Raw genomic sequence first — 57,671 nt, 5'->3', positions numbered from 1 at the left:
TTTTGATGGTAGTCAGATAAATGGCTGGTGGGCACAGAATAACTTTTGCATCACCTTTCACTTCGTCATTAGCCATATTTACAAGCTCAGAAGTAAGCGCAACCGCTTCATCTGCAAGCTTATTCATCTTCCAGTTACCAGCAACAATTTTTTTTCGCATGAGTTAAATTTATTATGGGAAACCATCATTTTACGAAACAAAATTACCATAATTTCCTTACTAACCTTACAATATATATGCCCATAAATTAATTTCAGAATTTGAAGATTTTTTTGTGTTTATTATAGTTTAAATGCATTATTTTTACATATAATATTTTAATTTTGAGGTGGATAGCGAATTTTCACGAAGCGTGCTTTATGACGTCTTCAGAGTTTCAGAATAAAATAATGACAACTTAAAAATCACACAAAAGAAAGGAGGCCACGATGAAAACGTCTATGTGGTTATTCATGATAGCAATGCTATCAGTTATCACCCCGTCAAAAGCAACTACAGATCTTACTCACGATGTTTCTCAGGAGAAATACGGCTATTTCCTGGATAAAAACAGCAAAACAGCACGTATACCTTTCGAACTACATTCAAATCTTATTTTATTGTATGTAAGCATTAACGATACAGATTCGCTCCGCTTCATTCTGGATACGGGTGTCAGTTCCATTATTATTACTGATCCGGCGGTTCTGAAGCCGGATAAATTACGACTTACCAGAAAAGTAAACCTCACCGGAGCAGGGGAGGGAAATTCCATATCAGCCCATGTTGCAATTGATAATCGTTTTGCAATGGGTAAGCTCAGGGCAAATCACCAGAATATGGTGGTGTTGGATGAAGATTTTCTTCGGTTGTCTGAATATGTCGGAGTGCCGGTTCATGGCATCTTTGGGTATGATGTATTCAATAATTTCGTAGTCACAATCGATTTTTCAAGGAAGGAGATTGTATTGATGCGTCAGGATTCATACAAGTACAAACCAAGTAAAGGCGATAAACATCCTATTATTATTCAGGATACAAAACCTTTTACTGATGCTGTTACATTGTTTGCAGACGGTCGGGAGCGACCCATCCGCGTGCTTATTGACACAGGCGCAGGACATGCCTTACTTCTTAATAGCGGTCCAAAAGAAAGTTTTCAATTGCCTGAAAAAGTGATCAGAGCACAATTGGGAAGAGGTCTTAATGGTGTAATTAATGGAAATCTGGGGCGTATAGACCGGTTGCGACTTGGTCGGTACGAGATGGACAACATTGTGGCCTCCTTTCCGGACAGTATTGCATTCGGTGCCAAACTGCAGGGAAGAACAGACAGGCAGGGAAATATTGGCTGCGAGCTGCTGAGGAGATTTAAGGTTACAATGAATTACCACGATGGCTATATGGTATTGAAGCCGGTAAAGAGCCGTATGCGGGAAAAATTTGAGCATGATATGAGCGGGTTGGAGATTCGCGCAGAATCTAAAAATCTGCGTAGCTACTTCATCAATCACGTTGTCGAAAGTTCTCCTGCCGAAAAAGCAGGACTGAAAGAAGGAGATCAACTTCTGTTTTTTAATGATCTTTCAGCAAATGAATTGAGTATGAGTGAAGTGTATAAAATGATGCAACGCGGTGACGGAAGAAATATCGATCTGTTGGTTAAAAGAGATGGTCAGATTTTCTTTGCACGACTGACTCTGAGAAGAATGATTTAATTATTTTAGGGGCAAACAAATTACAGTTTATTTTGGAACGCCTCATTATTACAGAAGACGGATCTCATTCTCTCTACAGTCATTTATTTAACCAGCAATACCATTCGCTACAGGGCGCACTCACCGAGTCGGTTCATATTTACATAGAACTCGGGTTGCGCCCTGTTCTTACATCTGCTACTAATGAAATCCGGGTTTTTGAAATGGGGCTGGGAACCGGCTTAAATGCACTTCTGGCATGGAAACTTGCGGATGAACTCAAAAAAAAGGTTCATTACACGTCGGTAGAGGCGTTTCCGGTACTTCCTGAAGAAGCTTCCCTGCTCAACTACGGATCCTTGACGGATACCAATTATTTGTCGAAAATTCATCAGATAGCCTGGGGGGAAACACATCATTTTTCTCCTTATTTCACCTTCCGGAAAGAAAAAGTTTTACTTCAGGATTTTGAACCGGAGCACAAACATCACGTTGTTTTCTACGATGCCTTTGATCCACGCGCGCAACCGGAACTTTGGACAGAAGAAATTTTTACTAAAATTGCACGCTATTCGGAGCCCGAAGCCGTTCTCGTAACGTATTCATCCAAGGGAATTGTAAAGCGTGCGCTTGCAGCGGCTGGTTTTCGTGTAGAGCGTCATCCGGGGCCCGGAAGAAAAGTCCATATTTTAAAAGCTATAAAATTGTAAGGCGATTGTCTTACCAGGCAACATCTGAAAATCCATGAATTATAAAGATATCATCAGCAACGAATTACAGGAAGCACAACAGGTACTCGACCGTTTTCTGAACGATCCGAAGCAAATAGAGAAGATTGAGGCAGCCGCACGTTTAATGTCGGATGCAATATTGAATGATAAAAAAATTATTTCCTGCGGAAATGGTGGATCGCACTGTGATGCCATGCATTTTGCCGAGGAGCTTACCGGTCGGTACAGAGATAATCGTCGTGCTTTGCCGGCCATTGCAATATCGGATGTAAGCCATCTAAGCTGCGTAAGCAACGATTTTGGGTACGAATATGTTTTTTCCCGCTACATTGAAGGCCTTGGTCAACAAGGTGATGTGTTAATGGCGCTAAGTACCAGCGGAAATTCCGGTAACATTATCAGAGCGGTGGAAGCGGCAAAAGCAAAGGGAATGAAAGTGGTTATTCTTTCCGGAAAAGACGGAGGCAAGCTGGCCGATACAGCTGATGTGGAAATACGTGTTCCTCACTTTGGTTATGCCGATCGTATTCAGGAAATCCATATCAAAGTGATCCATATTTTTATGCTATTAATTGAGCAGATGGTAATAGGTGGTTAATTTATTATTAAATTATCGGTGATTTAAACTTGAAGATCACACTGTAAATAAATAACCGGGTTCATGAAAGTACGTCCATCTGCAATGATTCTGAATGGTGAATCCATTCTTACGCTTCGCTATAATTATGGGAACATAAATGTTTTTGCCCTGCCAGGCGGAAACCCCGATCCTGGTGAAAATCTGACCGACGCTTTAGTAAGAGAACTTTCTGAAGAACTAAAAATTACCACCAAAACGGGTAAAATGGTATTTTGCGGAGAGGTAATATGGGACGAAATCAAGAAAGAGACGCTCCATATTATATTTGAGTCAGAAATTACTGCGGGTACCCCCGAGCTTAATGGAGCTGAAACAACAGCTTTAGAGATGGTTTGGCTCCCATTTTCTGAACTAAATCACACAATTTTATATCCAAATGTTGGTAAATATCTGCTCAGTTATATTCAGGGAAAGCCTGAACCAGCTCATGTTGGAGTCATTGATCAACCATATATTCAGTAGTAACCAGCTTTTGATTTGCGAATAGTAACGTTGTTTGTTTCTCAAAAACAGAAACAAACCGTACTTTTGCATTTTAAAAGAAGGGTAAATGGAAAACGAAAAGAAGGAAAAGTTATCAAACTTCTTGATAAACAGGGCTGACAAGGAAGTATTATCCCGTGGACGTTCCATTTACAGCAGCGGCGCTCTGAAAGTGGCAAAGCTGGAATACAATGGGCCAGGGAATGCAGAATTTAAAGTCAAAAGTGATTATTCTACACAATTTTATATAATCCAGATCAAGGAGTTTCTCACTCCTCAAATCAGCACCGCATGTACTTGCTCTCCCGGCCAAAGTACACTCTGTAAGCACAGGGTGGCGGGTATCTTGTACATTCTTGATAAAATGCCCAGCATTAAGCAGGTACTTTATGAAATGCAGGAGACTGTGGTGGATCTGGGTGAGATCAGAGATTTTTCACTGCGTAATCTGGTACTTGATGATACCTGGAGAAGAAAGGATGAGATTACTGAAATAGATATTCTGTCGGCTAAGGATGGAGACGCGATATGCGTTGTCCATGATAAGGAGGCAGAATTTACTGTGGAATTCAACCGGATTAAAAATACCAAACAGCTACGAACAGCTTGTTCCTGCGAACAGAAGTTGTGGGTGCCTATATGTGAGCATAAACTGGCTGCGTTGCTGAAACTGCGTGAGGAGCTGGGAGAGCGTGCGTTTGAGGTGATGCGGGACCTGACAGAAGAGAAAACAAACCTTCTTGCTCAATACGGCTATACACTGGAAGAGGACTTTCATGCCAAGTTTGAATTCAAACTGGATGAAGACGGGGCCTTACATCTTGTGAAGCTTGATCCGGGTATTCAGAAGGTGGGAACGCATCAGGATTGGGACGAACTACGTGAGCGTATTCTGCCCTATCAGCAAATATCCTATCAGGTATCTACTTCGGAAACGGCAAGAGACGACGAAGATCGTGTATCTCTGTTTGTTTTCTGGCCAAAAGGCAAAGACCATTTTCTTGATTTTGGTTTCGGCGCATTTTCTGCCAAATACAATAGCAAGACACAAAAGATAACAAGTATCAGAAACGTTGCCGGCGGAGCCAGTCAATACTACTCTCCGGATGAGGTGCCAGTTCTGACAGAGGCCGAAGCACGTTTGGTACGTATTGCACGCCATTTAGAAGATGGATTGCAAAAGCACACCCGTAAAAAAGGATGGTCGTATAATTCTTACCTGCATTTCAGCGATGTCAGCTTGCTGCAGCAACGCGATTCCAGAAACTATATAGGCAACCAGATATCACAGATATTTAACGATCTGGAAGAAGAATGGCTTTATATTTCTGATAGCGATCACATTACGACCAATAATCAGCTTACAAAAGTAAATTTACACAGAGAGCCGGTTAAGCTCTTCTTTGTGCTTACTGAAGACAGTGAGTTTGTTACATTGAACCCATATGTTGAGATACATAAGGGTAGTCCGATTGACCTGCAGAAAGTAGCTGATTTTGACAGCTTCTGGCTTGGCATGTATAAGGAAGATACATTATTCCGTTGGGCCAGCACCAGTGATGCTGAAATGGCCGTATATATGCGTGAAAATGGTTTCAAACTGCGTGTCAAAAAGGACTTTTCGGAAGGGTTTCTGAAGGACTGGATTATGCCGGTAACTGAACAATTCGACGTAATTTTCCAGACAAGGCATGCTATTGAAGCAACTTCTCTGAAATTGCTGAAAACCAGAGTTTACCTTAAAGAAGATGATGCAAACCTGCTGATCGTACCTATGTACGTGTATGAAGGTGAGGAAGAAGGCACTGAAGTAGAAATGATTCATGATCTCAGAAAAACCAAAACGGGTTTCGAGGATGGAAAAATTACTATGCAGGAGCGTGATGTCAATACGGAGCAGGAGGTGTGGCAATGGCTGGAAACTTTACATTCCGATTTTAAACATCAAACCGGGAATCCGTTTTTCTTTATTCCGTTTGACCACGTGATGAAAGACGGTTGGCTGTTCAAATTTGTGGAGGCTGTAAATAGCAGAAAATATGATCTGCTGGGGTTCAAGGATTTGAAGAAAATGCGCTTCAATCCTAACAGGGGGCAATTCAGCGTGCGCGCATCTTCCGGAATTGACTGGTTTGACATGCAGGTCGAGATCATGTTTGGCGACCAGAAAGTTTCGCTGGCAGATGCTAAAAAGGCTTTACTCAAAAAACAAAACTACGTTCAGCTTAAAGACGGGTCTTTGGGAATGCTGCCCGAAGAATGGATAAAAAAGCTGGATCCGCTTCTGAAATTCGGAAGAGTGGACGGAGATCAGATACATCTTTCTAAAATCCATTTTTCATTGATTGACGAGCTTGTATCTCAGGCTGACAATGAAGAGGTGTTTTTGGAATTGCAGGAGAAGAAGGAAAAGTTGCTGAATTTTAAACAGATTCCTAATGTTCCTTTGCCCGAAAACATCAATGCCACGCTAAGGCATTATCAGGCTGAGGGTTATAAATGGATTAACTTCCTGCATGAGTTTGGCTGGGGGGGCTGTCTCGCTGATGATATGGGTTTAGGAAAAACCCTTCAGATGCTCACTTTCCTGCAGCAGCAGAAAAATGAAGAAAAAAATTATACGAATCTTGTCGTAGTTCCTACTACCCTGATTTTCAACTGGCAGGCGGAGGCAGAGAAATTTACTCCCGACTTGAATCTGTATGTACACAGAGGAATGACACGTCGTAAGGACATTCAGTTTTTTGAAGAATACGATGTAATTCTGACGACATATGGTACCATGCGTAGCGATGTGGAGCTCTTCAGGGATTTTGGGTTTCATTACATTATACTGGATGAGGCACAAGCCATCAAGAATCCGGATTCGCTCACCTCGAAGGCGTCGCGATTGTTGAGAGCTACCAACAGGCTCACTATGACCGGAACGCCTGTAGAAAACAATACTTTTGATCTCTACGCACAGTTTGAATTCCTGAATCCGGGAATGCTTGGTCACGCAGACTTTTTCCGTACGGAATATGCTACTCCTATTGACAAATACCAGGACAAGGAAAAATCCGAAGAGCTGAGAAGGCTGGTATATCCGTTCATGCTTAAAAGAACCAAAGAAGAGGTTGCCACTGACTTGCCAGACAAGACAGAAACAATCCTGTTCTGTGAAATGGGTAAAAAGCAGCGAAAGGTTTATGACTTGTTCAGGGAAAAATACAAACAGGAAATTGCTGAAAAACTGGCAACCGAAGGTCTTAACAAAAGCAGCTTCCTGATTCTGGAAGCATTGCTGAAACTTCGTCAGATTTGCGATTCCCCTTCTATTTTGTCAGGAGAAGAGGATTATGGAAACGAATCGGCGAAGTTGGAAGAAATCACAAGAGAGATTGAGGAAAATGCTTCTAATCATAAGATTTTGATATTCAGTCAATTCCTTGGTATGTTGGATTTGATCAGGCAACATCTTGATAAGATGAACATTCCTTATGAATATCTGGATGGACAAACTGTGGATCGTGCGGGGCGCGTGAGCCGTTTTCAGAATGACCAGACTTGCCGCGTATTCCTGATGAGTCTTAAAGCCGGTGGGGTAGGTCTTAACCTTACAGAGGCGGACTACGTATACCTGGTAGATCCATGGTGGAACCCTGCTGTAGAGCGTCAGGCAATTGACCGTACGCACCGTATTGGGCAAACCCGAAAAGTATTTGCTTACAAGATGATTTGTAAGGATACGATTGAGGAAAAAATCATACTGCTTCAGCAACGGAAGCAAGATTTGGCAGAAGACCTTGTAGGTGGTGAGTCAGGTTTTATTAAGAAACTGAGTCAGGAGGATATAATGGGTCTATTCAGTTAATTGACTATTAGTCAATTAACTGAACCCTTGTGTGTGTATCTGTTGAAATATTATAAAGACGCCTGAATACGACCGTTGTCGTTGACAGCGATAGAATCCGCTATTGAAATATCTGAAACATGCAGGGAGTGTACCCAAAGATCATTTGGTGTACCTTCCTGTTCTTCTGAAGCCTGATTTGATGGCTTGCTGTATTTAACTTCTTTATCTGCAATCTGTTCATTCATTGCACGTTGTTTGAGGTCCTTCTCCAGAAGGCATAGTCCAAACAGTATAGTTGCAATTAGTAATGTAAAATATGACTTCATAGCTATAATCAATTTTTCAGGGCAGTTTAATTTAAGGAGTTTCAAAAGCTGTAAATGGTTGTAGCGGGATCAAATTAATTTTACATTTTCTTAACCCAGCTATACATACGTAAGTGCTTTTACCTAGTTTGTCTTGTCATTTTCAAAGATTTATACCTTTGTTTACCCTTTTGCAAAGCTCGTCAATCCATTTGTTTATAAATAACCTTTCTTATTGAATGGTCATAGCAACTATTAAGCGGATGATTAGCGGGAAACCGGGATATATAGCAAAAAAATCATACCTGATTAAGGCTGATCTCCTGAGAGTTGTGAAGCAATGCTATGGCGCCAATGGAAAGTCTGGTAAGGAGTAATGCAATAGTCCAGAGCTACATCAAATTTGTCCAAGTTTTCAATTTCCTGGACCGGGTCAAAAAAGGACAAACCTGTCTTGATAGCAGATGATTTACATTGTGGAAAAAAGCGATCATAAAAGCCTCCCCCATAGCCAACTCTGAATCCGTTTATATCAAAAGCGAGAAGAGGAACTAAAATCATGTCAATTTCTTGAATATCAGATATTTGCGAGGTAATTGGTTCCGGTTCCGGAATTCCCCACTTGTTTTCAACGAGTATTGTTTCAGGAGTAATGACGAAATGCTCCATTGTAGGAGTACCCGGAATAACTCTCGGAGCTATAATCTGTATGTTTGGTAGTGATCTCCATATTTCTCCTATAATCAGCATCGTATTTATTTCATGTTTATCCACTTGTGGTAGAAAAGTGTGGATGGATGTTGGAGAAAATGAGGAAATATGCAACAGTGCGCGCTCAGCAATTACACGGTTTCTAACATGCAATTCCTCAGTCTTCAATACGCTCCTACGGAGGAGGAATTCCTTCCTTAATAACTCTTTCGTCATGCTGTAGTAATAGTTCTCTGTGCTACACATACCAGGGAGCAATATTGAATATAATGTCAAGACTACCAACTTGGGATGGCATAGATTCGATTTTGATCTCTGTTTTCCGGGAAGGATAATTTCGATTATACACCTGTAATGCGGGGCGCAAATTCGGGCAGAATCAGGTGACAGCTTTGCCCGAATGAACACTTTTCTTAGGTTATAATCCAGGCTGATAACCAACAATGTTCTTCCTTTTCTTCGCCTTTTTAGATGTTTGTTTGTACTTTCACGGTCGCATTTAAATCTTTAACTATAGTATAGCAATAAGACATGAGCAAAATTAAAGTTGCAAACCCCGTAGTAGAGCTTGACGGAGACGAGATGACCCGTATCATCTGGAAGTTTATCAAGGAGAAACTTATTTTACCGTATCTGGACGTAGATATTAAGTATTACGATTTAGGTGTTGAATACCGTGATGAAACCAATGACCAGGTTACAATTGATGCTGCCAATGCAATCAGAGAGTATGGAGTTGGTATCAAATGTGCAACCATTACACCGGATGAAGACCGCGTAACGGAATTCAATCTGAAACAAATGTGGAAATCTCCTAACGGAACAATCCGTAACATCCTGGATGGTACTGTATTCCGTGAGCCTATCGTGATGAGCAATGTGCCTCGTTTGGTAACAAACTGGAGCGCGCCTATCATCGTTGGTCGTCATGCTTTCGGAGATCAATATAAAGCAACAGATTTCGTTGTACCTGGAAAAGGTAAATTGACCATCAAATTTGAAGGTGAAGACGGTCAGGTTATTGAGCACGAAGTATATGAGTTCAAAGGTGCTGGTGTAGCAATGGGAATGTATAACATCGACGAATCTATTCGTGGATTTGCACGCTCTTGCTTCAATGTAGCTCTTGGAAAAGGATGGCCTTTGTACCTTTCTACAAAAAATACAATTTTGAAGAAATATGACGGTCGTTTCAAAGATATTTTCCAGGAAGTATACGATACTGAATATGCAGGAAAAGTGCATTACGAGCACCGTCTGATCGACGACATGGTTGCTTCTGCTCTTAAGTGGGAAGGTAACTTTGTATGGGCTTGTAAAAACTACGATGGTGACGTACAGTCTGATACCGTTGCACAAGGATTCGGTTCACTTGGTTTGATGACTTCTGTGTTGGTAACGCCGGATGGCAAAACAATGGAAGCTGAAGCTGCACACGGAACTGTAACGCGCCACTACCGTGAGCACCAGAAAGGACGCCCAACTTCTACAAACCCGATCGCATCTATCTTCGCATGGACACGTGGATTGGAGTTCCGTGGTAAACTGGACGGAAACCAGGAATTGATCGATTTCTGCCAGTCTCTTGAAAGAGTTTGTATCGAGACGGTAGAAAGCGGTAAAATGACGAAAGATCTGGCAGTGTGTATCCATGGTAACAAAGTGAATCATGGTGAGCACTATCTGTATACTGAAGAATTCCTTGAAGCGATCAATACCAACCTTCAGGCTGCTTTGGCATAGTCCGATTTAGAATAATTGAAAAACCGCTGGCTTCTGATGGAGTCAGCGGTTTTTTATTTTCAATTAGAAAATTGTTAAATCCGTTGAGAGTCGGTATGAAATTTGCAAATTGAGCTACATTTGGTTCTTTTAAGACATCACTCACTTTGCACAGAATCGTACTTTTCCTGCTCTGCGGGTTTACATCTATAGCGTCCGTTTCGGCACAGATAGCTGGTCCGGAGACAAGGGTGGTATTGACAGATACCACATCAGATCCGGCAGAAACCGATTTGATAGACATTGCAAAGCGGATTTTAAGGAAAGAGAATAAAGCTGAATCTCCGCCGAGAAAGGTAAATTTCTCTATAGTTCCTGCCATTGGCTACACACTTTCGACAGGTTTTGTTGGTTTGGCCAGTGCTAACGCGGCCTTTCATCTGAGTGAAGAAGAGTCTACCGCCAACTTATCGAGCGTTAGTGCAAGTTTTAATTACTCGCAATACGGTCAGCTTACCATTCCGGTACAAACCAATATCTGGACAAAAGGCAATCGCTATAATATCGTAACAGACTGGCGTTATTTCAAATATCCACAGGATACGTACGGTCTTGGCGGAAATAGTGTAGAGGAAAATGCAAGTAAGCTGATCTATTCGCATATCCGGCTGCATCAATTGGTCCTCAAAAAAATATCCGGTTCTTTTTATGCGGGTGTCGGCTATATGCTTGATAAGCGCTGGAAAATAAAAGAGGAAGGATTTAATGCAGATGTGGCTGCTTACGGGCTTCCTCATAAGTCCATGTCATCCGGACTGTTGCTCAGTGCCTTGTTTGATAACAGGAAAAATTCCATTAATCCGGAAGGAGGCTTTTATGGAAATATCCGTTACCGGATCAACCAGAAGTTTCTGGGAAGTGACAGCAACTGGGAATCGCTGGTTATGGAGTTTCGGAAGTATATTAATTTTCCTGCAGGGAGCAAAAATACACTCGCTTTATGGAATCTGAATTGGCTTACGTTAAGTGGCAAACCGCCTTACCTGGATTTGCCGAGTACGGCCTGGGATGTTACCAATAACACGGGTCGGGGTTATATTCAGGGGCGCTTCCGTAGCCCTCAAATGCTTTACGTAGAATCAGAATATCGCTTTGCACTTACTCAGAACGGACTTTTAGGAGGAGTCGTTTTTGCGAATGCACAGAGTTTCTCTAACTGGCCTTCCAAACGTTTTAGCACAATAGCTCCCGGCGCAGGAGTTGGTCTGAGGCTCAAAGTAAACAAGGCTTCCAGAACCAATGTCGGTATTGACTATGGATTCGGAGCGAAAGGATCGAGAGGAGTGTTTGTGAATTTGGGGGAGATTTTTTGAGAGGCGAAATTTTGGCAATTACTTCTATTTTCAAATTACTCAGTCACTTACAGTTCCATATTATTTTGGAGTATCGATATCCATCGTCAACGACGTTTCCTTCGGTATCATATGTCAGTTTAAGTTTTTCGTCACGAATGAGTTTACTTTCATAAGTAAGCTTAATCCTATTGAGGTTGTTACTTGAAAATAATTTCGGTGGAGAGTCAGTAGCGGAGAGAAACAAGCTGTTCAGGTGCTTTTGTGTGTTAGGCTTATTATCATAAAAATATTCATATAGATAATCGGCTTCGATAACATTCTGTCGTGCGAAAGTGTGCATTTTTTCGGTTACCAGGTTTCCTGCTGTACTGTATTCGAATTCGCTCTCGTGGCTCTTGAAAAATTCACCTTTTTCATCAGATAACCAGCGAATCAGTGATGAAGGACTTTTTTGTGAGCTATACTTAAATTCAATACGTTCTATTTCCTTAATGTAATATGTAAGGTCAGTAAAGTCATATCTGGTGCCATCAAATTTTCGGATGAGGTTAAGAACACCATTTTTATATTCAAATTTTGCCTCTGGATAACTAACACCTTCCAGGTCTACTCTGTGAATTGACGTAAGCACTCCATTTGTGTATTCAAATGTTTGATAAACAGGATTAACGCTTCCACCTTTAAGAAACGTCTTCGTCGGTAAACGATTAGCATCGTATTCTAATGAATAGGTTCTGCCAAACTCTGTAAATTCTCTCATTTCGCAGGGAATCACATTTTCTTCCACCAAAGGCTGAGGTTTTTTGCAGGAAAAGCCTATAAAGGCAATAATGATTATGGACAGAACTGTTTTAGGTATATTCATTAATTGGGAATACGTCAGTTGCGTGAAACAGGTTCCACAACATGTTTGATCTGGTTTCAGTAGCAAATTAAAGTTTTTCTTCAACGTTCCTGCAAAAATTAAGTTTCCACTTCTAAAAATCCCGTACCTTTGCGGGCAATTTGTTGATATAGATCGCAATATCCTTTCTTTAACTTAATTTTTCGTTGCAATGTCCGCAGTAGCAGAGCAAGCCAGGTTGGCCGACCGTATTAACGCCCTCGAAGAATCTTCGACGCTGGCGATGACAAAAATGGCGCGTGAATTGGCCGCACAAGGTCATAAAGTGATTAGTCTGAGCGTTGGAGAGCCAGATTTTAAGACGCCCGCACACATTTGCGAGGCTGCCAAGAAAGCAATTGATGATGGTTTTCATGGTTATTCACCTGTAGCGGGATACCCTGACCTACGTAAGGCTATTGCAGATAAATTAAAACGTGATAATAATATTGATTGGAAACCTGAGAATATCGTGGTTTCTACGGGTGCCAAACATTCATTGGCTAATGTCATTCAGGTTTTGATCAATCCGGGTGATGAGGTGATTATTTTTGCGCCTTACTGGGTAAGTTACTCCGAAATGGTGAAGCTGGCTGAAGGTAAATCAGTGATTATTGACGGTGCTTTTGAAAATGATTTCAAAGTGACGGCTGCTCAGCTTGAAGCTGCTATTACACCAAAAACAAAAATCGTGATGTATGCTTCTCCTAACAACCCGACAGGAGCAGTTTACTCAGAAAAAGAATTGAGAGATATCGCATCGGTACTTGAAAAGCATCCTGATGTTTATGTTCTGGCTGACGAAATCTACGAATATATCAATTTCACAGAGGAAGGCAATTTCAGCATCGGTTCTATTCCTGCATTGAAAGAAAGGGTAATCACTGTAAATGGTGTGGCCAAAGGATACGCTATGACAGGCTGGAGAATCGGATTCACAGCTGCTGCAAAATGGATCGCAGACGGTGTTGAAAAACTGCAGGGACAAGTTACTTCCGGAACCAATTCAATTGCTCAGAAAGCTGCAACAGCTGCTTTTAACGGCTCATTGGATGCTTCCAAAGAAATGGCGACAGCTTACAAACGTCGTCGCGACCTTGTTATCGGTCTTTTACAGGAAATCCCCGGTTTTAAAGTGAGAATTCCGGAAGGCGCATTTTATGCATTCCCTGATGTGAGCTATTACTTCGGGAAATCGGACGGAGAAACTACCATCAATGACTCAGACGATTTCTCAAACTGGATCCTGAATAAATATTATGTTTCTACAGTAGCAGGATCCGGGTTTGGAGCACCAAACTGTATCCGTATCTCGACTGCCGCGGCAGACGAAGCACTGGAAGAAGCGGTAAATCGTATCAAAGGAGCGGTGGCTACTTTGAAGTAATTACCGGAAGAGTATTATCTAAAAGCCTCATGGTTGAATTAATCCATGGGGCTTTTGTTTTGATATAAAGAATTAAAAAATAAGCTGACAGCCGATTGCTGAAAGCAGACTGTCAAAATGAGCAAGTATTTATATTTAAAAGTAAAGGAAATAGAGAAAGAGACGGAAGAATCTGCTACGATTCATTTCTGGCATCCGTTAAATGAAGTGGTGGCCTATCGGCCAGGACAGTTTCTGACTATATTATTGCCACAGGGTGATAAAAAGGTGAGGCGCTCCTATTCCATGTCAAGCTCGCCTTATACCGATGTGTCTCTGGCTATTACAATCAAGCGTGTGCCAGGAGGCTTTGCATCAAATCATTTGCTTGATTCAGTAAAACCAGGCGACATACTTGAGACGATGGAACCTATGGGCAACTTCTTCCCAAAGCAAGCCGATGACCAGACCAGACAAGTCGTTTTCATTGGTGCCGGAAGCGGTATTACACCTTTATTTTCAATCCTGAAATCAATCCTGATGGTTGAGCCTGAAAGTGAAGTTTTCCTTCTTTATGGTAGTCGGGATGAGAAAAATATCATCTTCAAAGATAAGATTGACGCGCTGAAGCAGAAGTATAAGGAACGGCTTCAGGTTGTTCATAGTTTGAGCCAGCCATCATTTGAATGGAATGGAGAAACAGGGCGTCTCAATAAGACGCATATTTTGAAAATCATGGAATCGATGCCTTCTCTGAATAAAAAGACGGCAGAATATTTCCTTTGCGGGCCCGACGATATGATGGAAGAAGCGCACCGTGCATTGTCAATTCTTGCCGTTCCTGATCAGCTTGTAAGAAAAGAAAGCTTTATAACTGCTACGAGTGCTCAGCCCGGAGAAGTTGTGGCGGAAGAAGATGAATCGTCAAAGACGAGAGAAATTACCATATTTTACGAAGGAACAGAATATAAGCTTCCTGTAAAACCTCATGAAACTGTACTGGAAGCGGCTCTGAATATGGATATTGATTTGCCGTATTCATGTCAGGCAGGTATGTGTACGGCATGTCTTGGGCGCTGTGTTTCAGGTAAAGTCCACTTGGATGAAGAAGACGGACTTTCAGAAGCTGAACGAAATGAAGGTTTTATACTTACCTGTGTGACACGCCCGATGACAGACGATGTGGTGATAGAGGTAGAGTAGGGGAGTGTCAGGCGTTTGTATCCGACTCATCTAATATGGTCCGGATTTGTTCGCGCTCTTCTTTTGAGAGTGTATGATTTTCCAGAATCTGAAGAACCATTTGGTAAGGGGAATCCTGATATGCAGTTTGAATAAGGCGTGTTGTAAGATTCTGCTGCGTTTCTTCTTTTCCCAGGAGAGCTACATATATATGTGACCGACCTCTTTCCGTACGATATAGCAATCCCTTATCATGCATGATTTGCATCAATTTCAGTGCAGTAGTATAACCTACACCTTTCCGCTCCGCCAAATGTTTGTGAACATCTTTCACCGTACTTGGCCCTGAGAGCCATAAAAAATTCAAAATCTCCAGCTCAGAGTCAGTTGGTTTTATATACATACAACAGGAAAATATAATCTTCCCAAATTTCTACGAAATTTATCGTAGAAGCAAGGGTTAAATACGTGTCTTTTCGTAATTGAAACGCAGTTGTCTGATTTTCAAACGATTAAAAACTAAAACGACTGCAAAGAATAAATCTCTGCAGTCGACCTTTATTTTAAATTCTTTAACTACTACACGTAGGTATTGAGCATTACAGGCATAACGAGCATCAGTACATCCTCGTTTTCCTCCTGATCTACCGGAATAATGAGACCAGCTCTGTTAGGAGCAGAAAGTTCGAAAGTGATGGTTTTGCTTGACATGTTACCCAGTACTTCGATCAGAAACTTCGCATTGAAACCAATTTCCATATCGTCGCCATTGTATTCGCACATCAGGCGCTCGTTTGCTTCATTGGAATAGTCCAGATCTTCCGCAGAAATCACAAGATCGTTCAGAGACATTTTCAGACGAACCTGATGCGTCGTACGATTCGAATAAATTGAGATACGGCGTAATGAGCTCAGAATTTCCTGTCTATTAATTGTCAGGGTGTTCTGGTTGTTGGTTGGAATTGCGTTTTCGTAATCAGGGAAACGCTCATCAATCAACCGGCAAATCATACGGATATTTCCAAAGCTGAAAAAAGCATTGGATTGCGTAAACTCAGCTTTTACCGGAACATCTTCTGAAGGTAGACAAGATTTAAGCAGGTTCAATGCTTTTCTCTGTACAATCATAGATGTATCCACATCCGATTTGATATCTGAACGGCGGTAGCGTACCAGACGGTGACCGTCGGTTGCCACGAAAGTTGCATTTTCAGCACCCATCTGTACAAATACCCCCGTCATAGCAGGACGAAGATCATCAGTACTTGTAGCAAATAATGTATTTGAAATCGCAGCAGACAAAGCCGAAGATGAAAGATCTACAGATTGACCGCGATTTACAGATGGAGTTTTAGGGAAATCAATCGGATTTTCTCCTGACAGCTTGTAGCGGCCATTGTCAGAGATGATTTCTGTTCCGAAAGTTTCAGCATTTACCTGTAGCGTAATAGGCTGCTCAGGAAGCCCGCGCAGTGTATCAAGCAAAAGCTTGGCAGGAATTGCAATTGCTCCTTTTTCAGAAGATTCCACTTCAACTTCCGTAATCATGACTGTTTGAAGGTCAGATGCGGTAACTGTAAGTTTATTTCCTTCAAGAGCAAGTAAAAAATTCTCTAGTATGGGCACAATTGGGTTCGTAGAAACGACACCGTTGATAGCGGACAGCTGCTTAAGGAGAACTGATGACGAAACGACAAACTTCATAATAATTGACGTAAGTGTTTATGTATTAGGATTTTCTATTTGAAATATACGGCAAAAAACTGTTTTGCAGGGAACAAAAGTATAAAAAATTAACTACGCATCCTCGGCGTTTATGCGAATTTTCTCTTTCTGGCATAATGTTGCAGCGCGCCCAAAATTAGGATTACCAGCAGTGGGGCCAGTAAATTAAGTCCTTGCCAGAACTTCCTGTTCTCCTGAATCTCAATTTTATCCAGCTCACGAATACTTACCTGTTTGTTGCGGGTATTGATAAGCCCATTGGCATCTGTGAGGTAATCCAGAGCATTAATGATAAGATCTTTATTACCAAAAGTCAATCCGGTAACCCTGTCATAGCCGAGCGGAAGTGGAGCTCCGCGTTTGTAATCGACATCATTTACAGCAATATCTCCGTCAGAAAAAATGACAACTTTGCCCGGCTCGCCCGTTGCCTTAAACGTTGTACTTCTGGGGTCTGAAGGCAATATGCGGTTTTGGAATAAAGAAGAAAAGGAACCTTCTAATAACACCCCTGCCATCTTTATTCCATTGTTATATTCCGTTGGTTCCGGTTGTTTTCTTGCTTCATTATAGCCTACAAGTGCAGGGGTAGTGACAATTTGCGTATAAGCAGAAGTCATCAGCAACGGTGTTTTTTTGATGCCGGCAGTTCCTCCTACTGTATCTACAGAGCTTAGGAAACGTGTATAGACAGCATTGATATTCCGGGTAACCGGATGATTGCCCAGATTATTCAAAACCGGATAAAATCTCCATGGCAAAGGTTTGATTTCCGGTTTGTCGCCCATAGTTCCTACATTCAGGAGGATTTGAGCACAGTTAATATCCTTCACCAGATTGGTATTGAGCCTCACACCCCATTTGAAGAACAGATCATTCAGGTTGAGATCCAGCGGTTGCGCATAGGTTCCTTCCAAACTTACACTATCCACTTTGGCGCCATCTACGAAAAACATCGCACTGCCACCATTCACTACATACTGATCAATTTTATATTTTTCATCATCAGAAAAGGCGCTGTCTGGCTTCAGAATAAGTATTGCATCCAGACCATCATAGGAAGCCGGATTATTCATGTCCAGAAATACATCGTAACTCTGTTGAATTGTGGCGATCAGATCGCTGAGTCTGCCCGGTGCGACTTGCGTGTGACTAACGATAAGTCCCACTTTTTTTCTTTCTGCATTAGCCAGTAACCGGATCGCTGACGATAATTCAAATTCTATACCTTCTACGGACTGGTTCAGCTGTTCGTCGGGTCCACTTCCTTTGTTGCCTTTAAGCAATTGAACAGGAACAGAAAGTGTATCAGCCTGTACAATGGCACCAGGGAAAATGATCTTTTCAGTTCGTTTTCCATCAGGATCGGTTGCATGAAGGTTAGTCGGAGTAAGTCCCCTGTCAATCAGATTTTGATATTGCTTGTTTCTTGTTTCCTCATTAGGAGCTGAAGATGGGTCAGAAAACTGAAAGCTGAGTTTGCCATTGGAATAAGTCTTGAACTCATCCAGCATTTCCCGGGTCGCAGTCTCCAGTCGCTTGAAGCCCGGGGGAAAGTCGCCGGACAAGTAGACGTTAACCTGTACATTCCTATCCAGATTTTCCAGCATCTGTTTGGTAGCGTCCGATATGGTGTATCTCTGGTCGCTGGTCATGTCAAGTCTGAAAAAGAAAACAGAAGCCAGCCAGTTGATACCTGCCAGTACGGCCACAAGTGCCAGAAAGCGGAAAATAGTTTTATTCATGAAGGAAGAACGCCTGATTAAACTGCAAAAATATAAAAAGAATGCAGGAGTTGATTGCTGAGCTATTTCTTGAATTTACAAGACGACGGATCTGACTCTACATAATATGATTTATAGTTCAGTGCTTTCTTATTCATACAACCCTTCAGATTCAGTAATTCAATATTACGGAAGTCGATAGGGTGGCTTTCGGCTTGCAGCGCGATATATCCACTACCTAAAGCAGTGTTTTGTTTTTTCATCCAATCTTCCTCATTTCCAACTTTACCGTCTTTAAAGGTATGATTGCTTCCAACATAGCCGCCGCCGATTTTAGGATTGGTGAAAACAAGAACGGTATCTCCTTCAATCAGATGATATACAATAGAATCTCCCAATACAATAGCTTCCGCTGAAACCCACTGATCGCCATTGTAGGTTTTGGATGTGGAATTGATGCAGTGTTCTTCGGTCGTTTTTCCTTTTATATCCACAATGGTACCTGGCGTACAAAGGTTACCTGTTGTTCTTTCGCCGGCATTTAACCCTCCCAGATATTGCATTTCCAATGAAATGGGAAAATCCTGGTCGAGCCCTAAGCTTGCAGCAGACTGAGAATGCAACATAATGCCGCTATTGCGTACGTTCCAAGAAGCACCGCCCGGTACCTGGTTGCCTGTAAAGCGGTATTGCAAACGGATTTTATAGTGAGAATAGGGTTTGTTGTAATACATGTGACCGTATTCCGTAGTGAACTTATCATATTCATTGTAGTTGACACGAATCATATTGTCTTCCACAAGGAAAGTGTTTTTATGATTGTCGTTCAACTCAAATCCGGCGATTTTAATATCCCATCCAGTCAGATCTTTTCCATTAAACAATGATTCCCATTCTTCTTTCTCTGCTTTTTTCTGACCAAACGTAGTAACATTGACAATGGTTAGCAGGGCTATTATCGCTGCACTACTTTTTAAGATAGACTGGATTTTTTTTGAGAACATTACACACAGGTTTTGAGATGAGTATTGGAACGGGGAAATTACTTCTTTTGAAAAAAGATACCTATTCTTAGGAGCGGCTAATTTGTAATGGTTTGCTTTTCAGCTACATTCTTACACGGCTTCCACTTATGTATCTACAAAAATGAGTACACCCGCTTCCGGATATACTCATTACTTAAAAATCTATGAAGGAATTATCTTCTTTTCCGCTTACCTCTTGGCGCTACATTGGAAGACTTTCTGTTCTTAGGAGCACTCACAGCCTCTCTCGGGGCATTTGTGCGCTGACGCGATGGTCTATCGCTACGTGAAGATCTGGAAGCGGAAGGTTTAGATCCGGCCAGATACAAATCCATGCTTCTTCTGGCCAGGTTGGTTTCTTTAACCTTTACTTTCACCTGGTCTCCGAACGTATATATTTTCTTTGTCCGCTGCCCGACAATCCGGTAATTTTCCTTTTCAAGTTCGTAATAGTCGTCTCCCAAATCCGTCATGCGAATAAGTCCCTCGGAAGCCGTTTCGGTGATTTCCACAAAGATTCCGAATTCAGTAACGCCTGTAATGACGCCGTCGAATTCCTTCTCGCGGTCCATCATACTCATGAACTCCACCTGCTTGTATTTGATAGAAGCACGTTCCGCTTCCGCAGCCAGGCGTTCTCTGTCCGAAGAGTGCTTAGAGCCGTCTTCATATTGCTCTTTATTTACAGACTTCCCGCCATCCAGATAATGCTGCAACAGACGGTGCGCCATCACATCAGGATAGCGACGAATCGGAGAGGTAAAGTGGCTGTAACGCTTAAACGCAAGTCCGAAGTGCCCAAGGTCTTCAACGCTATAGCGCGCTTTGGCCATTGTTCTTACAGCAAGAGATTCAATCAGATTTTGCTCTGGTTTGCCTTCTACCTGAGAAAGCATTTTATTCATGGATTTCGCAATTTTATTCTCTTCCTCAACTTCCAGTTTATGGCCAAGCTTGGCTACGAAACTGGCAAAGGTTTTGAGGCGGTCAGGATCGGGGGCTTCGTGAATCCTGTAAACCATTGTGTTTTTGATATCGCCATCGGAAAGAGAATAGACGAATTCTGCTACACGTTTATTGGCAAGAAGCATAAACTCCTCAATCAGTTTATTAGAATCGTGACGTTCCTTTTGATAAACACCAAGCGGTTTCCCATGCTCATCCAGACGGAATCTTACCTCAGGAGTTTCAAAGTTGATGGCTCCGTTTTTAAAGCGTTCCTTTCTGAAAATTTTAGCGAGTGTATTCATCGTATTCAGCTCTGCAACAAAATCTCCCTCGCCTGTATCCAATACCTGTTGCGCTTCCTCGTAAGAGAATCGCCGGTCGGAGTGAATCACCGTTCTGCCAAACCATTCTTTCAAAATTTTCCCGTTCGGGGATATTTCAAAAATGGCGGAAAAGGCTAGTCTGTCTTCGTTTGGACGCAAAGAACATAAATTATTGGAAAGCTTTTCCGGAAGCATCGGTACGGTACGGTCTACCAGATAAACCGAAGTTGCACGGCGGAATGCCTCTTTATCCAGCTCCGTTCCCGGAAGCACGTAATGAGAAACGTCCGCGATATGAACACCGATTTCAACATTACCTTCTTCCAGATTGCGAAGTGAAAGTGCATCGTCAAAATCTTTGGCATCCACCGGGTCAATGGTGAAAGTAAGTACATCGCGGATATCCTTCCGTTTCGCAATTTCCTTTTTCAGTATTTTTTCAGAAATTTTCTGCGCTTCCGCTTCAACCTGCTCAGGGAAATGATATGGCAAGCCAAACTCAGCAAGAATGGCATGCATTTCAACATCATTGTTACCAGCTTTTCCCAGTACCTCTACCAATTCACCTTCTGCCTGTGTGCGGCGTGTTGGCCATTCAGTTACTTTTACAATTACTTTGTCGCCGTGCTGTGCATCCTTAATTCCTTCCGGTTCGATAAAGATCGGATCAAACAATTTTTTGTTATCAGGCTGAACGACAGCATAACCGCGGTTTATTTCTATAATCCCAACAATCTCACGGGAAGCTCTTTCTACAATTTCGGAAACACGTCCTTCAGTTCTGCTTTTACCTGAATCATTTTTCGAAGACCTGCCACCTCGTGAGTTTTTAGTAAGTGGCTGTACTGTAACAGTATCTCCATCCCAGGCTCCGCTCAGCAAATCAGCTTCAACATATATATCATCTTCACGACCTTCAATAATGACAAAGGCAAAACCTTTATTCACACGATCCACCCGACCGGTAAGTCCGTGACTTTGCTTCTTCAATGGCGAAGCTGTGTAGGTACCATTGTTATTAAAAGTGATTCTTCCGGATTCTTCCAGCTCGTGCAATATTTCATTAAAAAGGCTTCTCACCTTTTTATCCTGTACTCCGAAGTGGTCATGCACATCAAACGGACGAAACGAATGTTCGCTGTTGAGGTCAAAAAAAGCAGCAATATCTGCTTTCAGGTTATCTATATAGGATACAATGTGATGAGGTGATTTTACCTCTTCATTTTCTCTTGATCCTTTTCTTGGTCTTTTATCTTTCATTATTTGGCTTTTGGCTGAAGGCTATTGCTCTCAGCACTTGTTTTATAATTTTTAGCTCTTTAGCCCTTACTCTATTCTATGAATATTTTCAGGTGCCACAGTTTCCATACAATTCAATCTCAAATAGATCTGTGCCAGCACAATTACGTCCTCCCTGCAATATCGACAAATTTTTTCAAGGTCTTTCTCAGTATAATAAACCCGCGTTACCTGATCGCCACTCATTTCATTTTTGCTACCGGGAATATCAAACACTGCTGCAAGCAGGTCAAGAGAAGTAAAACTTTTATAATCGCCGAATTTCCACAATTCCATCGTATCCTGATGCAAAAGCTCCCATGGTTTTTTGCCGGAAATCTGAAGCGCTTTGGGTATACTGATTCCGTGTATCAGCATACGGCGGCATAGAAACGGGAAGTCAAATTCCTTGCCATTATGTGCGCACAACACCAATTGATCGGCCGGATATTTTTCTATCAGAGATTTAAATTCGAGAAGCAATTGAACTTCGTCGTCGCCGGAGAAGCTGCGAACCTTGAAGGAAAGCTGGTCATTTTCATTCCAGTAATAGGCTCCGAAAGCAATGCATACTACTTTTCCGAATTCACTATATATGGCACCTTTATCAATAAAGCTATCTGAACTGGAAATAGTTTCATCACCTTTATTCAAAGCAAGTGATTTTTTATCCCATAGTTTCTGCATTCGTTCGGAAAGGGCATCGTAACTGGCATGTGAGGCCACGGTTTCGATGTCTAGCAGCAGGAAATTTTTAGCGCGTTTCCGGAAATCATCTGTCATAGTGTGTGGTTGGAATAATCTCCGCCACCTATTCGTGTAATACGCCTTGTAGTCCGAAAGGGGCGATATCAATGATATTGTCTTCAACAATGCTATCAGGTACGAATATAAACTTTTTATCGTAAACCTGATTTTCAAGGAAGTAGCTGATCCAGAATTCGTTGTAAAGATGGAAAACCTCCGGCATAATACTCTCCACTACCTGATGCTTTTCTGGTGCTATTTCAGGATAAAAATGACGCAGAGTAGATGTTTTTTGAGCCGGATCAGTTCCGGATTCTGCACTTGCATAACCTTTTGAAGTCACCATTACCGTATTAATAGGCTCAGGGTTTCTGTTGATCAATACTACGCTCCATTCCGGTACATTTGCCTCGTTTATTTTTCTTACAATGGCAACCTGAATGCCTTGTACCGGATAGAATGGAATATCTTTTTTCATGAATATATCAATTGGTAAGAACAGTTATTGTTCGAGGATTTCCATTTCGAACAAATCTGCAAGATGATTTTTTAATTTTATTGAAACCTCGTTCATTTCAACGGGATTTCCGGTCTCCTGCGCTATAGAGGTAACCGCTTTGTCCTGAATGCCACACGGAACAATACTTCCGAAATAGGACAAATCTGTATTGACATTTAATGCGAAACCGTGCATCGTTACCCAACGGCTGGATTTGACGCCCATTGCACATATTTTCCTCGGATTTTTCTGCTCCTGATAATCCAGCCACACACCCGTGAGCCCGTCAATACGTCCTCCATCCAAACCAAAATCCGCAATAGTCCGGATAATGGCTTCCTCCAGCAAACGCATGTATTTATGGATATCAGTGAAAAAATTATCCAGATCCAGAATAGGGTAGCCCACGAGCTGCCCCGGACCGTGGTAGGTAATGTCACCACCGCGGTTGATTTTGTAGTATTTCGCTTCGCGTGCTTCCAGTTCGTCCTCATGCAGCAGCAAATGGTCTGCTTTACCGCTTTTTCCTAGGGTATACACATGCGGGTGCTGACAAAACAGGAGATGATTTGGCGTGATATGCTGTTGTTCCGCTTCCAATCCGCGGTTTTGCGTTTTGACCGCTATTGTTTCAGCAAAGATTTTCTCCTGTAAATCCCAGGCCTCCTGGTAGTCAATCAGTCCGATATCCCGGAATTGCACTTGTTTGTTTATGAGGGTATTCATCAGTCAATGGTGAACGGTCGGGAAATCTCTCATTTGAATGAGCGCACAGCCCGTAACCTTTTTTTAAAACAGGGTCTCAATACAGATTTCCCTTTATGCAAGAATAACACATTTTTAACTCAAAATTGTTCGTATGGCAGCACATAACGACACCGGGAGCTGGGGCGAAGAAAAAGCCGCTACCTATTTAACTGAAAAAGGGTACGAGATTGTGGAGAAAAACTACCGCCACAAACACATGGAAGTGGATTTGATCGCGAAACATAAGAACATGCTCATTTTTATCGAAGTCAAAACGCGGAGTGGAACTGGTTTTGGTATGCCGGAAGAGTTTGTGAACTACACTAAATCCAGATTAATTCTGAAAGCGGCCATACACTATATATTCGACAAAGACTGGCACAGGGATGTCCGGTTCGATATCGTATCTATTCTGATTTTACCCAACGGAGATTTAAACATCAGACATATTGAAGACGCATTTTGTTGAGGTTAAATACTTTTCAAAAATTGCTTTCGGTAATCCAGCGGACTACTTTTCATTTTCTTTTTAAAAACTTTATGAAAATAGGAAACATCGCCAAAGCCACTCTCATAGCAGATTTCCGATACAGCATGATCGGTGTTGAGTAGTTGTTGTGCCGCAAAGTTAATGCGGTATTCATTCACCATTTCTATAAAGGTCTTACTCGTTGCCTTCTTGAAGTATTTGCAAAACGCATTGGGCGACATATTTACGGCTGAGGACACATCTTCCAGCAAAATCTCCTGACGGAAATGATCAACAATATAGCCTAACGCAGTGTTAATCCTTTCTTTACTTTGTCCGGCAATAACCGGCGTAATTCCCTCATGGAGCAGTTGATACTCCGACTTCACCGCAAGCCGGTTGAGAATCGAAAGGAGTTGAGCTAATTTTTGAAACGGGTTCGGCTCGGACTCCAGCTGTTGCATCAAGGGGGCGATTTCAAGAGATACAGAGTCATTAAAACATATTCCCTGTGCACTCCTTACAAGCAAATGTGCTATTGGAAGTAGTTCCGGGCGCTCAAAAAAGTCTTTTCCCAGAAAATCACCCTCAAACTGTATGACGATTGATTCTACTCCAGAGCCATCATCATATTGATCAGACTTCCAGCAATGAGGCAGATCCGAACCCAGGAAAACGAGATCGCCTGCTTTGAAATCTTCCATGCTATTGCCGACATAACGCTTACCAGTACCCTTAACGATAAGCGTAAGTTCGTATTCAGGATGGAAATGATACGGAACGGTGAAGCGTTCGAGAAGAAATCTTCTCACCCGAAAGGAGATGTCGGGATTTGTATCAATGCTTTCAAACTGAGCTTTAACCATTGCTAATATTACTCTTTATTTTATGGTTTGATCTGGTTTGGATAGAATAAGCCACTAAGTAGCTAATATTTTCCCATATGGTTATATAAAAGGGTGTGATATTTGAATATTGAAATTCAATGTAAAATTTGAATATAATGAATACGACTATTCCTACCCTTAAAAATTACATTACCATAAACGATCATGACAAGTCCCGTTTCAGAGAAAATGGGCATGTCATGATTGAAAATGTTCTCAATGATGAAGAAATCACGCATTATCGGGATGTCATCAACAAAGCTGCTTTGAGATTCAACACAGAAAAAAGAAAGCTGCAAGACCGGGATACGTATGGAAAAGCTTTCCTTCAAATCATGAATTTGTGGGAAGTGGATGAAGAGGTGCGCACATTTTCTCTTGCCAAAAGATTCGGAAAAATAGCAGCTGATCTGCTCGGAGTGGAAAACGTGAGAATTTATCACGACCAGGCACTGTATAAGGAACCCGGCGGAGGGTTTACTCCCTGGCACCAGGATCAGTATTACTGGCCATTGGATACCAATAACACTGTTACGATGTGGATGCCCCTGATTGATATTACTGAAGACATGGGTATGCTCACATTTGCATCCGGCTCCCATAAAAATGGTTTCGTTAAAAATATCGCTATATCGGACGAGTCAGAGGCGATTTTGGAGGATTTTATCAAAGAGAAAGGCTTTGAAGTCACCCGTGCAAAAACCATGAAGGCGGGAGATGCCACCTGGCATTACGGCTGGACACTGCACTCTGCACCGGGTAATTATTCTCAAAATGTGATGAGAGAGGTTATGACAATCATTTTTGTGGCAGATGGAGCAAAGATTATCGCCCCGCAGAATGAACATCAGGAAGCAGACCGGCAGCGATGGATATGCGGTATGCCGGTAGGCGGTACGGTTAGTTCGGAATTAAATCCGGTTATACTCTAGAACAGTTAATTTTAAGATTATCAGAATATTCACCAGTAAGTAGGAGAGGAGAATTGGCTACTTTTTACTTATAAAGAATAAATTTTCACCTGCGTTTGAGCTGTATTTTCTGAATAATGATAAATAGAATCATAATTGGTTCCGTGGCTTTGGCTGTACTGCTTTTCTATTTCACGGGGGCAAACTGGTTTGGCGGAAAGGTAGACTATAATGCTGAGGTCAAACCGATCCTCAACAAGCATTGTATGGGTTGCCATGGAGGTGTAAAAAAGGCAGGTGATGTAAGTTTTTTGTTTGAACACGAAATGCTTGAACCCGGTAAATCGGGGAAAATTCCTGTGGTGCGTGGTGATGCCGATGCGAGCGAAATGATCAGAAGGATTCTGACGGATGACCCTGATGAAAAAATGCCTAAGAATGGAACTCCTCTCAGCGACGAGGATGTAGCCACGCTGAAAAAATGGATTAATCAGGGAGCAGAATGGAAAACACATTGGTCGTATAAGCGCATTGAAAAACCTGAGGTTCCTTCTTCAAAAAGTATATGGAACCTGTTTGGATTACTGAATCAGGAAGAAAGCAACTGGCCTGAAAATGAGATCGATCATTTTGTTCTGCAAAAAGTAAAGGAAAACAAGCTTTCGGTTTCGCCTGAAGCCGATAAAGCTACTTTGATAAGAAGAGTGAGCCTTGATCTTACCGGACTTCCTCCAACGGAAAAAGAGGTGCAAGATTTCAAAAATGATCATTCAGACAATGCGTATGAAAAGGTAGTAGATCGCCTCCTGAAATCTCCCGCTTATGGGGAGAAGTGGACATCTATGTGGATGGATCTGGCGCGGTATGCGGATACGAAAGGCTACGAAAGTGATGGAGGTCGGTCTATGTGGCGTTACAGGGATTATGTGGTGAAGTCTTTTAACGATGATAAGCCTTTTGATCAGTTTACGATAGAACAACTTGCCGGGGATTTACTTCCAAAAGGGAAAGATCATTTTCCGAAAGAAGAAAATATGATTGCGACTGGTTATCACAGAAATACGATGACCAATAACGAGGGAGGAACAGATGACGAAGAGTTTCGTACAGCTGCTTTGATTGATCGTGTGAATACAACCTGGGAAGTTTGGCAAGGCACTACTTTCGCCTGTATTCAATGCCATAGCCATCCTTATGATCCGATCCCTCACGAGGATTATTTTAAGTATATGGCCTTTTTCAACAACACACGTGATGAAGATGTGTGGGATGAGTGGCCTAAACTTCGGTTTTATAAGGGAGAAGATTCGGCTCGTGTGGAGCGGGTGAAACAATGGATCACGCAACACAATCCTAAGCAAACGGAAGAAGTAACGCAGTTTATGCGGGTGATGGAGCCGAAAATCAATGCACATAATTTTATCAAAGGGGATCAGTCAACGGTACTTCTCATTTCATACTATGGTGTAAAAGACAAAGGCAATGCGAGAATTCCGGCGGTTGACCTGACCGGAGCAGGTAATGTGGTAATGAATATTTCTACCAAGGCCGAAAATGCAGTATTGACTTTACATCTTGATAAGCTGGATGGCCCTGTTCTGTCTCAAATCAAAATTCCTGTTCGTGATACGGTATTGGTGGCACCCATTGTAAAAACAAATGGAAAACATGATATCTATTTGTCTCTGAAAAGCCCAAAGTCTCCAGAAGAATGGGTGAGAATTACATGGATGAGTTTTCAAAAAGAGTTGCCGGGCAGTGATAAAGTCGGGTATGATAAGATTGTAGCTGACTACTCCACTGTATTAACACGCCCTGCCGAAAGTATGCCGGTCGTTTGGGAAGGGAAAGGTGATTTTGCCCGAAAGACGAATGTTTTCGTACGTGGAAACTGGATGGTGAAAGGTGCTGAAGTACAGCCGGATGTGCCCAGATTATTGGCTCCTATGCCTAAGGGAGTGCAAAAGGATCGGCAAAGCCTTGCGAAGTGGATCGTAAGTAGGGAAAATGCGCTAACGGGTCGCGTAATTGTAAACCGGTTTTGGGAGCAGCTTTTTGGTAGAGGAATAGTGGAAACAGTGGAAGACTTTGGATCACAGGGAAGTGAACCTACACACCGCGAATTGCTGGATTGGCTTGCTGTGAAGTTCATAGAAGAGGATCACTGGAGCGTTAAAAAGCTTCTGAAAACAATTGTCATGTCCGCTACATACAGGCAAAGTTCCAAAACTGACAAGGACAAACTGGAGAAAGATCCATATAATATCTGGATTTCCCGGGGACCACGTGTAAGATTAAGTGCGGAACAGGTCAGAGATCAGGCGCTCGCCTGTGCAGGGCTGATTTCCAAAAAAATGTATGGTCCTGGCGTTATGCCTGCACAGCCTGATAAGATATGGCAGTCCCCCTATAGTGGAGAAAAGTGGACGCTTAGCGAAGGTGAAGATCGGTACAGAAGAGGAGTATACACCTATTGGAAACGAACTGCTCCGTATCCTTCTATGGTGACATTCGATGCGCCAAGCCGTGAATTCTGTCAATCAAGAAGGATTTTAACAAATACGCCTCTACAAGCGCTTGTTACATTAAATGACCCTGTATATCTGGAAGCTGCGGAAAAGTTGGCAAGCAATATGCTAAAACGTGGTAAAACACCCGAACAGCAGTTGACAGAAGGATACCGGATGCTGACATTCCAGCCTATCGAAAAAAAGAATCTGAATGTGTTGGTGAAAGTATATAATCAAGCACTTTCAACTTATAAAAATAAGCCGGTTGATGTAGACAGCATTCTTGTCTACGGAACAGAACGTTCTCCGGAACTGGCTGCTTTGACTATTTCTGCGAACGTGATGCTGAATCTGGATAATGTGGTTACGAAGGAGTAGGGCTTAGGGTAAGGGGCATAAGAAATTAGGAGTTTTAGCCTGAAAGGCTTCTATATATTAACCCGGGGCGCAGCCCCGAGGGTTTGAACAGATCATTAGCATTCAAAGGGAACCCTGTAGGGGGTTCAATGTCATATGGAAAAGCTATTAAAGGAACTTCAACACGCAGACTTACAGCGCCAGACAAGGCGGCACTTTCTGCAATCCTGCGGGTTTGGACTGGGAGCATTGGGGCTGGGATCTTTGCTGAGTTCGTGCGGAACGTCTTCAGCGGGAAAGTCTGTTTCAGAAGAGGGGTTTATGGCCAAAATTCCGCAGTTCGCCCCTAAGGCTAAACGGGTTATCTATATCCATATGGCGGGTGCCCCGTCTCAGTTGGAATTATTTGACTATAAGCCTGAACTGTTAAAATACCACGGTAAAGATTGTCCTGCTGAATTTCTGGAAGGCAAGAAGTTTGCATTTATTCAAGGGGTTCCCAAAATGTTGGGACCACAAGGGAATTTTAAACAATATGGACAATCAGGAGCTTGGATGTCTGATTATGTTCCTTATTTACAAACTGTAGCGGACGAAATTACTTTCCTGAAAGCGATGCATACGGATCAGTTCAATCATGCACCTGCTCAGTTACTCATGCATACAGGGAGTGCGCGTCTGGGCCGTCCGAGCCTGGGAGCATGGGCAACCTATGGATTAGGTTCAGAGAATCAGAATTTGCCCGGCTTTATTGTATTGGCATCCGGCGGTCAACAGCCGGATGCGGGTAAAAGTGTATATGGAAGTGGATTTTTGCCATCGGTGTATCAGGGAGTTCAATGTCGTACGGGTGGAGATCCGGTTTTATATGTAAGTGATCCTAGTGGAATGAACCGGGACATGCGCAAACAAACGATTGAAGCCATCAATGAAATAAACCGCCAGACTTATGAGGATGTACAGGATCCTGAAATTCTGACAAGGATTAGTCAATATGAGATGGCTTTCAGAATGCAGATGTCGGTTCCGGAAGTGATGGATGTTTCCAAAGAACCTCAGTTTGTATTGGATATGTATGGTGTAAAGCCGGGTGAAGGAACTTTTGCGATGAACTGCCTTCTGGCGCGTAAATTAGTAGAGAATGACGTTCGTTTTGTACAGCTTTTTGACTGGGGGTGGGACGGCCATGGTACCTCAAAGGATCACAATGTGGAAGGAGGACTTAGACAAAAATGTCTGGAATCGGACCGACCTGTTGCTGCATTAATTCAGGATCTAAAAATGCGCGGATTACTGGAAGAAACGCTGGTCATCTGGGGTGCAGAATTCGGGAGGACTCCTATGCAGGAGAACAGAAATGGGCTTGTGATGCCATTTATGGGACGGGATCACCATTTGGATGCTTTTACGATGTGGATGGCTGGGGGAGGTGTCAAACAAGGATATTCTCATGGAGAGACAGATGAGTTGGGTTATTATGGTGTGAAGGACCGGGTTCATGTACACGACTTGCAGGCAACAATCCTGAAGCTGATGGGTTTTGACCATGAGAAATTTACTTATCCTTTTCAGGGCAGGAATTTCAGGCTTACCGATACCGAAGGTAAAGTCGTAAAACAGGTTTTGGCCTGATGCATTTTTGATATTGTAATTTGTAAATAATGCTTTACCCCCTATTACAAGCGTCTTACTGGCCCCTTTTTATTGGCAGGTTCCATCCGGTTCTGGTTCATTTACCTATCGGTTTTCTTTTTGTAGCACTATTGCTTGAAATAGGCAGAAGGACAGGAAAAATAAACGTTTCTGAATCTGCTATTTCCTTCGTTTTATTCTGGTCGGCCGTAGGTGCAACATTCGCATGTGTTGCCGGTTATCTTTTGTCTCTGAGTGGTGGATATGATAATGAATTATTGATGCGGCATCAATGGCAGGGAATAGGTGTGGCAGCTTTTGCCTGGGTCGCCTGGGTTGTTAAATCAGACCTTTTGGGAGAAAAAATAACAATCGCTCCTCTGTTTTATTTACCGGCTTTTGGTATAGCTACAGTACTGACAATGACTGCCGGTCATGACGGTGGTTCATTGACGCACGGGGAGGGTTTTCTGACGCAGTATACACCCGAACCTTTCAGGAGCATGACCGGAATGGCTGCTATAGAGGAGCAAACTACCGAAATCAAACCGATTGCAAATGTGAACCAGGCTTTGGTGTATGGCGATATCGTGCGCCCGATACTAGAGGCCAGGTGTACGCAGTGTCATAATGCGAGTAAACAAAAAGGAGATTTGAGGCTTGATCAGGTGGCATTTATGCTAAAAGGAGGAAAAGACGGCCCTGCTTTTGTTGCTGGAAAAAGTGCGGAAAGTGAGCTGATCAAGCGATGTCTCTTACCAGAAAATGATGATGACAGAATGCCTCCTAAAGGTAAACCTCAACTTACGGATAATCAGATAACACTTTTATCGTGGTGGATCGATAATGGGGCACCGACGGATAAAAAAGTGTCGGAACTTAAAGTTTCAGAAGAGATCAAACCAGCATTGGCTGCACTTGGAAATGGATCTGTGCAGCGGGAGCCGAATAGGAAAACGGTGTTTTCTGAAAAGGTGGAGCCGGCGAATGAGGAAGCTATTGCTGCTTTGCGGAAAATTGGATTGGTGGTAAATCCTGTAGCTCAGGATCAGAATTTTATCGAAGTAAGTGCAATAAATGTCGGTAACTTCTCAGACGCAAACTTAACCTTACTTACTCCGTTATCCGATCAGATTGTCTGGCTCAAACTCGGTAAAACAAAAGTAACGGATGCGGGTATGGAGCAGATCAGCACATTGAAAAATCTCAATAGATTACATATTGAATATACGGCTGTGTCCGATGAAGGTCTAAAAATGCTTAAAGGGTTGCCGTATCTTGAGTATCTCAATCTGATAGGAGCAAAGGTGACTGACAAAGGATTGAATGATATAGCTGCGATGAAAAGTCTGAGATCCCTTTATGTATGGAAAACTGAGGCGAGTGATAGCGGGATTATCGGTGTAAGGAAGGCAAATCCCGGGCTGACGATAGTAGCCGGCCCTGATTCAACGGTGCTATCGCGCTTTAAAAGGAAGCCGGATAGCACAGCAGTTGCATTGTGAGATAATAGGGAAATTAATTTTTAAGATATGAACCGCCGAAATTTTATGAGTACATCACTTGCCGGGGCAGGAGCATTGGTAGGAATAGATGCTGTTGCTAGAGAAAATGCTGCACCTTTTCAGTTTGCTAACAAGTTGTCATTGAAAGTATTTGGGACGAACTGGGGTTTTAAAGGAACCACAGAGGAATTCTGTGCGGCAATAAAAAAGGAAGGTTATGATGGAACAGAAATGTGGTGGCCAGGCTCAAAAGAAAGACAGGCAGAGTTGCTTACTGCCTTGAATAAATATGATCTGGAAATAGGTTTCTTATGTGGGTCCCAGGATGACAATCCTGTTAAAAGCCTGGAAGCGTTCAAAAATCAGATTAATGCTGCTTCAAGTCAATTTGGGAAAAAACCACTGTATATCAATTGTCACAGCGGTCGTGATTTTTTTACCTACGAGCAAAACAAAGCTTTTATTGATCATACAACTGCAGTTTCAAAACAGACAAGCATTCCTATCTATCATGAAACACATCGGGGCAGAATGCTTTTTGCAGCACATATCACCAGAAATTTTATTGAAAAAAATCCGGATTTAAAACTGACCCTGGATATATCGCACTGGTGCAATGTGCATGAGAGCCTTTTGGCTAATCAGGAAGAAACTGTACAATTAGCTTTGACCAGGGTAGGGCATATTCATACCCGTATAGGCCACGAAGAAGGGCCGCAAGTGAACGATCCAAGAGCTCCTGAATGGGCTGCAGCTGTGAAAGCACATCTGGCCTGGTGGGATAAAGTGGTAGAATACAAGGTTAAAAGCGGTGAGGTACTTACCGTACTGACAGAGTTTGGTCCTCCTCATTATTTACCAACCGTACCCTATACTAATCAGCCTTTGGCGGATCAATGGGCGATTAATGTGTATATGATGAAGCTGTTTCGGGAAAGGTACTTAGCATAATCCTTAAAGCTTCTTTTCAATCAATCTTAAAATCGCTAATAATCCTTGTTTATCTACTTCGCTGAAATCATTTAACTCATCGCTGTCGACATCCAAAACCATAGCCACCGAACCGTTTCTGTGAAAAACAGGAAGCACGATCTCAGATTTTGATGCGGAACTACAAGCAATATGGCCGGGGAAAGCTTCTACATCAGGAACAATAATAGTTTCCTTTCTGGTGAAGCTGGCACCACAAACTCCTTTGTGGAAAGGGATGCGGGTACATGCCAGAGGTCCCTGGAAAGGTCCAAGAACAAGCTGACCTTCTTTGGCAATGTAAAATCCAACCCAAAAGAATCCGAACGCTTCTTTAAGAACAGCAGCTATGTTCGCCAGATTCGCAATCAAATCACTTTCTGTCTCTGTTAGTGCAGTGATCTGAGGAAGCAATGCATTGTAAATTTCAGCTCTGTCGGTGGTTTTGGGGATTAATAATTCTTCAGCCATTCTATTTATAAAAATTGTTAATTGTGAAACGTGTTTTTGGGACGATAAGTTACATTGAACTTTCTAAAATCAAATAAGTTGTTTTAATCGGTTATCTTTCAGTATTTTGGTTAAAATGCCTTATTTAGTACTTCAGAATATTTTTTAAGACTTAATAATGACCCAACGCCATATTTTATTGATGGATGGCCCTGATCATAAAGGGCTTATTTATAAGGTAACACGCATTCTTTTTGAGCATAATCAGAACATCATCAGAAATGATGAATATGTAAGCCCGTCGAAGTATTTTTTCATGCGGACTGAATTTGAAGGGGAAACTGATGCCAGTGAGTTACTGGAAGTGTTACAAAGAGAGCTTCCGGAAGGAATCAACCTGAGAGTAAATCCTAAAAAGAAAAAAGATGTGGTGGTGTTGGTGACAAAGGAACACCACTGTTTGGGAGAGTTGTTGATCCGTTATGCTTTTGATGAACTTGATGCAACCATTTTGGCGGTTGTTAGTAACTATAATACTTTACAGCCGCTGGTAAGCAAATTCGGTATACCATTCCATTTTATTTCTCATGAAAATAAGAGTCGGGAGGAGCACGAGGAGGCAATTCTGAGAACATTAGACGTATACCGACCGGAGTATCTGGTTCTGGCCAAATATATGCGGATCATTACCCCTGAATTCGTAAATCACTTCCCCGACAGGATCATCAATATTCACCATTCATTCTTACCTGCGTTTATAGGCGCAAATCCTTACCGACAAGCTTATGAAAGGGGGGTAAAGATTATAGGAGCCACGGCGCATTTCGTGAATAATGATCTGGATGAGGGGCCTATAATTGCTCAGGACGTTAAGTCAGTGGATCACCGGCAAACAGCTTTGGATATGTCTACAATCGGAAAGGATACAGAGAAGGCAGTTCTGTCAAAAGCTTTGAAACTGGTTTTCAATGACAGAGTTTTCATTCATAATAACAGAACCATCATCCTGTAAAATAAAAAAAAGCCCTTAGTCAGAATCACCGAGGGCTTTTTGTAATCTGATGGATGTTATTGAATACGTAACATTACAAAAAAATCTTCAAAACATCAAATTCATTTTCAGGCTATTAGCATTTCTAATAGGATTCTAATTATGCCGGAATCGCAGTGCGTGCCAAATCTACAAGATCTGCATCATTCACTTCCTTCTTAACGTCTGCTACTTCCAGGAATCTGGTATACAATTCGTCCAGTGTTGGTTTGTCGAAAGAGAAGCCCAAGAGCTCTAAACGATGTTTTAGTGCATGACGGCCGCTACGCGCTGTAAGCACGATATCCGACTTGTCTACGCCCACATCCTGTGGATTCATAATTTCGTAATTCAGCGTATTTTTCAGGTGTCCATCCTGGTGAATGCCTGAGCTGTGTGCAAACGCATTTCTGCCTACAATCGCTTTATTGGCTTGTACAGGCATACGCATCATTTTTGAAACGAGCTGACTTGTTGGATAAATAAACTGTGTGTTTACGCCAGTTTCCAGACCAAGTTCCTTATGAACATTCAGCGCCATCACTACTTCTTCAAGGGAAGTATTTCCAGCTCTTTCGCCGATACCATTGATGGTTACCTCCACCTGGCGCGCTCCCTGGCTGATACCTGCAATTGAATTTGCGGTGGCAAGGCCGAGGTCGTTATGGCAATGGATAGAGATTGTTGCCTTGTGTATATTTTTTACATTCTCGAAAATGTACTTAATCTTGTTACCATATTCTTCCGGAAGGCAGTATCCGGTAGTGTCAGGAATATTTACAACAGTAGCACCAGCTCCGATTACAGCTTCTACAAGCTGCGCAAGGAATACAAGGTCTGCTCTACCGGCATCTTCACAATAGAATTCTACATCTTCTACCTTACCTTTTGCATATTTGGTGGCAGAAATTGCTCTTTCAATGATTTTTTCCCTTGTGGTGTTAAATTTATGCTGAATGTGGATGTCAGATGAGCCAATACCGGTGTGTATCCGACCACGTTTTGCATATTGGAGTGCGTCCGCAGCTGCATCAATATCACCAATTACAGCTCTTGAAAGCGCACAGATGATAGGTTCACGAACAACTTTGGATATTTCCACTACAGAGCGGAAGTCGCCAGGACTTGACACCGGAAATCCAGCTTCGATCACATCAACGCCGAGTTTTTCGAGTTGTTTGGCAACAATTATCTTTTCCTCCGTTGTTAATTGGCTGCCTGGAACCTGTTCGCCGTCCCTTAAGGTGGTGTCGAAGATCTGAACTCGATTACTCATTTGAATGGGTATTTTTTATTATTTGAATTACGAATTTAATAATTTTTGACCAATATAAAACCCTTTCCCGTTGAGAGAAAGGGTTTTGGGCGACTCAAAACAAAACCTTCCTCTTTTTTAAGGAATACTAAGCAGAAGCCAATTTTTATTTTGATCGTGTGTCATGACCTATTCTGGTTGGCGAAATTTCGCTGACTGCGATTTTCTTCTGCAAAGAAAGTACAAGTTTTGTCTTAAACAAATATTATTTGGCAAAAACTTATAAAAAATCAAATTCTCTTTAATAGTTCTTCACCAGCTGCTTGCGTGTTCAGAATCTTATCCGCAGGAGTGGTCTCGTCGGCGATATCTTTAGTTCTGAATCCATCTTTCAAAAGCTTGTCAACTGCAGCGATAATTGCGTCAGATTCAGCTTTCAATCCGAAAGAAATATCAAGCAAAAGGGCAGCTGAAAGCACAGACGCCAATGGGTTAGCGATTCCCTTACCAGTGATATCGTGAGCAGAGCCATGGATAGGCTCGTATACACCTGTACTGTCGCCTACAGAAGCAGAGGCCAACATACCCATAGAGCCTGCAATCTGGCTCGCTTCGTCAGTAAGGATGTCACCAAATAGGTTCGCAGTTACGACAACATCAAAACGCTTAGGATCTTTGATCAACATCATGGCAGCTGAATCAACGAATTGGTGTTCAACTTCAACGTCAGGATACTCAGGAGCTAATTTCTGAACCACTTCTCTCCACAAGCGGCTTGTTTCCAACACATTCGCTTTGTCAACAGAGCAAAGTTTTTTGCGACGCGTACGTGCAGCATCGAATGCTTTACGTGCGATGCGTTCCACTTCGTAGCGGCTGTATTCAGCGATATCATAAGCAGTATCGCCTTCGTTTTTACGTCCTTTTTCTCCGAAGTAAATATCACCAGTCAATTCACGGAAGAAGAGAATGTCTGAACCTCTCAGAATTTCAGGCTTGATAGAAGATGCGCCAAGCAGTTCGTCAAAAAGTTTGATAGGACGCAGGTTTGCATACAATCCCAGCTCTTTACGCATTTTCAGTAGTCCTTGTTCAGGACGAACTTTTGCGCTTGGGTCGTTATCATATTTAGGGTGTCCAACGGCTCCGAAAAGAACCGCGTCAGATGCACGCATCTTTTCCAGGGTTTCGTCAGGAAGTGGATTTCCTGTTGCTTCGATGGCAACGTGACCTATAAGAGCTTCGTCGTAAGTGAACTCATGGCCGAATTTTGCAGCAATTTTTTCCAGAACTTTTTTTCCAACTTCTGTAACTTCCTGGCCTATACCATCACCTGGAACAATTAGAATATGCTTTTTCATTAATGAATTATATTGATTTTAATTTAAAAAGTAGTGTCGGAATATCCTCGGTAATAGTGGCGTAAACTGTAGTTGACGAAATACCAAAGTATTCATGTATCAGTTTATTTCGCATCAGTTTCATGAGTTTCCATTCAATTTCCGGATGCTGATCCTTGAAGGTCTCTGAAATTTTTGTGGCTGCTTCGCCGATTATTTCCAGTCTGCGATAAACAGCATCCTGCAACATGATATTGCTTTCAAAGTCAGATTCTGACTGTTCCTTCGTATAGCCAATTATGATTTCAATGGAATCAATGACGTCCTGAACATATACAAGATCGTCTCGTTTCATATCAATTCAACAAGATCAGAAAAGACATATTTTTGAATGGATGACTTCACTGCTTTGTATTCTACGAGATCTATTTTTCTCTGGCAGATTTTCTGAAGCTCATCTTCAAGTCGGAGAATATCGAACATGGTCATGTTATTTACTTCAATAAGTACATCTATATCGCTTTTGTCTGTCTCTTCATTACGGGCAAAAGATCCAAAAATGGCAGCTCTTGTAACATTATTTTTCAAGAGATGACTTTTAAGGCTTTGATAAAGTTGTTGCTTTTCCATATTCTCAACATGTTGACCTAATACAAATATATCCTATTTGATTATAAGGCATGGCATTAACTAAGGTTTTGAATCATCAGACACCCCCGTCAAATTCAGCATTTTCTGCGTCGCCATAATGGCCGATACAGTTTGATCCGAATCCAGTCCTCTTGTTTTAACATCTTTGCCATTGATCTCCCATGTTATGATAGTTTCACAAAGGGCATCTGTTTTTCCTCCGGGAGGTATACGAACGGTGTAATCAGTCAGCATCGGAAGATTGATCCCTTTCAGAGCATAGATTTTTTTCAGTGCATTCATAAATGCATCATACTGCCCGTCGCCCTGCGCATTCTCTTCAAAAATTTCATTTCCAAAACGTATTTGTAATGTGGCAGATGGTTTGAGGTTCTTAGAGTGGGTAAGCACGTAATTGAGAATGGAAACCTTTTCTTCAATTGTATTACTATCCAGTACATCGGAAATGATGTAAGGAAGATCATCGGGGGTCACAGCTTCCTTACGGTCGCCGAGCTCAATAATCCTTTGTGTCACCTTTTTAAGATCAGCGTCGGCCAGAGTAATCCCCAAATCTCTGAGATTATTTTCAATATTGGCTTTTCCTGACGTTTTTCCCAGTGCATAAGAACGTAGCCGTCCGAAACGCTCGGGCATCAGTTTGCTGAAATACAGATTGTTTTTCTTATCACCATCTGCATGTATACCAGCCGTTTGAGTAAAAACACTCTCTCCAACGATAGGTTTATTGGAAGGAATTCGGATTCCTGAAAATGTTTCAACCAGTTTGCTTACCGAATACAAGGATTTTTCATTCACTGATGTTTCAAGTTCGGGCATGAAATCATCAATGACTGCAATTGTGCTTGCAAGCGGGGCATTTCCCGTTCTTTCACCCATACCGTTGACAGTGAGGTGTAATCCGTGTACTCCGGCTCTGAGTGCTTCCATTACATTGGCTACACTCAGATCGTAATCGTTATGTGCATGGAACTCAAAACGACATGTGGGATACTTGTCTACAATGGATTTGACGAAATCATAGGATTCCGAAGGTGTAAGAATGCCCAGGGTATCTGGGAGCAAAATTCTTTTAACCGGTAATTCACAAAGAAAATCTAGTGCCTGAAATACGTATTCTCTCGAATTTCGCATGCCATTGCTCCAGTCTTCTAAGTATACATTGCAATTAATTCCGGATGCTACCGCCAGTTCAATCACTTTTTGAATATCAGCAAAATGTTCGGCTGGCGTTTTTTTGAGCTGATGCTGAAGGTGATTTAATGAACCTTTGGTAAGCAAATTCATCACACGCGCACCGGCTTCTTTCATCCAATTGATGGAAGCGTCTCCATCAACAAATGTAAGTACCTCAATTTTATCAAGGTAACCATTCGCTTCAGCCCACTTGGTAATTTGTTTTACAGCCTGAAATTCTCCTTCCGAAACACGTGCGGAGGCAATTTCTATACGATCCACCTTCACCTCTTGTAAAAGAAGCTGAGCGATGGTTAATTTTTCCGATGCTGAAAACGACACTCCGCTGGTTTGTTCACCATCACGGAGTGTCGTGTCCATTATTTCAATATAGCGTCTGTTCATGGGGCTTTCGGCAGTCAGCCTTTGGCTATCAAACTATATCCGCACAAGCCGATAGCTGACAGCTGATGGCTGATAGCCATCTAGTAAATTCTCGTTGTTTCAAACTCCTGGATTTCGCCCTTCATGGCTTGCAGATAATCAATATCATCATAGCCATTGATCATGTTATGCTTTTTATAGCCATTGATCGCGAAAGATTCCTGCTCACCTGTAGCAACCAGTGTGATAGTTTGTTCGGGCAGATTCACTTCCAGTTCAGCATTAGGATCTGCTTCGATAGCCTGGAATATTTTATCCAAAAATTCAGGACTGACTTGTACAGGTAAAATTCCGATGTTCAGAGAGTTACCTTTGAAGATATCTGCAAAAAAGCTGGAAACGACACAACGGAAACCGTAGTCATAGATCGCCCACGCTGCGTGCTCACGGCTTGAACCGCTACCGAAGTTATGGCCTCCAACCAGGATTTTGCCTGAATAGATTGGGTTATTTAAAACGAAATCAGCTTTCGGTGTATCGTCACCGTTATAGCGCCAGTCTCTGAATAGGTTGTCGCCAAATCCTTCGCGTTTAGTCGCTTTAAGGAAACGTGCAGGGATAATCTGATCCGTATCCACGTTTTCAATCGGCAAAGGAACTGCCGTGCTCTTTAATATGGTGAATTTATCGTATGCCATTTGTATGGGGCTTTCGGCTTTCGGCTGTCGGCGGTCGGGCTGTAACCGAGTGGGACATCGTTAACTTCCGGCGTTTAATTTTTTAATTAGGTGATATAATTGCTTTTTAATAGACACTATTTCAATAGAAAGAGGCTCATAGCTTTGTTCGTCCAAGTAATCCAAATCTTTTGCCAAAAGTGTGAGGTATTCAACTTCCTGACAAGATCCAAAAGAGATTCCTAGAAACCGGGCAAAGTCTCTTTCGCTTAGTTTTCCACATCCTTCTGAAATATTGGCAGATATCGAAATGCCTGCCCTTCTTATTTGAGAAGTTAACCCAAATTTTTCTTCCTGAGGGAAGTTTTTAGTCAATCTGTAAAGTTCAAGCACAAGCTTATGACTTTGCTCCCAAACAGCATATTTTCTAAAATCTCTCATTATCGAAATAGTGTGTTATTTGCAAAGGTTTGACAGCCGATAGCCGACTGCCGAAGTCACTCAAAGTAATTCTCTCGGATCTGTCACTACTCCCGTCACCGCTGCTGCAGCTGCTACTAATGGGCTCGCCAAAAGCGTTCTTGCGCCGGGGCCTTGGCGACCTTCGAAGTTTCTGTTTGAGGTACTTACTGCATATTTGCCAGCTGGAATCTTATCATCATTCATTGCAAGACATGCAGAGCAGCCTGGCTGACGAAGTTCAAAACCTGCATCAGTTAAGATGTCAAGAATTCCTTCTTCTTTGATTTGAGCCTCTACGATGTGAGATCCCGGAACGATCCATGCAGTAACGTTGTCTGCCTTCTTGCGACCTTTTACGATAGAAGCAAATGCTCGGAAGTCTTCGATACGACCATTGGTACAGCTACCGATGAATACGTAGTCTATTTTTTTGCCAAGCATGGATTCGTTTTCATGGAAGCCCATGTAGTTCAACGATTTGTCATAAGTAGCTTTGCCGCCTTCTACCTGGTCTGCTGAAGGGATATTGAAAGTGATACCTTGTCCCATTCCAGGGTTAGTACCATAAGTAATCATTGGCTCAATATCAGCAGCATCGAAAGTATATTCTTTGTCGAAAGTTGCGTCTTCGTCGGTAACGAGCGTCTTCCAATATGCAAGGGCTTCATCCCATTTCTCACCTTTGGGAGCTTGTTCACGGCCTTCGATATAGTCGAAAGTAGTTTGGTCAGGGGCGATCATACCGCCACGTGCACCCATTTCAATACTCATGTTACAAACCGTCATACGGCCTTCCATGGTCATATTACGGAATACATCACCTGCGTACTCAACAAAATAACCTGTTGCGCCCGCAGTAGTCAGTTTGGAAATGATGTATAGCGTAACATCTTTTGGAGTTACTGCTTTGCCTAATTTACCATTTACGTTTACACGCATTTTTTTAGGCTTAGGCTGCATGATACATTGCGAAGAAAGTACCATCTCTACTTCCGAAGTTCCGATACCAAAAGCAATCGCACCAAAAGCACCGTGTGTAGAAGTGTGAGAATCACCGCAAACGATGGTCATTCCGGGAAGTGTAATTCCATTTTCAGGACCTACAACGTGAACGATACCATTTCTTGCATTGCCCAATCCCCAGTGGGAAATACCATACTTCGCAGAGTTGGTTTCCAACGCTTTAAGCTGATTAGCAGAAAGAGGATCCTGAACCGGAAGGTGCTGGTTGATAGTAGGCGTATTGTGGTCAGCTGTTGCGAAAGTACGCTCAGCATACATAACACCAATATTTCTTGTTTCCAGGCCAAGGAAAGCAACCGGACTTGTTACTTCGTGGATAAAGTGGCGGTCGATAAAAAAAACATCCGGGCCATCTTCAATTTTGCGGACAACGTGTGCATCCCACACTTTGTCGAACAGTGTACTTGCTTGATTACTCATTCTCAATTTATGGTGAATATGTAACTAATATTATACTTTTCTGATTTTGAGCTAAATAGATATCCAAACATAGTGGAGCAGAGCTACTAATCAATCAGGGAAACAAATTTCACCAGAATACTTCGGATAAGCATAACGAGAAACGTTCAAAAAGTAGTGATTTTGGTTTGAATGAAGAGTTTGAACGAAAATCTTTATCTAGTTCTGGGAATTTTATTAATGGAGAAAGGTATAGTGCTATGTCAGATTACTTGCTATTCATTGAAAAGAGGCTCTTGTCTGTTATCCCAGAAGAAGAGTATTTGTACCTGAGAAGATGAGACTTCATAGAAAAAAGAGCAGTTCTTATTTACTAGTCCTTTTCTCAAATTTGGATAATTATCAATTTCTTTGAAGACAAATGGTTTGTCTTTAAGAATCTCCAAAGTCTTGAAAGCTTTCAGCTCGAATTTATTGGCTACCTTTTCTCCCCAGCGCGCATGTATTTGTTCAACAATAGCTTCATAGGAGTCAATAGCAGTACTTGAAAGTATGACTTCAAATATTTTTTCCAATCGTCCTTATTTGTTTGAACTCATCCAAAGTGACTGTACGGCCTGCCCGGAAATCTTCTTGTCCTCTTTTGATTCCTTCCAGGACATGTGGTGGCAATTGTTCCTCCTTCTTCTCGAAAGGAACTTTGAGAGCTTCTAAAAAAGCGATGACAGCCTTTTCCTGAGATTTAGAAGGATGTACGATAATTGTTTCCATAATCAAATAATTGGTAATCAGTGGAACCAGCTTCTACAAATATACGCATTTGAACTCAGGATAAATATAGGCACGAGTCCTTATCCATGCCTCTTCGGCGTTACGCCAAATTTCTCCTTGTACGTCTTTATAAAATGAGAAACGCTTTCGTAACCAATCTCCGTACTGATCTCACTCACATTTTTGGAATTGTTTCTTAAAAGAAAATCAGCGTAGTCAAGGCGCTTGTTTTTAAGCCAAAGAGCAGGTGAAGTTTTGAATTCTTCCTGAAAATCACGTTTAAAGGCGGACAGGCTACGGCCGGATAACCGGGCAAGCTCATTCAGCGTAAGCGGTTTCAGGTAGTAGCTGTTCATCAGGAATGAAAGGTCTACCTTTTCCCCGATATACAAACTGTACAAATTGGCACGTAGTCTTTTGGAAACGTCTAATTCCAGTAAATGAAGAAGCAATTCCTGAAACTTCAGACGTAGAAAATGATTCTTCAGTTCCGTTCTGGAGCGGAAATAGGGAAAAACAGATTGAATGAATTTCTCAAAGTTTTCATCCGATTTTAAAGGTAGAATAGGGTTTTCGAGAACAGTTAACGCTTCTTCGGGATTAAATAGCTCCGGATGAAGGTTCACGAACTCCTTCAGTAACTTCTCATCAAAAAAGAAAACCAGACTTTTATACGATTCGTTGATGGACTCAGACATCAGATAAAAACCACGCTGAACGAATAGAATGTCTCCTTTTTCGACATATACCTCCTGTGTGGGGCTGCTGAACTTCTTTTCTCCTTCCAGCACCACAATTACAGCATGCTCTTCAAAAAAAACCTCATACTTTGAAGGGTAAATTTCATTACGATACGCCACAAAAGTCATATCCTGAATCTTCAGGGATTCAAATTCGGATGAGCTGATATGTGACGGGACGCGTAGCAAGTGGTAAATTGTGTAAATATTTGGGTTGCATGCCTAAAGGTATTGCGATGTTCCTACACCAAAAACTGAAACAGATCCGGCTGGTCGTTCAGGTATTCGTACACAACCCTATGCTCTTCCATGCGGGACATAAGCGGTTCAAAGTCTTCCCGGCTTTTTAACTCAATTCCAATAAGAGCAGGACCTTGCTCTTTGTTCGTTTTTTTGATGTATTCGAAACGTGCAATGTCATCATTGGGCCCCAGTACATTTAAAAATTCTCTGAATGCTCCGGCGCGCTGCGGAAAACGGATGATGAAATAATGTTTCAGCCCTTCATAAAGTAATGATCGCTCTTTTATTTCTTCCGTCCGGGTAATGTCGTTGTTTCCGCCGCTGATGAGTGCGACTACATTTTTTCCTTTAATTTCTTCTTTGACAAAATCTAATGCAGCAACTGTCAACGCTCCTGCTGGTTCGGCAACAATGGCTTCTTCGTTGTAAAGTTGAAGTATGGTCGAGCATACTTTTCCTTCCGGAATCAGCACAACATCATCCAGACTTTTACTGCAAATGTCGAAAGTGATATCTCCGGCTCTGCGAACAGCGGCGCCATCCACAAATTTGTCAATATGATCCAGCGTAATCACTCCACCGTTTGCCATAGAAGCTTGCATGGTAGGAGAGCCTGCAGGTTCAACGCCGATGAGTTTTGTTTTTGGGGAAAGCTGTTTGAAAACAGTTGAGATACCGGATGCCAGTCCGCCACCGCCTATGGCCATAAGCATGAAATCGATTTTGAAATCAGCGTCTTTGAAAATTTCCAATCCTACAGTTCCCTGTCCTTCTATCACCTGAAGATCGTCAAAAGGATGGACAAAAGTAGCATTGTTGGCTTTTTGATAAACAACTGATGCGTGATAGGCGTCATCGTAAGTATCACCTACAAGCAGTACATCCACCCATTCTTTCCCAAAAAGACGTACTTGCTTTATCTTTTGAGCGGGAGTTGTGGTGGGCATAAAAATGGCCCCTTTAACTTGCATTTTCCGACAGGCGTAAGCAACACCCTGAGCATGATTTCCTGCACTCGCGCACACAACTCCTCCGGCAAGGGCTTCTGCACTCAAACTGGCCATTTTGTTGTAGGCACCTCTTATTTTGTAAGATCGAACGGTTTGCAAGTCTTCCCTTTTGAGGTAAATATTTGCTTCGTACTGTTCTGATAGGTGCGCGTTGTAAAGTAACGGAGTGTGGTTAATTACGCCGCGAAGCCGTTCTGCAGCGAGGAAAATATTGTCGAGAGTGGGAGACATATAAAATAAAAGGTTCTTTATGCAGCAATCTGAACCTTAGCGTTGGTTGCTTGAGATAGTAAATCTGCTAATTGTTGCGACAATTCTTTTTTAAGGGAAATGTACTGATTAATAATTAAATCTTCTGATCCAGAGTCCACATGCCTGTTAATCATGCTTTCTACACGACGGATTTTTTCAAGGGTATGAAAAATTTCTATTTCAAGTTCATCGTAAATTTCCATGATCAAATTGTTAGTTCAATGAATCCTTTCCTTTTATTCTTTCTGTCGGTCGTGAAAAAATGAAGCCAGTCTAACTTATCAAGTTTTGTCAAGTGAAAATTTGGATGATCTTCCGGAAAGACTTTCACATAATACAAATCTACAAATTCCTGACTCTCTTTTAAAGCGCTTAGTTGATTCTGTTTCGATTTAAAGTATTGAAAATTAACAAAAACGACAACATCTATGTCATTAGGTTTGGTCTTCTGAGTTACAAAACTGCCATCAATCCAAAACACGACATCATCTGTAGTTATCTGTTTGAGTTCGACCATGAACTGAAATAGCTTTGAAAGTAGGAATTTGCGATGTTCATCGGATCCAAAAATCAATTCAAACTCATCGATCTTTAGTTTGTGTGGTTTGTATGGAAATATGTATCCATTGTTGTCAAACTTCATGAGCAAATAACAAAAGTACCCCTAAACCAGAAGCTCAGGGGTACATGTATATTGAGATTATGAAAAACTAGCTATTTTCCGGACGTAGGCTACGTACAGTCTGACCAGCTCTCCACATTTCTGATTCGCGAAGTTCAGCTAATTCTTCTTCCAATTTCACACGGTAGTCAGATTGCGAGTTACGAGTGATTGAGATGTTAGCTTGCTCGCCTGATTTTACAGAGTTGTAAAGTTGTTCGAAAACTGGCTTAGTAGCGTCACGGAAAGGTTTCCACCAGTCAAGAGCACCACGCTGCGCTGTAGTAGAGCAGTTTGCGTACATCCAGTCCATACCGTTTTCAGCAACAAGTGGCATCAACGACTGAGTCAATTCTTCAACTGTTTCGTTGAAAGCTTCAGATGGAGAGTGTCCGTTTGAACGAAGTACTTCATACTGAGCAGCGAAGATACCCTGGATAGCACCCATCAAAGTACCACGCTCACCTGTAAGGTCAGAAGTTACTTCACGGTAGAAATCAGTTTCGAACAAATATCCTGAACCAACACCGATACCCATTGCGATACATTTTTCGCGTGCTTTACCAGTTGCATCCTGGAACACAGCGAAAGATGAGTTCAATCCTTTTCCTTCTACGAACAAACGACGAAGTGAAGTTCCTGATCCTTTTGGAGCTACAAGATATACATCTACGTCAGCAGGAGGAACAATACCAGTCTGATCTTTATAAGTTACACCGAAACCGTGTGAGAAATAAAGTGATTTTCCGGCAGTAAGATTTGCTTTAACGGTAGGCCAAAGTTCGATTTGAGCTGCATCAGAAAGAAGGTAGCAAATAATTGTTCCTTTTGCCAAAGCTTCTTCAAGTTCGAAAAGAGTTTCACCAGGAACCCATCCGTCTGCAACTGCTTTATCCCATGATTTTCCACCTTTACGTTGTCCAACGATTACATTGAATCCGTTGTCACGCATGTTAAGGCTTTGACCAGGACCCTGTACACCGTAACCGATTACAGCGATAGTTTCAGTAGAAAGTACTTCACGCGCTTTTTCAAGTGGAAATTCTTCACGGGTTACTACTTCTTCTTCGACCCCGCCGAAATTTAATTTTGCCATTGATTATTGATTGGATTAATTAATTACTCGATTTAAAAACAATATTACTAAAAATGAAAAGCCTATTGGTAATACTCCCATTCAGCTTCAGGTAGATAATCTACCAGTGTTTGAGGAGATTTGCTTACTGCCACACGTCCGGATCTTACAAATTCAAGAATGCCGTGTGGTTTGATATAGTCGAAGAATTCGAAAATTTCTTCTTCTGTACCTGTCTTCTGAATGATTACGTAAGTTAGGTGCCAGTATACCACCCATGCCTTATGTACTTTGTTAATCGTTTCGATATCAAGAGGTTTTGCACCGATAGGTGTCGGGATCTTGAACATGGCAATTTCATTATAGGCGATATCCTCATTCAAATAGCCGAATACTGCCAGAACTTCAATCACCTTGCGGATCTGACGTACCAGTTTTTCAACTGCCTCGCGTGATTCATGATGAATGACGATAGTGAAGCGGGAAATACCCTTACGTTCCGTTTCGGATACAGTCAGGCTGTCGATATTAATCCTGCGCCTGGTAAATATGGTTGTGATCTTATTGAGAATACCGATCGTATTTTCAGTAAAGACACAAATGGTGTACGCTGTCATAGTTTTTTAAATTCTTGTGAAAATGTAAATGCACTTTAATGTTCAATACATTATTCAAGTCTTATATCGGCAACACAAGCTCCTGTTGGTACCATCGGGAACACGTTTTCCTCTTTTTCTACCAATACTTCCAACAAATATGGTTTGTCAGAAGCCAGCATTTTGTCAAGAGAATCATTCAAGTCTTCCCTGGCTCCGCACGTATGTCCGTCAATTCCAAATCCTTTTGCAATTGTGATGAAATCAGGATTTTGAAGTTCTACAAATGAATAGCGTTTCTGGTGGAAAAGCTGTTGCCACTGGCGAACCATTCCCAGGAAGTTATTATTCAGGATAATGATTTTTACCGGAAGTCCGCTTTGTGCTATAGTTCCCAATTCCTGAATGGTCATCTGGAAGCAGCCGTCACCGATAATCGTTACAACTTCGCGATCCGGAGCACCTACTTTCGCTCCAAAGGCTGCAGGCAGGGCATAACCCATTGTTCCTAATCCGCCTGAAGTGATGAAAGAGTTCGGTTTTTTGAACTGATAGTAACGGGCTGTCATCATCTGGTGCTGACCAACATCTGCCACGATTACAGCCTGTCCTTCTGTTTTGTCTGAAAGCGTACGAATCACTTCCGCCATTTTGATTTTTTCTGTCGTAGGCGCAAGTTCCGGTTGAGTGATTTTCTCATCCTCAATGGCATCGAATTTCTTAAATTCAGCTCTCCATGCTTCGTGCTTATTTTCCTTCAATAAAGGAATCAGCATTTCGAGGGCTTTTTTTGCATCACCCACAACAGGGGCGTTTGCTTTGATGATCTTATCAATTTCTGCCGGGTCAATTTCAATATGGACCACTTTTGCCTGTTTGGCATAGCGACTTACATCACCCGTTACGCGGTCGTCGAAACGCATGCCAATGGCGATAAGTACATCGCACTGGTTGGTAAGCACATTGGTTCCATAATTGCCATGCATTCCCAGCCAACCTACATAGTTAGGGTGGTCAACCGAAATGGATGAAAGACCAAGTAGCGTAGAGGCTGCCGGAATATCTGCTTTTTCAATCAACTGAAGTAGCTCTTGTTCCGCGCCGGCGATTTGTACGCCATGCCCCACAAGTATGAATGGCTTTTTAGCTTCATTGATCAGCTTTGCAGCTGCAGCAACCTGATCCTCCTTTGGTGCAAGGCGCGGACGATAGCTGAGTAACTTCTCACATTTCTTATGCAAGAATGGCTTAGACATCAGTTTTTGCTGCGCGTCTTTTGTAATGTCGATCAGTACCGGTCCCGGACGGCCAGATTTAGCTATATAAAATGCCTTTGCTATAATTTCCGGAATTTCGTCAGGATTGGTGATCTGGTAGTTCCACTTTGTAATAGGAATCGTAACACCAATAATATCCGTTTCCTGGAATGCATCCGTACCCAATAAATGTGATCCAACCTGGCCGACAATACATACCATCGGTGTTGAGTCGATGATAGCATCTGCAATTCCTGTGACAAGGTTGGTGGCACCAGGTCCTGATGTCGCCAAACAAACGCCAACTTTACCACTGATACGGGCAAAGCCTTCGGCAGCGTGTGCGGCGCCTTGCTCATGACGTACCAGAATATGATTCACCTGTTCCTGATAATCATAAATGGCATCATAAACAGGCATGATTGCCCCACCAGGATACCCGAAAATTGTTTCGACGCCTTCTGCAATCAATGATTGGATGAGTGCGTGAGAACCATTAATCAGTTCCGGAGTTGCGATAGGAGCCGGCTTTTCAGCTATTTGGGCATCCTGTGTTTGGTTTTCATTAAATTCCATGACCTTTTCTATTTAGTCCGATGAATTTCTAGCTTTCTATATGCTGATTATGCTTCCATAATCCTTAATTCTCTTTTATTATGCTTCGTCAGTTACACAACCTTCGCTGGCTGATTTTACCGTTCTGATATAACGTCCCAACATCCCTTTCGTGAAACGAGGGGCTGGTTGAACCCACGCAGCTTTACGGGCTGCCATTTCCCCGTCAGAAATATGGAGTGTCAGTGAGCGGGTGTTCGCATCAATCGAAATGCGGTCTCCATCTTTCACAAGTGCAATAGGTCCGCCTTCAAACGCTTCAGGAGTAATATGCCCTACCACAAATCCGTGCGTTCCACCTGAAAAACGACCATCAGTGATCAGGGCGATTTTATCTCCAAGTCCGGCCCCCATTACTGCAGATGTAGGTTTAAGCATTTCAGACATACCTGGTCCACCTTTTGGTCCTGCATTTCTGATTACTACTACGTGCCCTGCTTTGATTTCGCCATTAGAAAGCATGGTGATGATCTCTGATTCGTGCTCGCACACTTTTGCTTCGCCGTCGAAGGTGAGACCTTCCTTACCTGTAATTTTCGCTACTGAACCGGTTGGAGCAAGGTTACCATACAATACCTGAATATGTCCTGAGCTCTTGATTGGCGTTTCGATCGGGTAGATCATTTTCTGCGTTTCGAAATTCAGGTCTGGTGCTTCTGCAAGGTTTTCTGCTACTGTTTTACCAGTTACAGTAATACAATCTCCGTGGATAAGACCTTTTGAGTACAGATATTTGGTTACTGCCGGAACACCACCAATCTCCAGAATATCCTCCATGAAGTACTTTCCGCTTGGCTTAAGATCAGCAATAAAAGGAACGCGGTTAGAAATTTCCTGGATATCGTCCAGTGTCAGAGGAATGCCAGCTGCTCTTGCAATAGCAAGGTAGTGCAGGGTTGCATTTGTAGATCCTCCCAAAGCCATAACGACTGTCAGTGCATTTTCGAGAGACTTTTTCGTAATAATTTCTTTCGGAGTAATATTGAGTTCCAGCAATTTTTTCATCGCTGCACCAATCTTTTTACACTCTTCCTGCTTGCCTTCGTGCGTAGCAGGGTACGAGCTGCTGAAAGGAAGGCTCAACCCCATTGCTTCGATTGACGATGCCATTGTGTTGGCGGTATACATACCTCCGCAAGCACCTTGTCCCGGAATTGAATTTTGAATTACTCCTTTATAATCTTCGTCAGAAATGTTGTTGGCAAACTTTTTACCCAATGCTTCAAATGCTGAAACGATATCCAGTTTCTGACCTTTATAATGTCCTGAACGGATGGTTCCGCCATATACCATAATAGCAGGACGTTCCAGACGCGCCATAGCCATAATCGCACCGGGCATATTTTTGTCGCAACCAACAACCGCGATTACGCCATCATACCACTGTGCTGCAACAACAGTTTCGATAGAATCTGCAATGATATCGCGGCTTGGAAGAGAATAACGCATACCATCGTTACCGTTTGTCATTCCGTCTGACACCCCAATTGTATTGAAGATCAGTCCGACCATGTCGTTTGCGGTTACTCCTTGCTTCACATATACTGACAGACCATTCAGGTGCATATTACAAGGGTTTCCCTCATAACCGGTACTTGCAATCCCGATCTGTGGTTTCACAAAATCTTCTTCCTTCAATCCGATACCGTAAAGCATCGCCTGCGCAGCCGGATTGGTTACTTCCTGGGTAAGTGTCTTCGAAAATCTGTTAAGTTCAGTCGCCATAGTGAATATATTGAAATAAAAAGCCCCACTCAGATTAGGTGAGCGAGGCGTTAGATATCTTGGTACATATCATCCTCACTCACGCAAAACGCGTGACTACCGGTAGGCCTGGAATGAGAATGATTGATTTCATGTCAAAAACGTAAATTTTACTTTTAGCGAAATTTCGCTGGTTTTTTGTTTTCGTTACAAATTAGTAGGCATTCTTTTTATTTTCCAAATAACAAAGCATATTTTTGAAAATATTCTTCGATAAATACCAAATTAATATTCGTTAAGGATCACTTGTGAAAAATATTTACTTTTGAATTCTAAAATCAACAACACTATGCTAACTACAGAATCTTCATCGTCTTACAATAATCTTGAACAAATGAGTGTTCAGGAAATCCTGAGTTCGATCAATCAGGAAGATCAGACAGTTCCCTCTGCTGTGCAAAAATCAATACCTCAGATAGAGGCTCTCGTAGAGCAGATTGTGCCACGAATGAAGAATGGAGGGCGTCTGTTTTATATTGGAGCCGGCACAAGCGGTCGTTTGGGTGTGGTAGACGCTTCTGAATGTCCGCCGACTTTTGGAGTGCCTTTTGATCTGGTAGTGGGTATTATCGCCGGAGGAGATGTTGCGATCAGGAAAGCTGTAGAAAATGCTGAGGACGACTGGAGCCAGGCATGGATTGATATGCAAGCTTATAATCCAACTCCCAATGATACGCTGATCGGAATTGCCGCTTCAGGAAGAACTCCGTATGTTATTGGTGGGTTGACAGAAGCAGGAAAAGCGGGCCTGCTTACCGGGTGTGTTGTTTGTAACGCCGGCTCTTCGGTAGCGGCAGCTGCTCAATTTCCAGTAGAAGTAGTGGTTGGGCCAGAGTTTCTGACAGGTAGCACGAGGATGAAATCTGGTACAGCTCAGAAATTAGTCTTAAATATGATATCTACTTCCGTCATGATCCGTCTTGGAAAAGTGAAGGGAAATAAAATGGTTGATATGCAGATGACCAACGAAAAACTGGTGAATCGTGCTATCCACATGATCATCGAAGAACTGGGTGTGTCACCTGATGAAGCGGAGTCACTTTTGGAGGAGTATGGCAGCGTGCGTGGAGCGATTGAGGCGGTGAAAAAGTAAATATTTTAAAGAAAATAGCCAGAATCAATCTGGCTATTTTCTTTAAGAGTGCTTTTATCAAATATCCGAATACTCAGTCGGGAACAAGTACATCTGCACATTTTTGGAAACATTGTTCTGATATTCAGGATTCACTTTCAGTTTATTCCATTCCGCATCATCACTGAAAGATTTCCAATGTGCATCGCGGGATGCTTTGTCTGAGAAGGTGGTCATATACATCAGATTGGGCATCTTGCTGCCGGCAATTACTTCTCCATAGAAAACCGCGTTAAAGCCAAGTCTTACAAATAATGGGACTTCTCCACCGGCATTGAACATTTTTACTTTATTCTGATATATCTTCTCTGTATGCCCTTCGTAGCTACGTAATTCATAAATACGGCCACTTTTCGGACTATCCAGTTTAGGTTTGGCCATCACGGGCATGGTTTCGAAGGCTTGTAACACAATGGATTCAAACCTTGCATACGGCGGATTATTATATGCTGCTCCTATGTAATCCTTGCCATCGGCCAAGTAAGAAGCATCTTTGTCGAGCTGTTTCGGCAGTGTAAGTAACTGATCCATCGATTTTAAAGGAGTAAGTACATACACAAGCTTTCCATAAGCAGCTGTATCTGCCGCAACAGGTTTAAACACGCCTACAGTTTTAATCCCAAGGCGATGTAAAGCAGGTAAATAGGCGTCTCTGAGGTATTGTTCTACACGGGATTCCTGATCAGAATTTTTTACATGATAAATCCTGATTTCATAAAACTCTCTTTTGGGAGGTGCGCTGTAAGCAAAGGAGTGGATTGCAAAAAAAGTTAAAAGCAATACCAGTTTGGATATTTGATGCATTGGTATGGTTGGTGATTAGGATACATTTTTTACAAAGACGATCTCAACCAGACTTTACCTAATACCACTCAACTAAAGATTAGAACTTAGGGCAAGACAATTGCTTCTTGCTGCTCTTTGTGCGTTTTTGTTTCGGTGTAAGGGGTTCAAAAACGTAGGAAAGTGAGATCTCATGTGCTCCGCCGCTACTGGCTCCCAATGTAGAAATTGTGGCGTCATAGCTGTAACCAATAGAAAATTTATCCTGACGAAAACCTGCCAGAAATATCAGAGATTCATGGTTATTGATACCTTGTTCGTACTGTTTGAAAGGAATACCACGGTACCAGGCCCCAAGAACAAGCGGTTCAATTGTAACATACAAACCAGCATCGAACTGATCATACTTGCCCTGTTTCTTATACATAATGGCAGGAGAAATTGTCTTCTCTTTATCAATCTCGTTGCCAAGATAGGTATAGCCACCGAATGGAATACGTAAACCTGCCTGAAAGCTGGTCTTCATGGGTAGGCGTGCCTCTTCTACAGTTGAAAATGCCTGATTGGGGCGATTGAGGTGATGTGCTGAAATACCAGCCCAGTACCAATCTGAATAGAGCATCAGCCCCGATCCGAAGTCAGCATAATTCACATTAGGGCCTCCCTGGGCAAAAGGATCCTGTGAAGGAGTACCCGGCTGTAGTCCGCCGTTGGTATACTGATCTCCGAAAGTGAGTCCAAAATAATCGAGTGTTCTGGATGCAAACCCTCCCTGAATACCAAGTCGAAGTGAGGTGACATCATTAAGTTGAATCTGGTATGAGTATTGTAAGGCAATATCAGTCGATTTGAGGTTACCAAGTCCCTGGCTGTCCATGGTAACAAGTACTCCCAGTCCGCTGTTGTAATTAGGAAGAAATACATCTGCGCCGAAACTCGTTGTTACAAAATTGGCGGACAATGATGGCCATTGATTTCTGTAATTGACGGTCGCACGTGGTGCCAATGCCCCTCCCGCAAGAGCAGGATTCAGGTACAGAGGGTTAGCGTAAAACTGAGAAAATTGTGGGTCCTGACTCCAACCTTTCTGGCATAAAAGTGTCAATATCAGAACATATAGTATATGCTTGGCCATAAATTATAATACGTTATAGGGCTTTTCAGAACGTGATTGGAAAACCTGTAAGAAAATACAAAATATATTTCCACAAAAAGTGGTCAAATTGCGTATTAATATTCAAATTAGAATGGTTTTTATGACATTACCGCACAAAATTTTAACATTTTATTTTCGTTAGAATAGTCGGGTAACGCGCGCATCTGAATTGAATGGTTGGGGGTGATTGATCTAGTAACGAAACATGAGTCGATTTTATAATACACTGTCGCAACAATTTTATTGTTTTTTCTTTCTCATGTTACTTTTTACGGTACATGCGAAGGCACAAGACTTCAAGGTCGAGGGGCAATGTATGCTCAATCCCGATTGTGAAGCCGACTCAACTACATTCACGGATACGCATGCGACTGCCACTGCGTGGCAATGGAATTTTGGTGACGGTGGAACTGATACACGCAAAATCGCCCAGCACTCCTATGCTACGCCTGGCCCCTATACCGTAACATTGATTAGAACCTTGGCAACTGGTGTGCAAGAGACGCTTATACAGCAAATCAATATAGGGGAACTCCCTCCGGTTTTTCAGGATTGGAAAAGTGATACAACTATTTGCGCCGGTGAAACCATCACGCTGGATCCTTACCCTAACGGAGCTCTGGAGGGAGCCAAATATATCTGGTATCCCAAAGGAGATACAACCCAAACTTTACAAGTAGACAGCTCCGGATGTTATTCCGTAGAAGTGATTCTGCCAAATGGCTGTAAAATACAGGATCGGGTCAATGTTAAAATTTGTATTGAACCACCGGCACAGGAAGGTTCAAAATGGTTTTTCGGTGGTAATGCGGGGCTGGATTTCTCAAATAATCCACCCACACCTATAACAGACGGGAAAATCAATACACCAGAGGGAACGTCATCTATAGCCAATTCGAACGGGCAGTTGTTATTCTATTCTGACGGGATAAAGATATGGAACCGGGATGGGGATGAAATGCCTTGTCTCAACGCGGCATGTGTACCTATGAAGGGGAGTCCGAATAGTACGCAATCGGTATTAATTGTTCCGCAGCCCACCTGTAAAGGCTGTGAGTATCTTTTCAATGTTTTCACCACATCCGATATCAATGGTGAAAAATTGCTTACGGTGAATGTTGTGGATATGCGCCGGGAGAATGGTAAAGGGGCCATTATAGAGCAGAATACAACATTACAAGAGCCTACAACAGAGCGTTTGGCGTCGGTAAGAAATGACAGAGATAGTACGTATTGGGTAATTTCTCACGATTACGGAACCAATAAATTCAGAATTTTCCATGCTACCACGGGTGGCTTGACAGAAACAGCTGCGCCGGAATTGGGATTGGTACATGATACTCCTGCGAAAGCAGAAGGATATATGAAGTTTTCTTCTCCTGATACCACCACGGGGCAGAGACGCCTGGCGGTGATCGTTCCGGGTCCGCCTACCAATTATGTTGACTTATTTTATTTCAACGATTCCACCGGAACACTTACACACGACAAGACGGTAGACCTTGGGCCGGCCCCGCCCGTTGCTTATGGGATTGAGTTTTCTTCTTCAGGTGAAAAAATGTATATCTCCTTCCAGGGTCAGAATGGGACGAAGTCTTTATTGAAGCAGTACGATCTCACCATGCCGGATAGTCTGCTCACGGAAACGGCTTTGGTGATAGATAGTTCGGCAACCGAAAAATATGGAGCGCTGCAATATGCCCCGGATGGGAAAATATATATGGCCATCGATGGAAGTGACTATCTGGCAACGATAGGAGAGCCGGAAGGAAACTCAATCCGCGGAGTGGAATATGAGAAAGAAGGTGTGAGCCTGGGAGGAAAGAAAAGCCAGCTTGGTTTGCCTTCAATGGTGCAGGATTTTAGTCAGGATGGCTCCGGTGCAGGATTTGAAGCGGATGGTTTCTGTACCAATGAGCCAACAACTTTTGAAGCGAGTCCTGTCTGCGATCCTTTAAAGAATACGTATGCCTGGGATTTTGACTATGATCCGGCGGCTCCGGCTTTTTCAGCACCTTCGGAACAGCAACAAACCACACATACTTATACCGAGGCAGGAACTTATCAGGTAGCTTTGTTACTGACTGTTGAAAATTGTAGAGATACCATAGTTGTTCAGCAGGTTACCATTTATGATACGCCTCCTGCAATTGATCTTGGACCTGACAAAGATACCTGTGGTGCCTATGTCCCTTTGAGAATCAATGTGGAGGCTGATAGCTATGTGTGGATGCGCAGAGGAAGGGTGGTTAGCCGCCAAAGGGAATACAGGGCTACTTCCACAGGTGATTATATTGCTTACGCTTACAATGGCCCTAACCAGGATTGTGCTTCTTCTGATACAATTAAAATAACCCTGCGCATTCCGCCTCCGTTTACGATCGGACCAGACACAACCATGTGCCGCGACAGCTCCATTACGCTGGGAGTCGGGAGTACACGATGGATTGAGTTCAACTGGAGCACGGGCGAAACTACCCGTGAAATAGAAGTAGGAAGTCCGGGTCAATATTTTGTGGTCGTGAAAGACGGAAACGATTGCTATAATTCTGATACATTGAATGTCTCTGAGCTGCCATCCCCAATCCTGAATCTCATTCCGGAATATGTGATTTGTATTCCGGACGGCGCGTCTGTGATTCTGGATGCAAATGGTGTCGGAGATCTCAAATACGAGTGGCAGCATTCCGGTGATACCACCCGAACGGTAAACGTCAATACGGAAGGGACTTATACCGTGGTTGCTACAAATACTGATGGTTGTGCTGCGGAGAAATCAACCAATGTGATTGACAAATGCGAACCGAGATTTTTTATTCCGGATGCATTCACACCCGATGGAAATGGCCCGCAAACCAACGAACGTTTGGAGATATTTGGCGCTTATTACACCAACTTTACCATTAAGATATACAATCGCTGGGGCGAGGTGATTTACGCTACTGAGAGTATTGAAGATCGCTGGGATGGAACCTACAAAGGCCTGAAGGTGCAGCCGGGAGTATATCCCTATGTTATATCTTACGAGGCGCAGTATTTCCCTGAAAGAAATCCTGTGGTGAAACGTGGCTCGGTAATGGTGATCCGATAACTACTTTCGGTATTGCCGATTATAACGGTTATTTTTGTGTAAATAATTTAAACAGTTATAAGTTGGATTATCGGGTAATGCTGATATTTTCCCATTGCTTATAATTCAGAAATATGCGCCAGGATTACTTGTCAGGTGATGGAGAAAATCTTTCCAATACCGAAAAGGATATAGAGAGGGCTTTACGCCCACTGTCATTTGATGACTTCACAGGTCAGGATAAAATTCTTGAAAATTTAAAAATCTTTGTTCAGGCTGCCCGTCAACGTGGTGATGCCCTGGATCATGTACTTCTACATGGCCCTCCGGGACTGGGAAAAACAACGCTTTCCAATATTGTAGCTAACGAGCTGGGTTCAGGAATTAAGATTACCTCCGGACCGGTGCTTGATAAGCCCAGTGACCTGGCAGGCTTGCTTACGAATCTTCAGGAACACGATGTGCTTTTTATAGATGAAATCCACAGGCTCAATCCGATTGTGGAAGAATATCTGTATTCTGCCATGGAGGATTACAAGATTGATATCATGCTG

53 protein-coding genes (2 of these 53 running past the window's edge) are annotated in these 57,671 nt (G+C 42.4%); 19 read left to right on the top strand and 34 right to left on the bottom strand.

Annotated features, from left to right (window positions below):
- On the bottom strand, positions 1 to 160 hold the beginning of the coding sequence (tpiA, locus tag DSL64_RS15250; protein WP_115831780.1) for a triose-phosphate isomerase. It extends 602 nt beyond the left edge of the window; only the first 160 of its 762 coding nucleotides appear in the window; it begins with the start codon at positions 158 to 160; its stop codon lies off the left edge, out of view.
- 269 nt (positions 161 to 429) lie between these two features.
- On the opposite strand from tpiA, the gene DSL64_RS15245 reads away from it, so the two are divergent.
- The 5 genes from DSL64_RS15245 (at position 430) to DSL64_RS15225 (ending at position 7,384) form a co-directional block, all read left to right on the top strand.
- Positions 430 to 1,698, top strand: coding sequence for an aspartyl protease family protein (locus DSL64_RS15245; protein ID WP_115831779.1), 1,269 nt, complete (start codon positions 430 to 432; stop codon positions 1,696 to 1,698).
- Positions 1,699 to 1,730: 32 nt separating this feature from the next.
- Positions 1,731 to 2,387 carry a tRNA (5-methylaminomethyl-2-thiouridine)(34)-methyltransferase MnmC2 gene (mnmC2, locus tag DSL64_RS15240; protein WP_115831778.1) on the top strand — a complete coding sequence of 219 codons (657 nt, stop codon included), beginning with the start codon at positions 1,731 to 1,733 and terminating at the stop codon, positions 2,385 to 2,387.
- 34 nt (positions 2,388 to 2,421) lie between these two features.
- Positions 2,422 to 3,006, top strand: coding sequence for a D-sedoheptulose 7-phosphate isomerase (gene lpcA, locus DSL64_RS15235; protein ID WP_115831777.1), 585 nt, complete (start codon positions 2,422 to 2,424; stop codon positions 3,004 to 3,006).
- Between the two features lie 63 nt (positions 3,007 to 3,069).
- Positions 3,070 to 3,510 carry an NUDIX domain-containing protein gene (locus tag DSL64_RS15230; protein WP_115831776.1) on the top strand — a complete coding sequence of 147 codons (441 nt, stop codon included), beginning with the start codon at positions 3,070 to 3,072 and terminating at the stop codon, positions 3,508 to 3,510.
- Between the two features lie 88 nt (positions 3,511 to 3,598).
- Positions 3,599 to 7,384, top strand: a complete 3,786-nt coding sequence (locus DSL64_RS15225) for a DEAD/DEAH box helicase (RefSeq protein WP_115831775.1) — start codon at positions 3,599 to 3,601, stop codon at positions 7,382 to 7,384.
- Positions 7,385 to 7,434: 50 nt separating this feature from the next.
- Here DSL64_RS15225 and DSL64_RS15220 read toward each other — a convergent pair whose 3' ends face one another.
- Together DSL64_RS15220 and DSL64_RS15215 are read right to left on the bottom strand one after the other, a co-directional pair.
- Entirely contained in the window at positions 7,435 to 7,692 is a 258-nt protein-coding gene (locus tag DSL64_RS15220; RefSeq protein ID WP_115831774.1) for a hypothetical protein, read from the bottom strand.
- Between the two features lie 288 nt (positions 7,693 to 7,980).
- The gene (locus DSL64_RS15215) at positions 7,981 to 8,628 is read right to left on the bottom strand and encodes a 5-formyltetrahydrofolate cyclo-ligase (RefSeq protein ID WP_115831773.1); all 648 of its coding nucleotides are present in this window, start codon (positions 8,626 to 8,628) and stop codon (positions 7,981 to 7,983) included.
- A gap of 285 nt (positions 8,629 to 8,913) precedes the next feature.
- Between DSL64_RS15215 and DSL64_RS15210 the strand changes: the two genes are divergently transcribed.
- Both DSL64_RS15210 and DSL64_RS15205 read left to right on the top strand, forming a co-directional pair.
- The gene (locus DSL64_RS15210; RefSeq protein ID WP_115831772.1) at positions 8,914 to 10,125 is read left to right on the top strand and encodes an NADP-dependent isocitrate dehydrogenase; all 1,212 of its coding nucleotides are present in this window, start codon (positions 8,914 to 8,916) and stop codon (positions 10,123 to 10,125) included.
- A 146-nt stretch (positions 10,126 to 10,271) separates the two neighbouring features.
- Complete coding sequence (locus tag DSL64_RS15205) at positions 10,272 to 11,477, top strand: BamA/TamA family outer membrane protein (protein WP_115831771.1); 1,206 nt, start codon at positions 10,272 to 10,274, stop codon at positions 11,475 to 11,477.
- Between the two features lie 43 nt (positions 11,478 to 11,520).
- Here the strand turns inward: DSL64_RS15205 and DSL64_RS15200 are convergent, their stop codons facing one another.
- The gene (locus tag DSL64_RS15200; RefSeq protein ID WP_115831770.1) at positions 11,521 to 12,324 is read right to left on the bottom strand and encodes a hypothetical protein; all 804 of its coding nucleotides are present in this window, start codon (positions 12,322 to 12,324) and stop codon (positions 11,521 to 11,523) included.
- A 190-nt stretch (positions 12,325 to 12,514) separates the two neighbouring features.
- On the opposite strand from DSL64_RS15200, the gene DSL64_RS15195 reads away from it, so the two are divergent.
- Together DSL64_RS15195 and DSL64_RS15190 are read left to right on the top strand one after the other, a co-directional pair.
- Entirely contained in the window at positions 12,515 to 13,729 is a 1,215-nt protein-coding gene (locus tag DSL64_RS15195; RefSeq protein WP_115831769.1) for a pyridoxal phosphate-dependent aminotransferase, read from the top strand.
- A gap of 117 nt (positions 13,730 to 13,846) precedes the next feature.
- Entirely contained in the window at positions 13,847 to 14,911 is a 1,065-nt protein-coding gene (locus DSL64_RS15190) for a ferredoxin--NADP reductase (RefSeq protein WP_115831768.1), read from the top strand.
- 7 nt (positions 14,912 to 14,918) lie between these two features.
- Here DSL64_RS15190 and DSL64_RS15185 read toward each other — a convergent pair whose 3' ends face one another.
- The 8 genes from DSL64_RS15185 to lipB all read right to left on the bottom strand — a co-directional run bounded on the left by DSL64_RS15185 (position 14,919) and on the right by lipB (position 23,885).
- A complete protein-coding gene (locus tag DSL64_RS15185) occupies positions 14,919 to 15,293 on the bottom strand; it encodes a BlaI/MecI/CopY family transcriptional regulator (protein WP_115831767.1) in 375 nt (124 codons plus the stop codon).
- A gap of 176 nt (positions 15,294 to 15,469) precedes the next feature.
- Positions 15,470 to 16,594, bottom strand: a complete 1,125-nt coding sequence (dnaN, locus tag DSL64_RS15180; protein WP_115831766.1) for a DNA polymerase III subunit beta — start codon at positions 16,592 to 16,594, stop codon at positions 15,470 to 15,472.
- A gap of 110 nt (positions 16,595 to 16,704) precedes the next feature.
- Positions 16,705 to 18,360 (bottom strand): gliding motility-associated ABC transporter substrate-binding protein GldG, encoded by a 1,656-nt coding sequence (gene gldG / locus DSL64_RS15175; RefSeq protein ID WP_115831765.1) that lies wholly within the window; start codon positions 18,358 to 18,360, stop codon positions 16,705 to 16,707.
- 62 nt (positions 18,361 to 18,422) lie between these two features.
- On the bottom strand, positions 18,423 to 19,343 hold the full coding sequence (locus tag DSL64_RS15170; protein ID WP_115831764.1) for a 3-keto-disaccharide hydrolase: 921 nt from the start codon (positions 19,341 to 19,343) through the stop codon (positions 18,423 to 18,425).
- Positions 19,344 to 19,537: 194 nt separating this feature from the next.
- On the bottom strand, positions 19,538 to 21,895 hold the full coding sequence (gene rnr, locus DSL64_RS15165; RefSeq protein ID WP_115831763.1) for a ribonuclease R: 2,358 nt from the start codon (positions 21,893 to 21,895) through the stop codon (positions 19,538 to 19,540).
- 66 nt (positions 21,896 to 21,961) lie between these two features.
- Positions 21,962 to 22,696, bottom strand: coding sequence for a 3'-5' exonuclease (locus DSL64_RS15160; protein WP_115831762.1), 735 nt, complete (start codon positions 22,694 to 22,696; stop codon positions 21,962 to 21,964).
- A gap of 28 nt (positions 22,697 to 22,724) precedes the next feature.
- A complete protein-coding gene (locus DSL64_RS15155; protein WP_115831761.1) occupies positions 22,725 to 23,138 on the bottom strand; it encodes a hypothetical protein in 414 nt (137 codons plus the stop codon).
- Positions 23,139 to 23,162: 24 nt separating this feature from the next.
- On the bottom strand, positions 23,163 to 23,885 hold the full coding sequence (gene lipB / locus DSL64_RS15150) for a lipoyl(octanoyl) transferase LipB (RefSeq protein WP_115831760.1): 723 nt from the start codon (positions 23,883 to 23,885) through the stop codon (positions 23,163 to 23,165).
- Positions 23,886 to 24,018: 133 nt separating this feature from the next.
- Between lipB and DSL64_RS15145 the strand changes: the two genes are divergently transcribed.
- Positions 24,019 to 24,375: a YraN family protein gene (locus DSL64_RS15145; protein WP_115831759.1), complete on the top strand. Its 357-nt coding sequence runs from the start codon at positions 24,019 to 24,021 to the stop codon at positions 24,373 to 24,375.
- Between the two features lie 2 nt (positions 24,376 to 24,377).
- Here DSL64_RS15145 and DSL64_RS15140 read toward each other — a convergent pair whose 3' ends face one another.
- A complete protein-coding gene (locus tag DSL64_RS15140) occupies positions 24,378 to 25,241 on the bottom strand; it encodes an AraC family transcriptional regulator (protein ID WP_115831758.1) in 864 nt (287 codons plus the stop codon).
- A gap of 137 nt (positions 25,242 to 25,378) precedes the next feature.
- Here DSL64_RS15140 and DSL64_RS15135 point away from each other — a divergent pair, with 137 nt between their 5' ends.
- From DSL64_RS15135 to DSL64_RS15115, 5 genes are all read left to right on the top strand, one after another.
- On the top strand, positions 25,379 to 26,194 hold the full coding sequence (locus tag DSL64_RS15135) for a phytanoyl-CoA dioxygenase family protein (RefSeq protein ID WP_115831757.1): 816 nt from the start codon (positions 25,379 to 25,381) through the stop codon (positions 26,192 to 26,194).
- Between the two features lie 116 nt (positions 26,195 to 26,310).
- Positions 26,311 to 29,061 carry a DUF1553 domain-containing protein gene (locus DSL64_RS15130; RefSeq protein WP_115831756.1) on the top strand — a complete coding sequence of 917 codons (2,751 nt, stop codon included), beginning with the start codon at positions 26,311 to 26,313 and terminating at the stop codon, positions 29,059 to 29,061.
- A gap of 135 nt (positions 29,062 to 29,196) precedes the next feature.
- Entirely contained in the window at positions 29,197 to 30,672 is a 1,476-nt protein-coding gene (locus DSL64_RS15125) for a DUF1501 domain-containing protein (RefSeq protein WP_115831755.1), read from the top strand.
- A gap of 29 nt (positions 30,673 to 30,701) precedes the next feature.
- The gene (locus tag DSL64_RS15120) at positions 30,702 to 32,177 is read left to right on the top strand and encodes a c-type cytochrome domain-containing protein (RefSeq protein ID WP_115831754.1); all 1,476 of its coding nucleotides are present in this window, start codon (positions 30,702 to 30,704) and stop codon (positions 32,175 to 32,177) included.
- A 45-nt stretch (positions 32,178 to 32,222) separates the two neighbouring features.
- Positions 32,223 to 33,128: a sugar phosphate isomerase/epimerase family protein gene (locus DSL64_RS15115; RefSeq protein ID WP_229217098.1), complete on the top strand. Its 906-nt coding sequence runs from the start codon at positions 32,223 to 32,225 to the stop codon at positions 33,126 to 33,128.
- A 3-nt stretch (positions 33,129 to 33,131) separates the two neighbouring features.
- Here the strand turns inward: DSL64_RS15115 and msrC are convergent, their stop codons facing one another.
- A complete protein-coding gene (msrC, locus tag DSL64_RS15110; RefSeq protein ID WP_115831752.1) occupies positions 33,132 to 33,617 on the bottom strand; it encodes a free L-methionine (R)-S-oxide reductase MsrC in 486 nt (161 codons plus the stop codon).
- Between the two features lie 157 nt (positions 33,618 to 33,774).
- Here msrC and purU point away from each other — a divergent pair, with 157 nt between their 5' ends.
- Complete coding sequence (gene purU, locus DSL64_RS15105) at positions 33,775 to 34,608, top strand: formyltetrahydrofolate deformylase (RefSeq protein WP_115831751.1); 834 nt, start codon at positions 33,775 to 33,777, stop codon at positions 34,606 to 34,608.
- 139 nt (positions 34,609 to 34,747) lie between these two features.
- Here purU and DSL64_RS15100 read toward each other — a convergent pair whose 3' ends face one another.
- From DSL64_RS15100 to ilvD, 18 genes are all read right to left on the bottom strand, one after another.
- On the bottom strand, positions 34,748 to 35,902 hold the full coding sequence (locus DSL64_RS15100) for a 2-isopropylmalate synthase (RefSeq protein ID WP_115831750.1): 1,155 nt from the start codon (positions 35,900 to 35,902) through the stop codon (positions 34,748 to 34,750).
- 269 nt (positions 35,903 to 36,171) lie between these two features.
- A complete protein-coding gene (gene leuB / locus DSL64_RS15095; RefSeq protein WP_115831749.1) occupies positions 36,172 to 37,242 on the bottom strand; it encodes a 3-isopropylmalate dehydrogenase in 1,071 nt (356 codons plus the stop codon).
- Positions 37,243 to 37,249: 7 nt separating this feature from the next.
- Positions 37,250 to 37,576 (bottom strand): HepT-like ribonuclease domain-containing protein, encoded by a 327-nt coding sequence (locus DSL64_RS15090; protein WP_115831748.1) that lies wholly within the window; start codon positions 37,574 to 37,576, stop codon positions 37,250 to 37,252.
- A complete protein-coding gene (locus DSL64_RS15085) occupies positions 37,573 to 37,851 on the bottom strand; it encodes a nucleotidyltransferase family protein (protein WP_115831747.1) in 279 nt (92 codons plus the stop codon). Before DSL64_RS15085 ends, DSL64_RS15090 begins: the two co-directional genes overlap by 4 nt.
- Before the next feature lie 60 nt (positions 37,852 to 37,911).
- Positions 37,912 to 39,453: a hydroxymethylglutaryl-CoA lyase-like TIM-barrel protein gene (locus DSL64_RS15080; RefSeq protein ID WP_115831746.1), complete on the bottom strand. Its 1,542-nt coding sequence runs from the start codon at positions 39,451 to 39,453 to the stop codon at positions 37,912 to 37,914.
- A gap of 80 nt (positions 39,454 to 39,533) precedes the next feature.
- Positions 39,534 to 40,130 (bottom strand): 3-isopropylmalate dehydratase small subunit, encoded by a 597-nt coding sequence (gene leuD / locus DSL64_RS15075; RefSeq protein WP_115831745.1) that lies wholly within the window; start codon positions 40,128 to 40,130, stop codon positions 39,534 to 39,536.
- A 60-nt stretch (positions 40,131 to 40,190) separates the two neighbouring features.
- Positions 40,191 to 40,550 (bottom strand): four helix bundle protein, encoded by a 360-nt coding sequence (locus DSL64_RS15070; RefSeq protein ID WP_115831744.1) that lies wholly within the window; start codon positions 40,548 to 40,550, stop codon positions 40,191 to 40,193.
- 60 nt (positions 40,551 to 40,610) lie between these two features.
- Positions 40,611 to 42,014: a 3-isopropylmalate dehydratase large subunit gene (gene leuC, locus DSL64_RS15065; protein ID WP_115831743.1), complete on the bottom strand. Its 1,404-nt coding sequence runs from the start codon at positions 42,012 to 42,014 to the stop codon at positions 40,611 to 40,613.
- 254 nt (positions 42,015 to 42,268) lie between these two features.
- Positions 42,269 to 42,568: a type II toxin-antitoxin system RelE/ParE family toxin gene (locus DSL64_RS15060; RefSeq protein WP_115831742.1), complete on the bottom strand. Its 300-nt coding sequence runs from the start codon at positions 42,566 to 42,568 to the stop codon at positions 42,269 to 42,271.
- On the bottom strand, positions 42,552 to 42,764 hold the full coding sequence (locus tag DSL64_RS15055; RefSeq protein WP_115831741.1) for a DUF2683 family protein: 213 nt from the start codon (positions 42,762 to 42,764) through the stop codon (positions 42,552 to 42,554). Before DSL64_RS15055 ends, DSL64_RS15060 begins: the two co-directional genes overlap by 17 nt.
- 80 nt (positions 42,765 to 42,844) lie before the next feature.
- On the bottom strand, positions 42,845 to 43,693 hold the full coding sequence (locus tag DSL64_RS15050; RefSeq protein ID WP_115831740.1) for an AraC family transcriptional regulator: 849 nt from the start codon (positions 43,691 to 43,693) through the stop codon (positions 42,845 to 42,847).
- Between the two features lie 53 nt (positions 43,694 to 43,746).
- Entirely contained in the window at positions 43,747 to 44,988 is a 1,242-nt protein-coding gene (gene ilvA / locus DSL64_RS15045) for a threonine ammonia-lyase (protein ID WP_115831739.1), read from the bottom strand.
- Between the two features lie 17 nt (positions 44,989 to 45,005).
- On the bottom strand, positions 45,006 to 45,212 hold the full coding sequence (locus DSL64_RS15040; RefSeq protein ID WP_115831738.1) for a hypothetical protein: 207 nt from the start codon (positions 45,210 to 45,212) through the stop codon (positions 45,006 to 45,008).
- A gap of 2 nt (positions 45,213 to 45,214) precedes the next feature.
- Entirely contained in the window at positions 45,215 to 45,652 is a 438-nt protein-coding gene (locus tag DSL64_RS15035) for a DUF6932 family protein (RefSeq protein ID WP_115831737.1), read from the bottom strand.
- A 67-nt stretch (positions 45,653 to 45,719) separates the two neighbouring features.
- A complete protein-coding gene (gene ilvC, locus DSL64_RS15030) occupies positions 45,720 to 46,766 on the bottom strand; it encodes a ketol-acid reductoisomerase (RefSeq protein WP_115831736.1) in 1,047 nt (348 codons plus the stop codon).
- Between the two features lie 62 nt (positions 46,767 to 46,828).
- Positions 46,829 to 47,362 carry an acetolactate synthase small subunit gene (ilvN, locus tag DSL64_RS15025; RefSeq protein ID WP_115831735.1) on the bottom strand — a complete coding sequence of 178 codons (534 nt, stop codon included), beginning with the start codon at positions 47,360 to 47,362 and terminating at the stop codon, positions 46,829 to 46,831.
- Positions 47,363 to 47,412: 50 nt separating this feature from the next.
- Complete coding sequence (gene ilvB / locus DSL64_RS15020) at positions 47,413 to 49,173, bottom strand: biosynthetic-type acetolactate synthase large subunit (RefSeq protein ID WP_115831734.1); 1,761 nt, start codon at positions 49,171 to 49,173, stop codon at positions 47,413 to 47,415.
- A gap of 78 nt (positions 49,174 to 49,251) precedes the next feature.
- The gene (gene ilvD / locus DSL64_RS15015; protein WP_115831733.1) at positions 49,252 to 50,937 is read right to left on the bottom strand and encodes a dihydroxy-acid dehydratase; all 1,686 of its coding nucleotides are present in this window, start codon (positions 50,935 to 50,937) and stop codon (positions 49,252 to 49,254) included.
- 328 nt (positions 50,938 to 51,265) lie between these two features.
- Here ilvD and murQ point away from each other — a divergent pair, with 328 nt between their 5' ends.
- Positions 51,266 to 52,069, top strand: a complete 804-nt coding sequence (murQ, locus tag DSL64_RS15010; RefSeq protein ID WP_115831732.1) for an N-acetylmuramic acid 6-phosphate etherase — start codon at positions 51,266 to 51,268, stop codon at positions 52,067 to 52,069.
- Positions 52,070 to 52,126: 57 nt separating this feature from the next.
- Here murQ and DSL64_RS15005 read toward each other — a convergent pair whose 3' ends face one another.
- Positions 52,127 to 52,912 carry an NIPSNAP family protein gene (locus DSL64_RS15005; RefSeq protein WP_115831731.1) on the bottom strand — a complete coding sequence of 262 codons (786 nt, stop codon included), beginning with the start codon at positions 52,910 to 52,912 and terminating at the stop codon, positions 52,127 to 52,129.
- 79 nt (positions 52,913 to 52,991) lie between these two features.
- Positions 52,992 to 54,026, bottom strand: coding sequence for a PorP/SprF family type IX secretion system membrane protein (locus DSL64_RS15000; protein WP_115831730.1), 1,035 nt, complete (start codon positions 54,024 to 54,026; stop codon positions 52,992 to 52,994).
- A 280-nt stretch (positions 54,027 to 54,306) separates the two neighbouring features.
- Between DSL64_RS15000 and DSL64_RS14995 the strand changes: the two genes are divergently transcribed.
- Together DSL64_RS14995 and ruvB are read left to right on the top strand one after the other, a co-directional pair.
- The gene (locus DSL64_RS14995) at positions 54,307 to 57,138 is read left to right on the top strand and encodes a PKD domain-containing protein (RefSeq protein ID WP_115831729.1); all 2,832 of its coding nucleotides are present in this window, start codon (positions 54,307 to 54,309) and stop codon (positions 57,136 to 57,138) included.
- Between the two features lie 113 nt (positions 57,139 to 57,251).
- On the top strand, positions 57,252 to 57,671 hold the 5' end (the start) of the coding sequence (gene ruvB / locus DSL64_RS14990; RefSeq protein ID WP_115831728.1) for a Holliday junction branch migration DNA helicase RuvB. The gene runs 606 nt beyond the window's last position; 420 of the gene's 1,026 nt are visible here — the first part of the coding sequence; the start codon lies at positions 57,252 to 57,254; the stop codon falls past the right edge of the window.

Origin of the sequence: Dyadobacter luteus (assembly GCF_003383615.1) — a bacterium.
GTDB classification, from domain to species: domain Bacteria; phylum Bacteroidota; class Bacteroidia; order Cytophagales; family Spirosomataceae; genus Dyadobacter; species Dyadobacter luteus.
Note: the sequence above shows the minus strand (reverse complement) of the source record. Positions and strands in the feature narration are given on the sequence as shown.

Excerpts from the sequence above, each read along its gene's own strand:
- DSL64_RS15245 (WP_115831779.1), top strand. The coding sequence starts at position 430 with ATGAAAACGTCTATGTGGTTATTCATGATAGCAATGCTATCAGTTATC.
- lpcA (WP_115831777.1), top strand. The coding sequence starts at position 2,422 with ATGAATTATAAAGATATCATCAGCAACGAATTACAGGAAGCACAACAG.
- DSL64_RS15230 (WP_115831776.1), top strand. The coding sequence starts at position 3,070 with ATGAAAGTACGTCCATCTGCAATGATTCTGAATGGTGAATCCATTCTT.
- DSL64_RS15225 (WP_115831775.1), top strand. The coding sequence starts at position 3,599 with ATGGAAAACGAAAAGAAGGAAAAGTTATCAAACTTCTTGATAAACAGG.
- DSL64_RS15220 (WP_115831774.1), bottom strand. The coding sequence starts at position 7,692 with ATGAAGTCATATTTTACATTACTAATTGCAACTATACTGTTTGGACTA.
- DSL64_RS15215 (WP_115831773.1), bottom strand. The coding sequence starts at position 8,628 with ATGTGTAGCACAGAGAACTATTACTACAGCATGACGAAAGAGTTATTA.
- DSL64_RS15210 (WP_115831772.1), top strand. The coding sequence starts at position 8,914 with ATGAGCAAAATTAAAGTTGCAAACCCCGTAGTAGAGCTTGACGGAGAC.
- DSL64_RS15200 (WP_115831770.1), bottom strand. The coding sequence starts at position 12,324 with ATGAATATACCTAAAACAGTTCTGTCCATAATCATTATTGCCTTTATA.
- DSL64_RS15195 (WP_115831769.1), top strand. The coding sequence starts at position 12,515 with ATGTCCGCAGTAGCAGAGCAAGCCAGGTTGGCCGACCGTATTAACGCC.
- DSL64_RS15190 (WP_115831768.1), top strand. The coding sequence starts at position 13,847 with ATGAGCAAGTATTTATATTTAAAAGTAAAGGAAATAGAGAAAGAGACG.
- DSL64_RS15185 (WP_115831767.1), bottom strand. The coding sequence starts at position 15,293 with ATGTATATAAAACCAACTGACTCTGAGCTGGAGATTTTGAATTTTTTA.
- dnaN (WP_115831766.1), bottom strand. The coding sequence starts at position 16,594 with ATGAAGTTTGTCGTTTCGTCATCAGTTCTCCTTAAGCAGCTGTCCGCT.
- gldG (WP_115831765.1), bottom strand. The coding sequence starts at position 18,360 with ATGAATAAAACTATTTTCCGCTTTCTGGCACTTGTGGCCGTACTGGCA.
- DSL64_RS15170 (WP_115831764.1), bottom strand. The coding sequence starts at position 19,343 with ATGTTCTCAAAAAAAATCCAGTCTATCTTAAAAAGTAGTGCAGCGATA.
- rnr (WP_115831763.1), bottom strand. The coding sequence starts at position 21,895 with ATGAAAGATAAAAGACCAAGAAAAGGATCAAGAGAAAATGAAGAGGTA.
- DSL64_RS15160 (WP_115831762.1), bottom strand. The coding sequence starts at position 22,696 with ATGACAGATGATTTCCGGAAACGCGCTAAAAATTTCCTGCTGCTAGAC.
- DSL64_RS15155 (WP_115831761.1), bottom strand. The coding sequence starts at position 23,138 with ATGAAAAAAGATATTCCATTCTATCCGGTACAAGGCATTCAGGTTGCC.
- lipB (WP_115831760.1), bottom strand. The coding sequence starts at position 23,885 with ATGAATACCCTCATAAACAAACAAGTGCAATTCCGGGATATCGGACTG.
- DSL64_RS15145 (WP_115831759.1), top strand. The coding sequence starts at position 24,019 with ATGGCAGCACATAACGACACCGGGAGCTGGGGCGAAGAAAAAGCCGCT.
- DSL64_RS15140 (WP_115831758.1), bottom strand. The coding sequence starts at position 25,241 with ATGGTTAAAGCTCAGTTTGAAAGCATTGATACAAATCCCGACATCTCC.
- DSL64_RS15135 (WP_115831757.1), top strand. The coding sequence starts at position 25,379 with ATGAATACGACTATTCCTACCCTTAAAAATTACATTACCATAAACGAT.
- DSL64_RS15130 (WP_115831756.1), top strand. The coding sequence starts at position 26,311 with ATGATAAATAGAATCATAATTGGTTCCGTGGCTTTGGCTGTACTGCTT.
- DSL64_RS15125 (WP_115831755.1), top strand. The coding sequence starts at position 29,197 with ATGGAAAAGCTATTAAAGGAACTTCAACACGCAGACTTACAGCGCCAG.
- DSL64_RS15120 (WP_115831754.1), top strand. The coding sequence starts at position 30,702 with ATGCTTTACCCCCTATTACAAGCGTCTTACTGGCCCCTTTTTATTGGC.
- DSL64_RS15115 (WP_229217098.1), top strand. The coding sequence starts at position 32,223 with ATGAGTACATCACTTGCCGGGGCAGGAGCATTGGTAGGAATAGATGCT.
- msrC (WP_115831752.1), bottom strand. The coding sequence starts at position 33,617 with ATGGCTGAAGAATTATTAATCCCCAAAACCACCGACAGAGCTGAAATT.
- purU (WP_115831751.1), top strand. The coding sequence starts at position 33,775 with ATGACCCAACGCCATATTTTATTGATGGATGGCCCTGATCATAAAGGG.
- DSL64_RS15100 (WP_115831750.1), bottom strand. The coding sequence starts at position 35,902 with ATGAGTAATCGAGTTCAGATCTTCGACACCACCTTAAGGGACGGCGAA.
- leuB (WP_115831749.1), bottom strand. The coding sequence starts at position 37,242 with ATGAAAAAGCATATTCTAATTGTTCCAGGTGATGGTATAGGCCAGGAA.
- DSL64_RS15090 (WP_115831748.1), bottom strand. The coding sequence starts at position 37,576 with ATGAAACGAGACGATCTTGTATATGTTCAGGACGTCATTGATTCCATT.
- DSL64_RS15085 (WP_115831747.1), bottom strand. The coding sequence starts at position 37,851 with ATGGAAAAGCAACAACTTTATCAAAGCCTTAAAAGTCATCTCTTGAAA.
- DSL64_RS15080 (WP_115831746.1), bottom strand. The coding sequence starts at position 39,453 with ATGAACAGACGCTATATTGAAATAATGGACACGACACTCCGTGATGGT.
- leuD (WP_115831745.1), bottom strand. The coding sequence starts at position 40,130 with ATGGCATACGATAAATTCACCATATTAAAGAGCACGGCAGTTCCTTTG.
- DSL64_RS15070 (WP_115831744.1), bottom strand. The coding sequence starts at position 40,550 with ATGAGAGATTTTAGAAAATATGCTGTTTGGGAGCAAAGTCATAAGCTT.
- leuC (WP_115831743.1), bottom strand. The coding sequence starts at position 42,014 with ATGAGTAATCAAGCAAGTACACTGTTCGACAAAGTGTGGGATGCACAC.
- DSL64_RS15055 (WP_115831741.1), bottom strand. The coding sequence starts at position 42,764 with ATGGAAACAATTATCGTACATCCTTCTAAATCTCAGGAAAAGGCTGTC.
- ilvA (WP_115831739.1), bottom strand. The coding sequence starts at position 44,988 with ATGTCTCCCACTCTCGACAATATTTTCCTCGCTGCAGAACGGCTTCGC.
- DSL64_RS15040 (WP_115831738.1), bottom strand. The coding sequence starts at position 45,212 with ATGGAAATTTACGATGAACTTGAAATAGAAATTTTTCATACCCTTGAA.
- DSL64_RS15035 (WP_115831737.1), bottom strand. The coding sequence starts at position 45,652 with ATGAAGTTTGACAACAATGGATACATATTTCCATACAAACCACACAAA.
- ilvC (WP_115831736.1), bottom strand. The coding sequence starts at position 46,766 with ATGGCAAAATTAAATTTCGGCGGGGTCGAAGAAGAAGTAGTAACCCGT.
- ilvN (WP_115831735.1), bottom strand. The coding sequence starts at position 47,362 with ATGACAGCGTACACCATTTGTGTCTTTACTGAAAATACGATCGGTATT.
- ilvB (WP_115831734.1), bottom strand. The coding sequence starts at position 49,173 with ATGGAATTTAATGAAAACCAAACACAGGATGCCCAAATAGCTGAAAAG.
- ilvD (WP_115831733.1), bottom strand. The coding sequence starts at position 50,937 with ATGGCGACTGAACTTAACAGATTTTCGAAGACACTTACCCAGGAAGTA.
- murQ (WP_115831732.1), top strand. The coding sequence starts at position 51,266 with ATGCTAACTACAGAATCTTCATCGTCTTACAATAATCTTGAACAAATG.
- DSL64_RS15005 (WP_115831731.1), bottom strand. The coding sequence starts at position 52,912 with ATGCATCAAATATCCAAACTGGTATTGCTTTTAACTTTTTTTGCAATC.
- DSL64_RS15000 (WP_115831730.1), bottom strand. The coding sequence starts at position 54,026 with ATGGCCAAGCATATACTATATGTTCTGATATTGACACTTTTATGCCAG.
- DSL64_RS14995 (WP_115831729.1), top strand. The coding sequence starts at position 54,307 with ATGTTACTTTTTACGGTACATGCGAAGGCACAAGACTTCAAGGTCGAG.